This window comes from Arthrobacter sp. S39, from assembly GCF_004320525.1.
In the GTDB taxonomy this organism is placed as follows: Bacteria; Actinomycetota; Actinomycetes; order Actinomycetales; family Micrococcaceae; genus Arthrobacter.
Genome location: NZ_SIHX01000020.1, coordinates 1 through 44,915 on the forward strand (window position 1 = coordinate 1; position 44,915 = coordinate 44,915).

41 protein-coding genes and 2 pseudogenes are annotated in these 44,915 nt (G+C 65.6%); 19 read left to right on the top strand and 24 right to left on the bottom strand.

The window, feature by feature from the left end:
• Positions 1-250 precede the first annotated feature (250 nt).
• Positions 251-1,369: an alanine dehydrogenase gene (ald, locus tag EYS21_RS22025; protein ID WP_131135382.1), complete on the bottom strand. Its 1,119-nt coding sequence runs from the start codon at positions 1,367-1,369 to the stop codon at positions 251-253.
• A gap of 125 nt (positions 1,370-1,494) precedes the next feature.
• Between ald and EYS21_RS22030 the strand changes: the two are divergent.
• Positions 1,495-2,824 (top strand): annotated as a pseudogene (locus tag EYS21_RS22030) (helix-turn-helix domain-containing protein).
• A gap of 26 nt (positions 2,825-2,850) precedes the next feature.
• Here the strand turns inward: EYS21_RS22030 and EYS21_RS22035 are convergent.
• Together EYS21_RS22035 and EYS21_RS22040 are read right to left on the bottom strand one after the other, a co-directional pair.
• On the bottom strand, positions 2,851-3,204 hold the full coding sequence (locus EYS21_RS22035; RefSeq protein ID WP_207307859.1) for a hypothetical protein: 354 nt from the start codon (positions 3,202-3,204) through the stop codon (positions 2,851-2,853).
• A gap of 74 nt (positions 3,205-3,278) precedes the next feature.
• Positions 3,279-3,698 carry a helix-turn-helix domain-containing protein gene (locus EYS21_RS22040; RefSeq protein WP_131135384.1) on the bottom strand — a complete coding sequence of 140 codons (420 nt, stop codon included), beginning with the start codon at positions 3,696-3,698 and terminating at the stop codon, positions 3,279-3,281.
• 51 nt (positions 3,699-3,749) lie between these two features.
• Between EYS21_RS22040 and EYS21_RS22045 the strand changes: the two genes are divergently transcribed.
• Complete coding sequence (locus tag EYS21_RS22045) at positions 3,750-4,538, top strand: alpha/beta fold hydrolase (RefSeq protein ID WP_131135385.1); 789 nt, start codon at positions 3,750-3,752, stop codon at positions 4,536-4,538.
• A gap of 48 nt (positions 4,539-4,586) precedes the next feature.
• On the opposite strand, the gene EYS21_RS22050 is transcribed toward EYS21_RS22045, so the two are convergent.
• Together EYS21_RS22050 and ptsP are read right to left on the bottom strand one after the other, a co-directional pair.
• The gene (locus tag EYS21_RS22050; RefSeq protein WP_131135386.1) at positions 4,587-4,865 is read right to left on the bottom strand and encodes an HPr family phosphocarrier protein; all 279 of its coding nucleotides are present in this window, start codon (positions 4,863-4,865) and stop codon (positions 4,587-4,589) included.
• 37 nt (positions 4,866-4,902) lie between these two features.
• Complete coding sequence (gene ptsP / locus EYS21_RS22055) at positions 4,903-6,588, bottom strand: phosphoenolpyruvate--protein phosphotransferase (RefSeq protein WP_131135387.1); 1,686 nt, start codon at positions 6,586-6,588, stop codon at positions 4,903-4,905.
• 159 nt (positions 6,589-6,747) lie between these two features.
• Here ptsP and EYS21_RS22060 point away from each other — a divergent pair, with 159 nt between their 5' ends.
• The 3 genes from EYS21_RS22060 (at position 6,748) to EYS21_RS22070 (ending at position 10,765) form a co-directional block, all read left to right on the top strand.
• Positions 6,748-7,470 (top strand): TetR/AcrR family transcriptional regulator, encoded by a 723-nt coding sequence (locus EYS21_RS22060; RefSeq protein ID WP_131135388.1) that lies wholly within the window; start codon positions 6,748-6,750, stop codon positions 7,468-7,470.
• 101 nt (positions 7,471-7,571) lie between these two features.
• The gene (locus EYS21_RS22065; RefSeq protein ID WP_131135389.1) at positions 7,572-9,602 is read left to right on the top strand and encodes a PTS mannitol transporter subunit IICBA; all 2,031 of its coding nucleotides are present in this window, start codon (positions 7,572-7,574) and stop codon (positions 9,600-9,602) included.
• A complete protein-coding gene (locus tag EYS21_RS22070) occupies positions 9,602-10,765 on the top strand; it encodes a mannitol-1-phosphate 5-dehydrogenase (RefSeq protein WP_131135390.1) in 1,164 nt (387 codons plus the stop codon). The genes EYS21_RS22065 and EYS21_RS22070 overlap by 1 nt, the downstream gene beginning before the upstream one ends.
• A gap of 168 nt (positions 10,766-10,933) precedes the next feature.
• Here the strand turns inward: EYS21_RS22070 and EYS21_RS22075 are convergent, their stop codons facing one another.
• Entirely contained in the window at positions 10,934-12,403 is a 1,470-nt protein-coding gene (locus EYS21_RS22075) for an amino acid permease (protein WP_131135391.1), read from the bottom strand.
• 103 nt (positions 12,404-12,506) lie between these two features.
• On the opposite strand from EYS21_RS22075, the gene EYS21_RS22080 reads away from it, so the two are divergent.
• The 3 genes from EYS21_RS22080 to EYS21_RS22090 are packed head-to-tail and all read left to right on the top strand — an operon-like array spanning position 12,507 to position 14,767.
• Positions 12,507-13,028, top strand: a complete 522-nt coding sequence (locus EYS21_RS22080; protein WP_242633565.1) for a GNAT family N-acetyltransferase — start codon at positions 12,507-12,509, stop codon at positions 13,026-13,028.
• Positions 13,029-13,069: 41 nt separating this feature from the next.
• The gene (locus tag EYS21_RS22085; protein ID WP_131135392.1) at positions 13,070-13,516 is read left to right on the top strand and encodes a MarR family transcriptional regulator; all 447 of its coding nucleotides are present in this window, start codon (positions 13,070-13,072) and stop codon (positions 13,514-13,516) included.
• 27 nt (positions 13,517-13,543) lie between these two features.
• Complete coding sequence (locus EYS21_RS22090; protein WP_131135393.1) at positions 13,544-14,767, top strand: MFS transporter; 1,224 nt, start codon at positions 13,544-13,546, stop codon at positions 14,765-14,767.
• Between the two features lie 127 nt (positions 14,768-14,894).
• Here the strand turns inward: EYS21_RS22090 and EYS21_RS22095 are convergent, their stop codons facing one another.
• The 3 genes from EYS21_RS22095 to rraA form a co-directional block, all read right to left on the bottom strand.
• On the bottom strand, positions 14,895-16,331 hold the full coding sequence (locus EYS21_RS22095; protein ID WP_131135394.1) for a sugar porter family MFS transporter: 1,437 nt from the start codon (positions 16,329-16,331) through the stop codon (positions 14,895-14,897).
• 203 nt (positions 16,332-16,534) lie between these two features.
• A complete protein-coding gene (locus EYS21_RS22100; protein WP_131135395.1) occupies positions 16,535-18,184 on the bottom strand; it encodes an MDR family MFS transporter in 1,650 nt (549 codons plus the stop codon).
• A gap of 116 nt (positions 18,185-18,300) precedes the next feature.
• Positions 18,301-18,798 (bottom strand): ribonuclease E activity regulator RraA, encoded by a 498-nt coding sequence (gene rraA / locus EYS21_RS22105; protein ID WP_131135396.1) that lies wholly within the window; start codon positions 18,796-18,798, stop codon positions 18,301-18,303.
• A gap of 118 nt (positions 18,799-18,916) precedes the next feature.
• Between rraA and EYS21_RS22110 the strand changes: the two genes are divergently transcribed.
• The 7 genes from EYS21_RS22110 (at position 18,917) to EYS21_RS22140 (ending at position 25,144) form a co-directional block, all read left to right on the top strand.
• Entirely contained in the window at positions 18,917-20,203 is a 1,287-nt protein-coding gene (locus tag EYS21_RS22110) for an MFS transporter (RefSeq protein WP_131135397.1), read from the top strand.
• Positions 20,204-20,304: 101 nt separating this feature from the next.
• Positions 20,305-20,910, top strand: a complete 606-nt coding sequence (locus EYS21_RS22115; protein ID WP_131135398.1) for a TetR/AcrR family transcriptional regulator — start codon at positions 20,305-20,307, stop codon at positions 20,908-20,910.
• A 290-nt stretch (positions 20,911-21,200) separates the two neighbouring features.
• Positions 21,201-22,400, top strand: coding sequence for a malic enzyme-like NAD(P)-binding protein (locus EYS21_RS22120; protein WP_131135399.1), 1,200 nt, complete (start codon positions 21,201-21,203; stop codon positions 22,398-22,400).
• Between the two features lie 408 nt (positions 22,401-22,808).
• Positions 22,809-23,144, top strand: coding sequence for a hypothetical protein (locus tag EYS21_RS22125; RefSeq protein WP_131135400.1), 336 nt, complete (start codon positions 22,809-22,811; stop codon positions 23,142-23,144).
• A gap of 63 nt (positions 23,145-23,207) precedes the next feature.
• Entirely contained in the window at positions 23,208-23,711 is a 504-nt protein-coding gene (locus EYS21_RS22130) for a DUF456 domain-containing protein (RefSeq protein ID WP_131135401.1), read from the top strand.
• Between the two features lie 52 nt (positions 23,712-23,763).
• The gene (locus EYS21_RS22135; RefSeq protein WP_131135402.1) at positions 23,764-24,729 is read left to right on the top strand and encodes a hypothetical protein; all 966 of its coding nucleotides are present in this window, start codon (positions 23,764-23,766) and stop codon (positions 24,727-24,729) included.
• Positions 24,730-24,784: 55 nt separating this feature from the next.
• Positions 24,785-25,144: a nuclear transport factor 2 family protein gene (locus EYS21_RS22140; protein ID WP_131135403.1), complete on the top strand. Its 360-nt coding sequence runs from the start codon at positions 24,785-24,787 to the stop codon at positions 25,142-25,144.
• A gap of 30 nt (positions 25,145-25,174) precedes the next feature.
• Here the strand turns inward: EYS21_RS22140 and EYS21_RS22145 are convergent, their stop codons facing one another.
• Complete coding sequence (locus tag EYS21_RS22145) at positions 25,175-25,813, bottom strand: LysE family translocator (RefSeq protein ID WP_131135404.1); 639 nt, start codon at positions 25,811-25,813, stop codon at positions 25,175-25,177.
• A gap of 104 nt (positions 25,814-25,917) precedes the next feature.
• Here EYS21_RS22145 and EYS21_RS22150 point away from each other — a divergent pair, with 104 nt between their 5' ends.
• Entirely contained in the window at positions 25,918-26,373 is a 456-nt protein-coding gene (locus EYS21_RS22150; protein WP_131135405.1) for an Lrp/AsnC family transcriptional regulator, read from the top strand.
• A 15-nt stretch (positions 26,374-26,388) separates the two neighbouring features.
• Here EYS21_RS22150 and EYS21_RS22155 read toward each other — a convergent pair whose 3' ends face one another.
• From EYS21_RS22155 to EYS21_RS22165, 3 genes are all read right to left on the bottom strand, one after another.
• Positions 26,389-26,901, bottom strand: a complete 513-nt coding sequence (locus tag EYS21_RS22155; protein WP_347559594.1) for a hypothetical protein — start codon at positions 26,899-26,901, stop codon at positions 26,389-26,391.
• Between the two features lie 137 nt (positions 26,902-27,038).
• Entirely contained in the window at positions 27,039-28,529 is a 1,491-nt protein-coding gene (locus tag EYS21_RS22160) for a WXG100 family type VII secretion target (RefSeq protein WP_131135407.1), read from the bottom strand.
• Between the two features lie 107 nt (positions 28,530-28,636).
• The gene (locus EYS21_RS22165) at positions 28,637-29,095 is read right to left on the bottom strand and encodes an Lrp/AsnC family transcriptional regulator (protein ID WP_207307860.1); all 459 of its coding nucleotides are present in this window, start codon (positions 29,093-29,095) and stop codon (positions 28,637-28,639) included.
• 326 nt (positions 29,096-29,421) lie between these two features.
• Between EYS21_RS22165 and gluQRS the strand changes: the two genes are divergently transcribed.
• Complete coding sequence (gene gluQRS, locus EYS21_RS22170) at positions 29,422-30,321, top strand: tRNA glutamyl-Q(34) synthetase GluQRS (protein WP_131135408.1); 900 nt, start codon at positions 29,422-29,424, stop codon at positions 30,319-30,321.
• Here the strand turns inward: gluQRS and menE are convergent.
• From menE to EYS21_RS22200, 6 genes are read right to left on the bottom strand one after another with little or no spacing between them, the layout of a single operon-like run.
• The gene (gene menE / locus EYS21_RS22175) at positions 30,298-31,896 is read right to left on the bottom strand and encodes an o-succinylbenzoate--CoA ligase (RefSeq protein ID WP_131135409.1); all 1,599 of its coding nucleotides are present in this window, start codon (positions 31,894-31,896) and stop codon (positions 30,298-30,300) included. The genes gluQRS and menE overlap by 24 nt on opposite strands.
• 49 nt (positions 31,897-31,945) lie before the next feature.
• Complete coding sequence (locus EYS21_RS22180) at positions 31,946-33,313, bottom strand: MFS transporter (protein ID WP_131135410.1); 1,368 nt, start codon at positions 33,311-33,313, stop codon at positions 31,946-31,948.
• A 39-nt stretch (positions 33,314-33,352) separates the two neighbouring features.
• Positions 33,353-33,808 carry a MaoC family dehydratase gene (locus EYS21_RS22185; RefSeq protein ID WP_131135411.1) on the bottom strand — a complete coding sequence of 152 codons (456 nt, stop codon included), beginning with the start codon at positions 33,806-33,808 and terminating at the stop codon, positions 33,353-33,355.
• Between the two features lie 27 nt (positions 33,809-33,835).
• Positions 33,836-35,068 (bottom strand): acyl-CoA dehydrogenase family protein, encoded by a 1,233-nt coding sequence (locus EYS21_RS22190; RefSeq protein WP_131135412.1) that lies wholly within the window; start codon positions 35,066-35,068, stop codon positions 33,836-33,838.
• A gap of 13 nt (positions 35,069-35,081) precedes the next feature.
• Positions 35,082-35,975 (bottom strand): amidohydrolase family protein, encoded by an 894-nt coding sequence (locus EYS21_RS22195; RefSeq protein WP_131135413.1) that lies wholly within the window; start codon positions 35,973-35,975, stop codon positions 35,082-35,084.
• Between the two features lie 2 nt (positions 35,976-35,977).
• Positions 35,978-36,913 carry an SDR family oxidoreductase gene (locus tag EYS21_RS22200; protein WP_131135414.1) on the bottom strand — a complete coding sequence of 312 codons (936 nt, stop codon included), beginning with the start codon at positions 36,911-36,913 and terminating at the stop codon, positions 35,978-35,980.
• Positions 36,914-37,037: 124 nt separating this feature from the next.
• On the opposite strand from EYS21_RS22200, the gene EYS21_RS22205 reads away from it, so the two are divergent.
• Positions 37,038-37,514 (top strand): MarR family transcriptional regulator, encoded by a 477-nt coding sequence (locus EYS21_RS22205; protein ID WP_131135415.1) that lies wholly within the window; start codon positions 37,038-37,040, stop codon positions 37,512-37,514.
• 46 nt (positions 37,515-37,560) lie between these two features.
• Complete coding sequence (locus tag EYS21_RS22210) at positions 37,561-38,244, top strand: phosphohydrolase (RefSeq protein WP_242633566.1); 684 nt, start codon at positions 37,561-37,563, stop codon at positions 38,242-38,244.
• Here EYS21_RS22210 and EYS21_RS22215 read toward each other — a convergent pair.
• The 5 genes and pseudogenes from EYS21_RS22215 to EYS21_RS22235 all read right to left on the bottom strand — a co-directional run.
• Positions 38,225-39,481 carry a low temperature requirement protein A gene (locus tag EYS21_RS22215; protein ID WP_131135416.1) on the bottom strand — a complete coding sequence of 419 codons (1,257 nt, stop codon included), beginning with the start codon at positions 39,479-39,481 and terminating at the stop codon, positions 38,225-38,227. The two genes, EYS21_RS22210 and EYS21_RS22215, sit on opposite strands and share 20 nt — an antisense overlap.
• An 85-nt stretch (positions 39,482-39,566) precedes the next feature.
• Positions 39,567-41,339 carry an HNH endonuclease signature motif containing protein gene (locus tag EYS21_RS22220; RefSeq protein ID WP_131135417.1) on the bottom strand — a complete coding sequence of 591 codons (1,773 nt, stop codon included), beginning with the start codon at positions 41,337-41,339 and terminating at the stop codon, positions 39,567-39,569.
• Positions 41,340-41,477: 138 nt separating this feature from the next.
• A complete protein-coding gene (locus EYS21_RS22225; RefSeq protein WP_131135418.1) occupies positions 41,478-42,794 on the bottom strand; it encodes a GNAT family N-acetyltransferase in 1,317 nt (438 codons plus the stop codon).
• A gap of 142 nt (positions 42,795-42,936) precedes the next feature.
• A complete protein-coding gene (locus EYS21_RS22230) occupies positions 42,937-44,313 on the bottom strand; it encodes an FAD-binding oxidoreductase (protein ID WP_131135419.1) in 1,377 nt (458 codons plus the stop codon).
• Positions 44,314-44,637: 324 nt separating this feature from the next.
• Positions 44,638-44,915, bottom strand: a pseudogene (locus tag EYS21_RS22235) (L-asparagine permease); the annotation flags it as partial.

Sequence of the window (44,915 nt, forward strand, 5' to 3'; positions counted from 1 at the left end):
CGGAAAAGAACTGCGCCTTCTGCTCCGGCGTATATTTCCTCCGGCCGACAGCTTCTTTCGTTAAAAACGACACGGTCGTTGCAACTCCCAAAAATTCTGGGTGTTGCAACGACCGCTAGAACCCGCCCTGGCTTCTGAAAGGGCTTAAGCACGAACGCTGGACGACAGACATCCGGCAGCGTGCGTCAGAGCGACGGAGGAGCAGCACGCCGAGGATGTGTGTCGTCCAGCGCAGCGGACGGATCAAGCCTTACGCGGAGACCAGTTCGTGCCAGTCCGCTACGAGCGGCAGGTTGTGTGCCTCGGATACGGAGTGGTGCGCCACGTGGCCGGCTGCGATGTTGAGGCCGGCTGCGAGGGCGGGGTCCCGGTCGAAGGCTGCCTTGACGCCAAGGTTGGCCAAGGAGACGGCGTACCTCAGGGTGACGTTGGTCAGGGCGTAGGTGGACGTGTTGGGGACGGCGCCCGGCATGTTGGCGACGCAGTAGAAGATCGTGTTGTGGACCTTGTACGTGGGTTCCTGGTGCGTGGTGGGGTGGGTGTCTTCGAAGCAGCCGCCCTGGTCCACGGCGATGTCCACCAGCACGGAGCCGGGCTTCATGCGGGCCACGAGTTCGTTGCTGACCAGCTTGGGTGCCTTGGCGCCCGGAATCAGGACGGAACCGATGACCAGGTCGGCATCCACCACGGACTTTTCGATCTCGTACTTGTTGGAGGCCACGGTCTTCAGGCGGCCCTGGTACTGGGCGTCCAGCTCGCGGAGCCGGTTGATGTTGATGTCCAGGATGGTGACGTCAGCACCGAGGCCCAGTGCCATGGCTGCAGCGTTGGTGCCTGCCACGCCGGCGCCCAGGACCACGACCTTCGCGGGACGGACGCCCGGAACGCCGCCGAGCAGCACACCTTTGCCGCCCGCAGGGGCCATGAGGGAGGTGGCGCCCACCTGGACGGAGAGGCGGCCGGCGACCTCGGACATCGGGGCCAGCAACGGAAGGGTGCGGCCTTCCTGGACGGTTTCGTAGGCGATGGCCGTGACGCCGGAGTTGATCAGTTCCCGGGTCAGTTCGGGCTCGGCTGCAAGATGGAGGTAGGTGAAGAGGATCAGGCCCTTGCGGAAGCGGTGGTATTCCGCCTTGATGGGTTCCTTGACCTTCATGACCATGTCGGCGCGTGCCCAGACGTCGTCGGCGTCGGCGACGATCTCGGCACCGGCGATCGCGTATTCCTCATCCGTGATGCCGGAGCCCAGGCCCGCGCCGCGCTCCACCAGGACCGCGTGGCCGTGGGTGCGGAATTCGTTGACGCCTGCCGCGGTGATGGCCACGCGGAATTCGTTGTTTTTGATCTCTTTGGGGACACCGATGATCATTCTGGGCTCCATTTTCACGGGCCCGAAAGGCCCTTGTATTGCGGGGGAAGTTGTGATTCCAGAATAAATCCGGTTGTGAGGCAGGCGACATAAATCCGGGAAGCCGCCGCCACCCCTAGCCCGCCATTCCGCGGATTTCAGGAAAGCCTTCTCGACATTTGTCCAGCGTGCAAGCGTCAGGTGTCGCCTCGTGTCCGTTCGCGGTATCGCCCGCCACAGCAGTACTGTTGGCCCATGCAGCAGCAGGATGTGGAACAGCTTGTGGAGGGGGTGGCGCAGAAGCTTGGGCGGGGACTTTCGCTGGAGGACCTGGACGGCCTGCTGCTCGCCTACAGCTCCAACCAGTCCCACGCTGACCGGGTCCGGGTCAACTTCCTGTTGAGCAAACGCGTCCCCGTGGACGTCAGCGCCTGGCAGCTGTCACACGGCATCGCCACGGCGGTCCGCCCCGTCGTCATCCCCGCCAACCCGGAGCTTGGCATGCTGGGCCGCGTCTGTGTCCCGCTGATGGTGCGCGGCTTCCGGGTGGGTTATCTGTGGGTCCAGCAGGACTCGGCAGAGGAAAACCCGACGGCGATCCTCACCCAGTTGCCGGAGGTGAACCACGAGATCGAGCTGCTCTCCGGGCTCCTGCTGGACTCCAACACTGCTGAATCGGAGTTCCGCCGCGGCCGTGAGCGGGAATTCCTGGCGGCCTGTTCCGGCGAGGCCAACGCCGCGGCGGCCATTGCGGGATGGAAGGAGATCCAGGGCAAAGGGCCGTGGCAGATGGTCACGGTCCTGGACGCCGACGGCTGGGCCGGAGGGCCGGACCCCATCGCGTCCACGCTGATCCACCGGTCGGCAGCCCTGCAGGCCACGATCGGGGTGGACGTGGCCCTGTTCAGTGCGGGCACCGAAACGCATTCGGTGGTGTTGTTCAAGGAGTCCACCGGTCGGGCCAACCACGCCCAGGTGCTGGTCCACTATCAGCTGGAACTGGCCAAACGCTCCGGCCGCCCGGTGCACCGCATCATCCTGGGAATCAGCGAGGGCTTCGCCAGGACCCGTGATTTCGCCGAGGCGTACCGGCAATCCAAGCAGGCAGCCCAGGCCGCAGCGGTGGATCCGCAGTTGGGTGAGCTGGTGGACTGCCGGGCCACCGGGGTTTACCAGCTGCTGGCTTCGGCCGGCGGCGGTGCGGGCGCCTGGGCGGATTCCGGGTCGGTCTACTTCCGGATCCTGGAGGACCATGACCGGAACGGTGAACTCATTCCTGTCCTGGAGCTGCTGTATGACAACGACGGGGCCGTGCAGGACGTGGCCACCAAACTTCATCTGCACCGCAGCAGCATCTACAACCGGCTGGGCCGCATCCGCGCCCTGCTCGGGGTGGACCCGCTCAAGGGTATGCCCCGGCTTGAGCTGCATGCCGCCCTGAAAATGCGCCGTTGGGCGGCACGGCCCAGGATTTAGGGACCCAGGACTGAGGGGCCCCGGAACTAAGCGGCGTTTCCCTCATGCTTGGACGGCTCCCCGGGTGCCAGGGACTGGTCCTGGGCGCCGCGTGGTGGAATGTCCTGGCGGGTGGCCGGAGCTGCTTCGTGGCCGGGTTCCAGGGAGGTGGCCTGGTCAAGGGAGGCTGCCTGCTGCAGGGTCAGGGTTTCGGACAGGTTCGACGCTTCGCGGCGGCGCTTGGCGATGGCACTGTCGGCCCACATGGCAACGGCCACGAACACCACGCAGCTGGACATCACCACGGCGGTGTTATTCAGCCGCATGGCTGATCCCAGCATGGCGGCAACCAGCATGGCGGCAATGCCCGCCACCACGTGCAACCCTCTGAATTTCGCCACAATTCAAGCCTAACCCCGGTCGCTTGCCTGTTTTAAGGCCTGGCCGAGATCGTTGCTTGATCCTTATCACTCCGTCATTCAGCGGCGGCGGAACCGTCATTTTCGCTTGCCCGCTGCTTCGCCTGCTCCGTCTTCCGTTGCTGGTCCAGCCAGGCCGTGATCGCCGCCCGCCTGATCCTGCGGTGCGTGCCGCGGTACTCCACCGGTATTTCGCCGCGGTCGGTCATGTTGCGCAGGAAGGTGTGGGAGATTCCGGCAAGCTCCGCCGCCTGGGAAGTAGTGAGCACTTCCTCCACGCTGCTGACGGCCACTGCCTCGCCGCGGCTGAAGCGGCCGAGCAGATCAACGACGGCGTCCCGCGCCTGCGGAGGCAGCCGGTGGACGGTGCCGTCCACAAAAACAGTGATGTCATGGCTGCCCTCCAGCGCGCGCTGCAGTTTCTCTGCATCCTCAACCGGCAGGCCGGCGGTCATCCGGGGAGCTATCAGTGCCATGGGCAACAGCCTAACCCTGTCCTGCCGAAGCAGCGGCGGTAAGCTCGCCTGATGAAACTTGGTGATGGCCGGGACGTGACGTCGGGCGGCCTGACCGGGCGGGTCTATGCCTCGGCGCCGCCGCGCGACAGCAGGAGCGGCAGCCGCCGCACATACGTGCTGCTGCACGGCATCGGCGTCTCGCACCGCTATTTCGCACGGCTGCACCGCGAGCTGGCCTCGGAGGCGGACGTCTACACTTTCGACCTGCCCGGCTTCGGTGACGCCCCGCGGCCAGGCCGCCAGGTGGCCGTGGGGGAGTACGCGGCATTTGTGAAAAGCGTGCTGGCCGACGCCGGAGTCCGGTCCTGCGTGGTGATCGGGCACTCCATGGGCACCCAGTACGCGGTGGAGCTTGCCCTCCAGGAGCCTGGGCTGGTGGCCGGCCTGGTCCTGATGGGTCCGGTGGTGGACAGCACCAGGAAGTCCGTGCCGCTCCAGGCGCTGGCGCTGACCCGTGATGCCATGTTCAGCGAATCGCTGTCCTCGAACGCCATCGTCTTCAGGGATTATTTCCGGGCCGGTCCGCGCTGGTACCTGACCCAGCTGCCCGTCATGATGGGATATCCCCTCGACTCCCGGATCCAGGGCGTCAGCCAGCCCGTGCTGGTGATGCGCGGAAGCAGTGACCCGGTGGGACGCCGCCCGTGGTGCGAACGCCTCGCCGCGCTGGCGCAGCAAGGCAGCTTCGCGGAGGTCCCCGGGGCGGGCCACGTCCTGCAGCACACGGCAACGCAGGCCACCGCCGCAGCGATCAGCGGCTGGGTCCGCGCCGCAGACGGCTTCGGTGTGTCCGCCTGACTGCACTTCGCCTGACAGGAATCCGCCCGACGGTACTTCGTCCGGCCCCTATTCGGCGTCGAGGTCCGTTTCCAGGAGCTTGACCAGGGAATCGAGCGCGGCGTCGGCCCCGTCCCCTTCGGCGCGCAAAACCACCACGTCGCCCTTGGCCGCGCCCAGCGTCATCAGCGAGAGGATGCTGGAGGCATCCAGTGCCTCATCCGCGGGTTCGCCCTGCATGGCGATGGTGACTTCCACTCCCACGTCGCCCGCAGCCTCGGCGAAAAGAGCGGCCGGCCGGGCGTGCAGGCCGGAGCGGCTGGCGATGGTGGCGATGCGTTCGGGCATTGTTCCTCCTGGTAGGTGTTGGCGCGGGGGAGCCGCGTCAGAGTCCGAGTTCTTCGAGTACCGGCAGTTTTTCGCGGACCCAGGCGCGTGCTTCGGTTGCACTGGGTGCGGACAGCGCCAGCTTGGCCAGCTGTTGCGCCTCGGCGAGGGTCACTGTCTTCAGGACCGCTGCCACGGCGGCCAGGGACCGCGCGGTCATGGACAGCGTGGTCACGCCCAGCCCGGTAAGTACGACGGCGAGGGCCGGGTCGGCGGCGGCCTCGCCGCAGACGCCCACAGGTTTGTTGTGGCCTTCCGCGCGGGAGCCTTCCACTGTGAGCCCCACCAGGCGCAGCACGGCGGGCTGCCACGGCGTGTTCAGGTTGGCCAGCGGACCGAGCTGGCGGTCGGCGGCCATGGCGTACTGGGTGAGATCGTTGGTGCCCAGGCTCGCGAAGCCCACCTCGCGCAGGATGGCCTCGGCGGTGAGCGCGGCGGACGGGACCTCCACCATCACCCCGGGCGTCTTGATGCCGGCGTCGGCGCACATGGAAGCGAAGCGGGCGGCTTCTTCAGCCGTCGAAATCATCGGAGCCATGACCCACACGTCTGCTTCGGACTGCTGCTCGGCCAGGGCGATGGCCTCCAGCTGGCGGTCCAGGACGCCGGGCGTGGTGAAGTCCGTGCGGTAGCCGCGGACACCCAGGGCCGGGTTGGGCTCGGTGGAGTCCGTCAGGAACGGGAGCGGCTTATCGGCGCCGGCGTCGAGCGTACGCAGCACCACCTTCTTTCCCGGGAACGCATCAAAAACGCTCTTGTAGGCCGCGGCCTGCTCCTCCACGGAGGGCTCGGAGTCCCGCTCCAGGAAGCAGAATTCGGTCCGGAAGAGGCCCACGCCCTGGGCGCCCAGTTTCGCGGCCGCCTCGGCATCCTTGCCGCCGCCGACGTTGGCGAGCAGCGGCACCAGGTGGCCGTCCGCCGTCGTGCCCGTGCCACTGAACTCGGCCAGCAGGGAAGCCGTGGCCGCCCAGGCATCCGCTGCGGCGCGCAGCGAGTCATCGGGTTCGGCGGTGATGTTGCCCGCGGCGCCGTCAACGTACACTTCCGTGCCGTCCGCGAGGTCGTCGACTCCCACGGCAGCCACGACGGCCGGCAGGCCCAGCGAACGCGCGATGATGGCCGTATGGGACTGCGGCCCGCCGCCCGCGGTCACGAGTGCCAGGACCTTGTTGGGGTCCAGGGTTGCGGTGTCGGCCGGGGCCAGGTCCTCGGCCACCAGCACAAACGGCGTGCTGGAGGTGGGGATGCCGGGCGCGGGGACGCCGCGAAGTGCGGCCACAATCCGGGCGCGGACATCCAGGACGTCGGTGGCTCGTTCGGCCATGTAGCCGCCGAGGTTATGGAGCATTTCCGAGACGGAGGAACCGGATTCCCAGATGGCGCGCTCGGTTGAGAGGCCGCGGGCCACGAGCTTGGCGGCGCCCTTGATCAGCATGGTGTCCTTGGCCATCAGCGCCGTGGCTTCCAGGACGGCCTTGCCGTCTCCGGTGGCGTGCGCTGCCCGGGCCTTGAGTTCGTCGTGGACGGCCTGCGAGGCCGCCTTAAGGGCCGCCGTGGCGTCCTCCGCAGAGGTCCCCGCACTCAGCTGTTCGCCTGCCGGGGGTTCGCTGATCGGTTTAGGCATCTGCCGGACGGTGCCGATGATGCGGCCGGGGCTGACGCCAACTCCTGGGAAGTTCTGCACTGAAGGTCCTCATTCTCTGCCGATAGCCAGGCCCGCCAAGGTTCCCGGCGCCATGCCGGGGGCGCCGTGACTGCTACGTCAGGTGGCGCGAAACGTGCCTGAAAAAATTGTATGTGATTCAGTTCATATAGCAATGCTATAGGTGATAGGGTAGCGGTTATGAGTTTGGATGGCCAGCTTCCCCCCAAAATGCGACTGTTGCGTGCGGCGGCCGAATTGCTGGCAAACTCTGCGGGCTCACCGGTCTCCACCCGCCAGATCACGCAGCTGGCAGGCGTCACCGCGCCCACGCTGTACCACCACTTCGGCGACAAGGAAGGTCTTTTCGACGCCGTTGTCGCCGCGGGATTTGAAGAATATGTCGCGGGCGAAAGGGATTTCGCCCCGTCCGGGCACCCGCTGGAGGATATCCGGCGGATGTGGGACAACCACGTCCAGTTCGGGCTGAACCAGCCGGAACTGTACCTGGTGATGTTCGGCAATATCCGTCCTGAAAGCCGCCCCGCCATCGTTGCCGATGCCGAGGCCCTGATGGAGGAGATGCTGAACAAGGCAGCAGTGGCAGGCCAGCTGAACGTCCAGCCGCGGGAAGCAGCCAGGTCCATCCTGGCCGCCAACGTGGGGGTGACCCTCATGCTGATTGCGGAGCCTGCCGCCGAACGGAACCTTGAATTGTCCACCATGACGCGGGACGCCATGATTTTTGCGGTGTCCGCGGACCAGGCTGCCGGCGGCAGTCCTGATGACTCCGGGAAGTCCTCGGTGGTGGTGGCAGCGATTGCCCTGAATGCCGCACTTCAGGCGTCGCACTCAGACCAGCTCTCAAGCTCGGAACTCAAACTCTTCCTCGAATGGCTTCACCGGATCTCCACCAGCAGCTAGCAGGTCCCAAGCCACACTGCACCACCTTTTGCACAGGCAGTACCGTCGTCGAAATATCGGACCATCCTGCGGAGCAGCAGGAATCACGGTTAGGAAATCACATGGCAACGCAGACAGTTGCAAAACCCCGCACCAGCGTGCGGGTTGGCGTCCAGAAGTTCGGGACGTTCCTGTCCGGGATGATCATGCCCAACATCGGGGCGTTCATCGCCTGGGGCCTCATCACGGCCCTCTTCATCGAGAAGGGCTGGATCCCCGTCCCGGCATTGGGCGGCTTCGGCGCCAACGCCGAAGGTGTGCCCTATGTTGGCCTCGTCGGCCCCATGATCACCTACCTCCTGCCCCTCCTGATCGCCTACACCGGCGGCCGGATGGTCTACGACGTCCGCGGCGGCGTGGTGGGCGCCATCGGCACCATGGGCGTGATCGTCGGCGCCGGCATCCCGATGTTCATCGGTGCCATGATCATGGGCCCCCTCGGCGGCTGGACCATGAAGAAGATCGATTCGCTCTGGGACGGCAAGATCCGCCCCGGCTTCGAGATGCTGGTAAACAACTTCTCCGCCGGCATCTGGGGCGGTTTGCTGGCCATGCTGGGCTTCTACGGGATCTCCCCGCTGGTCACGGCCTTCAGCACTGCCGCCGGCAACGTGGTCCAGTTCCTGGTCAGCAACGGCCTGCTGCCGCTGACCAGCATCTTCATTGAGCCCGCCAAGGTGCTGTTCCTGAACAACGCCATCAACCACGGTGTCCTCACCCCGCTGGGCATCCAGCAGTCCCTTGAGCAGGGCAAGTCCATCCTGTTCCTGCTGGAGGCCAACCCCGGCCCCGGCCTGGGCATTCTGCTCGCGTACATGTTCTTCGGCCGCGGTGCCGCAAAGGCGTCAGCCCCGGGCGCGGCGATCATCCACTTCCTGGGCGGCATCCACGAAATCTACTTCCCGTACGTCCTGATGCGCCCGCTGCTGATCCTGGCGGCGATTGCAGGCGGCATGACGGGCATCGCCACCCTGGCCATCACCAACTCCGGCCTCGTGGCGCCGTCCGCTCCCGGGTCCATCATCGCGGTGCTGGCCCAGACCGCCCGCGACAGCTATTTCGGCGTGATCCTCGCGGTCCTGCTCGCCACAGCAGCTTCCTTTGTCGTCGCGTCGGTGATCCTGAAGACCACCCGCCACAGCGATGAGGGCGACCTCAGCGCCGCCACGTCGAAGATGGAGGACATGAAGGGCAAAAAGAGTTCAGTCTCCTCAGCCCTGACGGGTGCCGGTGCGGGTGGCGGAGTTGCCGTGATGGCCGGACCGGTCAGGAACATCGTGTTCGCCTGCGACGCCGGCATGGGCTCCAGCGCCATGGGAGCCTCGGTGCTGCGGAACAAGATCAAGGCCGCCGGCTTCCCGGACGTCAAGGTCACCAACGCCGCCATCGCCAACCTGACCGACACCTACGACGTGGTGATCACGCACCAGGACCTGACGGAACGGGCCAAACCTGCAACGTCCAGCGCGGTGCACTACTCCGTGGACAACTTCATGAGCAGCCCGCGATACGACGAGATTGTTGACCTGGTCAAGAAGAGCAACGCTCCGGAAGCGTCCGACGCCGGTGCTGACGCCGGCCATGGTGCCCACGCCGCCGAGACTCCGGCGGACACCGCCCAAGGCGACGGTGCGCCCGCGGCACCCGCCGCCGTCGCGCCGTCCGACATCCTGGTGGCCGACAGCGTCATCCTCAACGGCACCGCCACCACCCGCGATGACGCGATCGACGAAGCCGGCCGGCTCCTGCTGGCCCGCGGCGCCGTGGACGAGGGCTACATCACGGCAATGCACGAGCGTGAGGAGTCCGTGTCCACGTACATGGGCAGCTACCTGGCCATCCCGCACGGCACCAACGCAGCCAAGGACCACATCATGAAGTCCGCCGTCTCCGTGATCCGCTACCCCGAGGGCATCGACTGGAACGGCAAGCAGGTCAAGTTCGTGGTGGGCGTGGCTGGCATCAACAACGAACACCTCCACATCCTGTCCTCGATCGCGAAGGTCTTCACCAACAAGGCCCAGGTGGCCCAGCTGGAGGCCGCAACGTCCGTAGATGAAGTCCTGGAGCTGTTCGGAAAGGTCAACGCATAGTGAAGGCAGTACATTTCGGAGCCGGAAACATCGGCCGCGGCTTTGTGGGGCTGCTGCTGCACCAGGCCGGGTATGAGGTGGTGTTCGCGGACGTTGCCGAGGACCTCATTGGCCAGCTGGCAGCAGCTGACAGCTACAACGTCCACGAGGTGGGGGAAAACCCCACCGTGCGGACCGTTGACAATTTCCGCGCGCTGAACTCGGGCACGCAGGATGCGGAACTCGTCCGGGAGATCGCGACGGCGGACATCGTCACCACCGCAGTGGGCCCGCACATCCTGAAATTCGTGGCGCCCGCCATCACCAGGGGCATCGCGTCGCGGGAAGCCGGGCTGGCGCCCCTGCAGGTCATGGCCTGCGAGAACGCCATTAACGCCACGGACATCCTGCGCGCCGAGGTCGCCGGGCTTTGGGACAACGCCGCCGGGTCCCTCGACTCCGCGGCGGTGTTCGCGAACACCGCCGTGGACCGGATCGTGCCCAACCAGGAACCCGGACAGGGCCTGGATGTCACGGTGGAGACGTTCTACGAATGGGTCATCGACCGGACGGCGTTCGGCGGCGCGGCACCGGTGATCCCGGGGGCCACGTTCGTGGACGAGCTCTCGCCCTACATCGAACGGAAGCTGTTCACGGTCAACACGGGCCACGCCTCCGCGGCGTACCTGGGTTTTGAGGCCGGGCTGGAGAAGATCTCCGACGCCATGGCCGACCAGGACGTGGCGGAGGACGTCCGCGCAGTCCTGGAGGAAACCAAGCAGCTCCTGGTGGCCAAGCACGGCTTCAGCAACGACGAGCAGGAGGCCTACGTCCACAAGATCCTGGTCCGGTTCTCCAACCCGCACCTGCCGGACACCGTGAACCGGGTGGGGCGCGCACCGCTGCGCAAGCTCAGCCGGCACGAACGGTTCATCGGCCCGGCAGCCGAACTGGCCGAGCGCGGGATAGTGCCCGAAGCGCTGCTGGGCGCGATCGCCGCGGCCCTGCGCTTCACCGACCCCGGCGACGCCGAGGCCACCGAGCTCGCGCAGATCCTGGCATCGTCCTCACCGGCCGACGCCACGGTTCGGATCACGGGGCTCGCTCCGGACCATCCGCTGTTCGACGCCGTCTCCACCCTGGTGGAGGAGCGGCAGGCGGAAGCCGCAAAAACCCCCGCCTAGACGCTCTCACACTTCCCGCGGGTTTTGGGCAACCCTCTCGCAGATCATGCGGGTTTTTCCGGAACCCTCCTGCAATCACGACGCCGGCACTCGCCCGAGTGCCGGCGTCGTGCGTTGCGCTCTACCGCCTCAAAAGCGGCGGAGGCGGAACCATTGGCGTCAGCTGGATCAGGCGGACGCGGAGACCGAGGAGGTTTCGGCGTCGGCCATTGCCTTCCACTCAGCCACCCGTGCCTGGTGCAGCGGCGACTTCCGGACCACGGCGTACGCAACTCCCAGCACGGCGAACCAGACGGGCGTCACCAGCAGCGCCGTCAGCGTGTCCGGCTGCGTGGTGAGTGCCCAGACGAGGAAGGCGAAGAAGGCGAAAACCACCCACACCATCGGAATGCCACCCGGCATCTTAAACGTGGCGTCCTTGTGCAGCTGGGGCCGGCGCTTCCGGAACACCAGGTAGCTGGCCAGGATGATGGACCATACGAACATAAAGCAGACGGCGGACACGGTGGTGACCATGTCGAAGGCTACGCCCACGTCCTTGCCCGCGTAGAGCAGGGCCACGCCGGCGAGCAGCAGCACGCAGGACAGGAAAAGGGCGTTCTGCGGGACCTTGCGGCTGGATAGGCGGCCGAAGAGCTTGGGGGCGTCGCCGTCGTTGGCCAGGCCGAAGACCATGCGTGAGGTGGAGTAGATGCCTGAGTTGGCGGACGACATCGCGGACGTCAGCACCACCAGGTTGACCACCATCGCGGCCATGCCGAGGCCCGCCAGCGAGAACATGCCGATAAACGGGCTGTGGCCGGCCTGGAACTCGGTCCACGGGGTGACGGACATGAGGATGATCAGGGCGCCAACGTAGAAGAGCATCACGCGCAGGGGAATGGCGTTGATGGCCCGGGGCAGGTTGTGCTCCGGGTCCTTGGTTTCGGCGGCGGCGGTGCCCACCAGTTCGATGCCCACAAACGCGAACACGGCGATCTGGAAGCCGGCCACGAAGCCCATGAATTCCTTGGGGAAGAATCCGCCGTGGCTCCAGAGGTTGCTGAAGCTGGCCGTGCCGGCGTCCGAGGTGAAACCGGTGAAGATCATGACCAGGCCCACCACGATCAGCGCCACGATGGCCACGATCTTGATAAGTGCGAACCAGAACTCTGTCTCACCAAACGCCTTCACGGTGGGCAGGTTCAGCAGCAGCAGGATCACGATGGTGGCGATGCCGGGGATCCAGAGCTGGATGCCGGGCCACAGCTCGTTGGCGTAGCCGGCGATCGCGATCACATCGGCTACGCCCGTCACCACCCAGCAGAACCAGTAGGTCCAGCCGGTGAAGAAGCCGGCCCACGGACCCAGCAGGTCGCCGGCGAAGTCGCTGAAGGACTTGTAGTTGAGGTTGGACAGCAGCAGCTGCCCCATGGCCCGCATCACAAAAAACAGCATGAAGCCGATGATCATGTACACAAAGATCACGGACGGCCCGGCCACCGAAATGGTCTTGCCGGAGCCCATAAACAGGCCGGTGCCGATCGCACCGCCGATGGCCAGAAGCTGGATGTGCCGGTTGCTCAGCGAACGTGAAAGGTGGGGCTCGCTGTCCCGGCTGGAGGCAGTTCTCTGCCCCGTGGTGGTCTGCTCAGACATGTGCAAAATCCTTCGAGTGGTCCGCCGGGTTGGGTGATGGCGGTTACAAAATCAGCTTTTCCACCGTACACGCACGCCCGCAGGGCTGTGGAATGCTGGTGGGGTGACCCGGAACCCAGGTGCCCTGCCCCCTTTGCTGACTTCCGACGTCGACGGCGGGACCTTCCGCCTCCGGCACGCCTCACCCGCGGACCTCCCCGCCATTGTGGGCCTGCTTGCCGATGATTCGATGGGCGCCGGCCGCGAGCGTTCCGAGGACATGGCACCTTACGAGCGGGCGTTCGCAGCGATCGACGCCGATCCTTCCCACCTGCTGGTGGTCGGAGAGTTGGTGCCGGCCGGGGCAGTGGACGGTCCCGTGGTTGCCACGTTTCAGCTGAGCTTCCTGCCCGGCATCTCGCGGCAGGGGTCGTGGCGCTCGCAGATCGAGGGGGTGCGGGTGGCGGGCAGCCTTCGCGGGCAGGGCATCGGCAACGTGATGGTGCAGTGGGCCATTGGCGAGTCCCGGCGCCGCGGCTGTTCAATGATGCAGCTGACAACCCACAAATCCCGGAAGGCGGCCCACCGGTTCTACGAGCGGCTGGGGTTTGCTGCCAGCCATGAGGGCATGAAACTGACGCTCTGATCCTTGACCATTAGGGAACCTAACTGTTAGGCTGCCTAACGATGACTACGAATGAACGTGACGATTCGCTCCAGGCCCTTGCCAGCGATTTCCGCGAGGCCCTCCGCCACAGCGTGTACCTTGTCCGGAGGCTCGACTCCGACGGCGAACTCAGCGCAGCCCAGCTCAGCACCCTGAAGATGCTGCTGGACGACGGTGTGCGCGTGGGGGAGATCGCGCGGAACCTGGGCGTCAGGGTGCCCAGCGCCACCGAGCAGATCATCAAACTCGAAAAGGCAGGCCTCGCCCGGCGCGAACCCGACCCCAACGACTCAAGGGCCGTCCGCGTGGTGCTCACCGCCGACGGCCGGGCCGCCGTCGCTGCCGCCAACAAGAGCCGCAACGCCGTGATGGCGGGCATTCTCAGCTCCCTCAGCGACGCTGACCGCTCGGCCCTGGCGGCCGCCCTGCCCGTCATCGACAAGATCAACGCCACCCTCCAGAACTGATCCAGCACTTCACTTAGGAGCATCTCCATGAATGGCCAGCTCGCAGAGACACTGCCGGCAGAAGCAACGCTCGAGGCTGAAAAGGCCTCGCTGCTCAAGCAACCCAAGGCCGTGTGGGCCACGGCCCTGGCGGCGGTGTTCGCCTTTATGGGCATCGGGCTGGTGGATCCCATCCTGCCCGCGATCGCCGTCAACCTGGAGGCAACCCCCAGCGAGGTTTCGCTGCTTTTCACCAGCTACTTCCTGGTGACGGCGGTGGCCATGCTGATCACAGGATTCGTGTCCTCGCGCATCGGCGGCAAGAAGACCCTCCTGATTGGCCTGGCCGTCATTGTCGTCTTCGCCTCGCTCTCGGGACTGTCGGGAAGCGTTGACCAGCTCGTGGGGTTCCGCGCCGGCTGGGGCCTGGGCAATGCCCTGTTTGTGGCCACAGCATTGGCGGTCATCGTGGGGGTGGCCAGCGGCGGCGCCGGCACGGCCATCATCCTCTACGAGGCCGCCCTCGGCCTGGGTATCTCCCTCGGCCCGCTCCTGGGCGCCCTGCTGGGCGGCTGGCAGTGGCGGGCACCGTTCTTCGGAACTGCCTTGCTCATGGCCGCGGCCTTTGTGGCCCTGGTGGTGCTGCTTCCCAAGACTGCGCTCCCCGCAGGCAAGGTCCGGCTGCGGGATCCGCTGCTGGCACTGGGCCACAAGGGGCTGCGCACCACGGCGGCCAGCGGGCTGTTCTACAACTACGGCTTTTTCACCATCCTGGCCTTCACGCCGTTCATTCTCGGCATGGACGCGTACGGGATCGGAGGAGTGTTCTTCGGCTGGGGCGTTGCCGTGGCGGTCTTCTCCGTGTTTGTGGCGCCCTTGCTGCAGAACCGCTTCGGGGCCGTCCGTGTCCTGGCCGGAACCCTCCTGGTCCTGATGCTGGACCTGATCGGGCTGGGACTGGCCGCGGGGCACTCGGTGCCCGCCGTCGTCGTTCTTGTCATTGCGTCCGGTGCGCTGCTGGGCATCAACAACACGATCTACACCGAACTCGCCATGGGTGTTTCTGATTCGCCGCGGCCCGTGGCCTCCGCCGGCTACAACTTTGTTCGCTGGATGGGTGGGGCGCTGGCCCCGTTTGCCGCCGCGCAGCTGGGTGAGCATTTCGGTCCGCAGGTCCCCTTCTTTGCCGGGGCACTGGCGATGGCGGCTGCCATCGTCATTGCGCTGGTTGGCCGGAAGTACCTGACTGCGCACGAGCCGCACCTGGTGTAGCCGGGCGCGGTGCCGCCGGGAACAGCAAACCCTCCTTCACCTCGTCGGGTGAAAGAGGGTTTGCTGTTTTCTGCAGAAAGTGAGAGAGGGTCCGGTAAAACCTGCAGAAAGTGAGAGAGCGTCCGGGTCAGGCGGCAGAGCCCTTGCGGACGAACAGCGTCTCGGCCTGCTCCAGGGACATGCCGTTGGTCTCGGGCACCTTGAACATCACAAAGAAGAACGACGCCGCTGCGAACAATGCGTACATGGCGTAGGTCAGCGGCAGCGAAGCGGCTGCCATCACGGGGAAGCTGAGCGTGATGGCGAAGTTGGCTACCCACTGCGCTGCTGCGGCCAGGCCCAGGGCGCGGGCCCGGATCCGGGACGGGAAGATCTCGCCGAGCAGCACCCAGACCAGCGGGCCCCAGGACGCGCCGAAGCTGACCACAAAGATGTTGGCTGCAACCAGGGCAACCGGACCCCAGGCGCCCGGCAGGGAGATCTCGGAGCCGGAGCCAACCGCCGAGGCGAACGCCACGGCCATGGTGCCCAGCGAAACCGCCATGCCGATGGAGCCGGCCAGCAGGATGGGGCGGCGGCCGATCCGGTCCACCAGGGCGATGGCCACGAGGGTCACCAGGATGTTGGTGACGGAGGTGGCCACGGAGATCGTGAGCGAGTCCTTCTCCTGGAACCCGACAGCCTTCCACAGGGTGGTGGAGTAGTAGAAGATCACGTTGATGCCCACGAACTGCTGCAGGACGGAGAGGATGATGCCGATCCAGACCACTGCCTGCAGTCCGAAGGTCTTGCCGCGGAGCGAGCCTTTCTGGCCGGCCAGTTTGTCCTCTTCGATCGCGTCCTGGATCTCGCGGATGTGCCGGTCGGTGTCCTCGGACGGGGCGATGGAGTCAAACACCTGGCGGGCTTCGTCTTCCTTGCCCTGGACCACCAGGAACCGCGGTGATTCCGGCAGGGTGTAGGCGATCCAGCCATAGACCACGGCCGGGACAGCGGCGGCGAGGAACATCCAGCGCCAGGCCTCGACGCCCAGCCAGAAGGCCTGGTCCGCCCCGCCGGCGCTGGTGGCGAACAGGGCGTCGGACAGGAGTGCGGCGAAGATACCGGTGGTGATGGCCAGCTGCTGCAGCGAGGCCAGCCGGCCGCGGACCTGGCGCGGCGAAATCTCGGAAATATAGGCCGGCGCGATCACCGATGCCAGGCCGATGCCGAGGCCGCCCACCAGGCGCCAAAAAATCAGGTCCCAGACGCCGAACGCGAAGCCGGTGCCGATGGCGCTGACCAGGAACAGCAGTGCGCCGAGTTTCATGGCAGGGATGCGGCCGTAGCGGTCAGCGACCTTGCCGGCGAGGAAGGCACCCGCGGCGCAGCCCAGCAGGGCGATGGCCACGGCGAAACCGGTGACGGCCTCGGAGAGTGCGAATTCGTCCTTGATGGCGTCGACTGCGCCGTTCACCACGGAGGAGTCAAAGCCGAACAGGAAGCCACCCACCGCGCCTGCCAGTGCCAGCCAGATCACCCGCTGGGGTATTTTGGCGGTTGTCTGCTCCTTGGCGGTGGACATGGTGCTCCCTGGGTTTGGGGTTGGGTGGATGCGGTGCGGACATCGTCGGCTGCGGTACCGGCAGACGGCCGGCGCACACGCGCTAAACAGTGTGGCACGTCACCGCCCGTGGTTCCACTTAGGGACTCTTGCCCCCTGAAAACAGAAAGACGACGACGGCGGATGCGCCGCCGTCGTCGTCCTCCGTTTCAGAGCTGGGGACCTTAGTGGGCCGCTACCGGCTCCTTGGCAACCTTCGGGTCGGTCAGCTTCTTGTTCGGCAGCGCGAAGCTGATGAGGAAGGCGATGCCGGTGAGTACTGCGGCTGTGAGCATCACGGTGTCGATCGCGTACGCGAAGCCCTCCGTGATGGGCCGGGTGAGCACGCTGTTGGCGGAGTGGAGCCAGCTGGTGTCGTTAAGCGAATCGTTCGACGCGCCGTTCTGGAAGAACTCGTAGAGCTTGGCGTTGGCCGGGTCCGCTGCGACCGCAGGGTCCTTGAGAACAGCCTGGTAGTCGGCGCTTCCCATCGCGGACTTCATACCGTCCGCGATCCGGCCCGCGGCCACGCTGAACAGCATTGAGATGAACACGGCCGTGCCCACGGCGCCGCCCATGGAACGGAAGAAAGCTGCGGAGGACGTGCCCACGCCCATGTCCTTCGGCGGCACGGACACCTGCATGGCCAGGGTGAGCGGCTGCATGCAGAAACCCAGCCCCATGCCGAAGAATACGGCGATCACACCGGGAACCCAGAGGCCCGTGTCCACGCCCAGGGACAGGCCCATGACCAGCGCGGCGGCTGTCAGGATGGCGGTGCCCATGATGGGGAAGATCCGGTACGTGCCCGACGACGAGATGGTGCGGCCGGCGGTGATCGAACCGGTCAGGATGCCCAGGGTGAAGGTGATCATCATCAGGCCCGCTTCGGTGGGCGTGAGGCCCTTCACCAGCTGCAGGTACATCGGGAGCATGGCGATGGCTCCGAACATGCCGATGCCGATGATGAAGTTCAGCAGCGAGGACAGGCCGAAGGTCGCGTTCCGGAAGAGCCGCAGCGGGATCAGGGCGTAGTCGCCGGCCCGCTTTTCGGCCAGCAGGAACCAGACGATGCCCGCAACGCCCAGCCCGTAGCAGAGGAAGGAATTCATGGACGCCCAGCCCCAGCTGCGGCCCTGCTCCGCCACCAGCAGCAGCGGGACGATGGCCAGGGTGATGGCGGCGGCGCCGAAGTAGTCGATTTTCTGCTTCACATGCTTGGCCGGCAGGTGCAGGAAAAGGAACACCACTGTCAGGGCGGCAAGACCGATGGGCAGGTTGATGAAGAACACCCAGCGCCAGCCGTCAAAGCCCAGGATGTTGGCCGAGCCGGCGAACGCGCCGCCCACCACGGGGCCGAGCACGGAGGAGATGCCGAACACCGACATGAAGTAGCCCTGGTACTTGGCCCGCTCCTTCAAGGAGACGATGTCGCCGATGATGGTCAGCGCGAGGGCCAGCAGTCCACCGGCACCCAGGCCCTGGACACCGCGGGCGATGGCCAGTTCCGTCATGGAGTGGACCGAGCCGGCATACAGCGAGCCGGCCAGGAAGATCACGATGGCGATCAGGTACAGCGGGCGGCGGCCGAAGATGTCGCTCAGCTTGCCGTACAGCGGGGTGCTGACCGTGGAGGTGATGAGGTACGCGGTGGTGGCCCACGCCTGGAGGGAGAGGCCGTCCAGGTCGTTGGCGATGGTGTAGATGGACGTGGACACGATGGTCTGGTCCAGGGATGCCAGGAACATGCCCAGCATGAGTCCCACCATCACGGTGACGATCTGACGCTGCGTCAGGGTTTCGCCGGCGGCGCGCACGGCGGTTGTTTTGGACATGACTGCTCCAGGGAAGAAAGGGGATCAAGCTTGATAGTTGCTTTCGGTAACTATGTTACGTCCCGTTTCATTCCCTGGGCCATAGATTTCTTTTGCAGTGATGTGCCGGGAGGGTGTTATTGCTCCACGAGGATGCCGTCCGGATCGCACCAGATCGTGGCCCCGGTCCGGATGGCCACGCCGTCAATCACCACGTCCACATCAACCTCGCCCACGCCGTCCTTCGCGCTCTTGCGCGGGTTGCTGCCCAATGCCTTGACACCAAGGTCCAGCTGGGAGATTGCCTCCCGGTCCCGGATGGCCCCATTAATCACGACGCCGGCCCAGCCGTTCGCCACGGCGCTTTCGGCGATCATGTCCCCCATCAGCGCCGTGGACAGCGAACCCCCGCCGTCCACCACCAGCACGTGGCCGTGCCCGGGGGTTGCCAGGGTCGACTTCACCAGGGCGTTGTCCTGGAAGCAGCGGATGGTCCGCACCTGCCCGCTGAAGTGTGAGCGGCCGCCGAGCGACTGGAACTGGAGCGAAATCGAGGCTAGTTCCTCTCCGCGCTCGTCGTAGAGATCGGCCGTGTTGATGGCCTGGCTGGACGGGTTTCCTGCAGCTGTTGTCATGCGTTCTCCTCGGGGTTTCCGGCGTATCGGCAGGCAGTTTGCCGTATGACAAGCGGGGCGATGATGCCCACGATAGTCTGATTTTCTGAATCGCCAACCGTTCCAGGGGGAACCAGCCATGAGCCTGTCCAACACACCCGCACCGCCGGATCCCGGCGCTGCAGCGGACGGCACGACGGCGGCGCTCGCCGAGCCGACAACAAAGGTCACCGCCCGCTGGGTCACCGGGTTGGTGCTGGTCAACGTTGGTATCAACGCCGCCTTTTTCGGGCCCATCAACGTCTTTATCGGCCAGCAGGCCATCGGCATTGACGAGGCCAACAAGGAAGCCATCCTGTCCCTCGTGACCGGCTGCGGCGCCGCCGTGTCCCTGGTGGCCAACCCCTTGTTTGGCGCCCTCTCCGACCGCACCACCTCACGCTTCGGCCGCCGGTCACCGTGGGTCCTGGCCGGGGCAATCCTGGCAACGGCTGCGCTTCTGGCGCTGTCGGGCGCCACGACGATAGCCCTGATGGTGCTGTTCTGGTGCCTGGTGCAGCTGGGGGCAAACGCCGCCTACGCCGCCATCACGGCTGCTGTCCCGGACCGTGTCCCTGTCCTGCAGCGTGGCGGCGTGGGCGGTCTGGCTGCCATGGGCCAGACGGTGGGAATCCTGATCGGTGCTGTGTTTGGCGCCGTGGTCAGCGGCAACTACATGGTGGGGTACGCCCTGTGCGCCGCGGCGCTCATAGTCGCGGTCCTGCCGTATCTGTTCCACCGCAATGATCCCCGGCTGCCGACGTCGGAAAAGGTTCCGTTCCGGCTGGGCGAATTTGTCCGGAGTTTCTGGATCAGCCCCGTGAGCCACCCGGACTTCGCGTGGGCCTGGCTCACCCGATTCCTGGTCAATGTCTGCAACCAGATGACCATCGTGTACCTGCTCTTTTTCCTCCGGGACGTCCTCAAGCACGACGACCCGGCGCTGGGGGTCCTGACCCTGACCGGCATCTACGCGGTGATGGTGATGATCACTGCGGTGCTGGCAGGGCCGTGGAGCGACCGGCTGGGCCGGCGGAAGCCGTTTGTGATCGGCTCCTCCGCCATCATTGCCGCGGCGGGCCTGACCATGGCCTTCTTCCCGGTCTGGACGGGCGCGCTCGTGGGCGCCGGGATCCTGGGCGTGGGGTTCGGCGCCTACCTTGCCGTTGACTTTGCGCTGCTGACCCAGGTCCTTCCGGAGGCCGCCGACAGGGGCAAGGACATGGGCATCATCAACGTTGCGAACTCCCTTCCGCAGGTGTTCGCCCCGGTGCTCGCCTTCCTTGCCGTGACGTACTTCGGCGGGTACCTCACGCTGTTCGTCACGGCCGCCGTGATCGGTCTTCTCGGCGCCGTCTTCGTCGTCAAAATCAAAGGAGTTGACTAAATACGCCACGAAAGCGTGACGTATAGTTGAAGCGGACTGCAGGCGGCACGGGATGGGGACGCCCTGCTGATGCACCATCGGAACACAACCCCGGAATCCTGATGACCGATACCATTTCAGACCATCCGCCCATGGCCGCAAGGCCCTCTGCCCCGCGCCAGAAACTGCGTTACGCCAGGATCCTGGAAGCCGCCGGCGGGTTCGCCCGGAAAGGGCTGGACTCGGTGGAGTTGTCCGAGGTCGCAGCCAAAGCAGATGTGCCGCTGGGCACGCTCTACCGGTATTTCCCGTCCCCCACCCATCTGATGCTCGCCTTGTACCGCCAGCAGCTGGATGAACTGCAAGGAGGGGCCCGCAGCGCGTCGGCCCGATTCCGTGGCCGTGCCGTGTCCGGTGTGGTGATGGAGATCTTCCACATGCGCGTGATGCAGCCGGCGGTGGAGCAGTGCCTCGCACGCGGCGTGTACCTCAAGGACCGGGACACCACAGTGCTGTTGCGGGAGATTGACGCGCTGAGCCAGGAAGCTGTGGCTGGCGCCAGTAACGACACCGCGGCCCGGGTCCTGCTGCTGACGGTCACTGGTCTGGTCCAGTCCGTCCGGAACCGGCGTTTGTCCCTCTTCGAAGCCGAAGAAGACCTGAAGAAGGCGTGCTCACTGGTGGTTCCTGCCTCCTCCGGGTCGCATTCAGTGCACAAATCCGCGTAACCGGTCTAGACCAATGCGGGCTTAAATCAGCCTTATTGGCGTGATCCGGGTCACAACTAAAGCTGAAGAATCGTTTTGTCATGTCTTCGACAGGGTCCCACGGCAATTTCGACCGGCTGAGCCTGTTTACCATTGCAGAACCGGAGTGGCTGGCAACCCGCACCTGCAAGGGCTTCACCCCGGGCCCGCCACCCTTGGGCCCGCGAAGCGCCGAATCCACCACCTTGAGCCTCCATGTGCTTGAGCCTTTCTGCGCCGTGCGCCCACGGCTAGCCCCAGGAGACAACGACGTGTCCATTGACGCAATCGCAACCACCGACAATTCCGCAGCAACGGCCCTGACCGAAGCGGAGATCTTCGACGCCCACCAGGGCGGCAAGCTCTCGATCACCAGCACCGTCCCCCTGTCCAACAAGCGCGACCTTTCGATCGCCTACACGCCCGGTGTGGCTGAGGTCAGCCGCGCCATCCACGCCAATCCGGAACTGGCCAAGACCCTCACCTGGGCCCAGCGCCTGGTGGTTGTGGTCAGCGACGGCACCGCGGTGCTGGGCCTGGGCAACATCGGCGCCAGCGCTTCCCTTCCGGTCATGGAGGGCAAGTCCGCGCTGTTCAAGACGTTCGGCGACCTCGATTCCATCCCGCTGGTCCTGAACACCACCAACGTGGACGAGATCGTCGAGACGCTCGTCCGGCTGCGCCCCAGCTTCGGCGCCGTCAACCTCGAGGACATCTCCGCACCCCGCTGCTTCGAACTCGAAGAAAAGCTCATCGAGGCGCTGGACTGCCCGGTCATGCACGATGACCAGCACGGCACCGCCGTGGTGGCCCTCGCCGCGCTGACCAACGCCGCCAAGGTAACCGGCCGGGAACTGGAAAGCCTCCGCGTAGTGGTCTCCGGCGCAGGAGCCGCCGGCATCGCCGTCGCCGAAATCTTCCTCGCCGCCGGCATCCAGGACGTGGTCCTGCTCGACTCCAAGGGCGTCATCAACCGCGACCGTGCGGACATCGCCGCCGATCCGGCCAGCAAGAAGGCCCAGCTCGCGCAGCGCACCAACCCGCGCGGCATCAACGGCGGCCCCGGCGACGCACTGCTGGGCGCCGACGTCTTTGTGGGCGTCTCCTCCTCCAAGCTCGACGAAGAGCACCTGAAGCTGATGAACGCCGATTCCATCGTGTTCGCGCTCTCCAACCCGGACCCCGAAGTGCTGCCCGAGGTTGCCGCCAAGTACGCCGCAGTGGTGGCCACCGGCCGCAGCGACTTCCCCAACCAGATCAACAACGTGCTCGCGTTCCCCGGAATCTTCCGCGGCGCGCTGGACGCCGGCGCCCGCCGGATCACGCCCGCCATGAAGATCGCCGCCGCGCGCGCCATCGCGGAACTGGCCGAAGATGACCTGTCGGCGGACTACATCGTGCCCAGCCCGCTGGACCCGCGCGTGGCCCCCGCAGTGACCGCAGCTGTCGCCGCGGCAGTGGAAGCGGAGTAACCTCCGCAGCCAGAACCTGCAATAACGCCCGACGGCGGTGCCTCCCATACGCGGGAGGCACCGCCGTGTCGCGTTAAGTTAAGTGCAAAACAAGTAATCGAATGCCGTTGACTCGAAGCGGCACAAGTATTCGAGTACTCATAAGTCGAGTACCGATTACTCGGGTGTGCGGGGTGTGCTTTTGTCTAGCCTTGGACCAGCAAACAGGCTTTCGCCCACCGCTTTTGGGGGTGCGGTTTGTTGCTGCTGGGCGGTGGACGAAATGGAGTAGAAATTCACAACCCATGATCCGGATCCTTCGGATCGCGACTGTGAACAGCCCGTAGCCCGGCTTAACCGGATCCTGACTATAGCGCTGGGGCAAGGTACGGGGCCGTTCTCATGGATAACGCGAGAAGGAGAATGGACATGAAGAAAGTACTAGCTGCGGGCGCCGTCGCTCTTATGGCATTGCTCGGCGGGTCGCTGCCCGCCACGGCTGCCCCACCCGTCGGGCAGATCTGTCCCGATGGCGATTCCGGCAAGATCGACGTCAGCGGCGACGTCACCAGTATCGTGCTTGACGCCCCGGACGGCATGGTGATCACTGCCGTGTGCGTCAAGGCAGGCTCTGCCAACCAGGGCCTCGGTGCCGAGATCACGTATTACTCTCCCGGTGTGGACTCGGTGACCCTCACCCACACCTCAGGCAAGGGCATTTCGCACTACTCCGTCTGGTACGGCGACGGCGGCTACGAAAGCTAGCTAGCAACAGGAGGGGCACACGCCGGCGGCGTGTGCCCCTTTTGCCGCCCTAAACTGAGGGGCATGAACTCCGAAACCGTGGTGACCATCCTGTGCGGCCTGGCGATCCTGGTGGGCGTGGCCGGCACCATCATCCCGGTCCTTCCCGGCAGCATCCTGATCGGGCTTAGCCTCCTGGCGTGGGCCATCTGGGGCGGGGCGGGAACCGCGGGCTGGGTGGTATTCGGAATTGGCCTGGTCTTTGTGCTGGCAGGAATGGCGGCGAGTGCCGTGCTGACCGGCCGCAAGCTCAAGGAACACCGCATCCCTAGCCGGAGCGTGGTGATCGGCCTGGTGGCCGGCGTGGCCGGCATGTTCATCATTCCCGTGGTGGGCCTGTTTGTGGGCTTCGCCGCCGGTCTGCTGCTCAGCGAACTGCTGCGCACGCGGAACTTCGGCACGGCAACGTCCACCAGCTGGGCCGCGCTGAAGGCCACCGGGCTGGGCATGCTGGTGGAGTTCGGGCTGGCCTGCCTGGCGGCGAGCACGTGGGTGATCGGGCTCTGGGTTTCCGTGGCCACCTCCTGACGGTTGCCGCCTGGTTTCCCGGCCGGCCACAGCTCCCGGCTAGCATGGAGAAATGACCGCGGGGGATGCTTTAACACCGATCTACCGGGATAACCGGGACCTGACGCCGTTCGGACCCGTGCAGTTGCGTACGGCGGTCCGTGAACTGGCTGACGGCGTCGGCGGGATCCTGCAGAGCGTCCTGGGCGTCCGGAACCAGGCGTTCCTTTCTGTTGACGGCAACATTCCCAGGCTCAAAATGTTGTCCGGAAAGACGGTGAAGGCCGTCCACGAAGCCATCTTCGGGGCCAGGCAACCGGAGCGGCTTATCGCGCTGGCCCGCACCTATCCCACGTGGGCCGGAGTCTGCTACCTGATGGCCGGGCTGCTGGCCTATAAGCACGGCGGCTACCTGCGCGCCTCCGAGCTCCTGCAGCGCGGGCTGTCCATCAGGAACGGCGACGACGCCAACCAGTACGCCACCGTTTATCTTGCCCGGGTGGTCACCCGGGTCGAAGTCGCCGAACGCGTCGAGGTCCCCGTGCTGTTCAGCGAGGAGGCAGTATTCCTGGCACTCGCGCACTGCCTGCGGGAAACGGGCCAGCTGGAAGCCGCGCTGCAGACCGCTGCCCAGCTGCCGCCGTCGCTGCCTGCTGCCCTGGCACGCTGTTCCGCGGCGTTTGCCTTGGGCCGGGACAAACAGGTGGTGATCTGGACGGAGGGACTGCTCAACTCCGATGACCTGTCCGCCGCGCTGTTGCTGATACGTGCCCGCTCGCTTCGGCGGCTGGGTGCCCGGGCCAAGTCCGAGGAGACCCTGGGGGAAGTCCTTCGCCGTCGGAAGACCGACATGATGCTGCGCAACGACGCCATGACCGACCGTGCCTTCCTGCTGCTGGACAACGGCATGAAATCCCTCAATCCGCGGGACTGGCTGCGCGGCAGGCCGGCTGAGCTCGAAACCTTCGAAGTCATCCGCAAGGATGTGGAGGAGCGCCGGCTGTGGGAACAGGAGTGGGAGAAACTCGACGGCGAATAAGCTTTTCCGCGGCGGCGCCCTTGTGGGGCGATCCGCGCGGGAGTACAACGGAGAAATGAGCGACGCAGTCCGGTCCTGGATGGAAAAGTACATCAGCGCATGGACAAGCAACGGGCCCGACGACATCCGGGCGCTGTTCACCGAGGACGCCGTCTACGCCACCCGCCCGCACGACAGGGATCCGTGGACCGGGCGCGACCAGATCGTGGAACGCTGGCTGGCTGCCCGCGATGAGCCTGACGAGTGGACATTCGAGTGGACGCTCGTGGCAACCGACGGCGACCTGGCCTTTGTGCAGGGGTACACGCACTACCTGGGGGACAGGCCCAGCTATGACAACCTGTGGATCATCCGGCTGGCTCCCGACGGGCGGGCCTCGGAGTTCACTGAATGGTTCATGGAGCGCCGCCCGTAGCGTTCCGGGGCCGCGCCGGATGCGGTTTCCTCAGACGAACAGCGGGATCAGCTGTTCAGACAGGAGCGCCACGCCCAGCGCCACCATGATCACACCGCTGGCGAGCGTCACCTTCCGTGCTGCACCCGGGCGGGACTGCAGGAGTTTGCGGGCAAGGAGCGCCACGCAGGTGTAGACAATGCCGGCGAGCAGCACAAACGTCAGGCCCAGCAGCCCTGACTGCACGGGTACGGGTAGCGAAGCTTCGGGGCTGACGAACTGAGGCACCAGGGCCACGTAGAACAGAAGGCCCTTGGGGTTGATGCCGCTGGTGCCCATTCCCTGCAGGAATGTCCGGAGCTGGTTGGCGGCGGGCGTTCCGACGGCGTCTGCCGCACTGAAGGAGGCGCCGCGCCACGAGCGGAGCGTGCTGATGCCGAGCCACAGGAGGTAGCCGGCGCCCGCCACCGTGATCCAGCCGAGCACACCGGGCATGCCAGCCAGCAGGGCCGCCAGTCCGGCCACCATCAGGACGGTGTGCAGGACGTAACCGCCGCAGAGTCCGGCTACTGCCGGCACAAAGCTGCGTTGCCGCAGGCCCGCGGTGATGGAGTATGCCCAGTCCACGCCGGGTGTGCAGGCGAGGGCGACAGCCACCACGATAAAGGCGAAAAACAGCTGGGCGTTCACGGGCTACTCCTGTCAGATGGCTACAGGACAAACCCTATGAACTTTGATGCCAAAAGTGCTCCCCTATTTCGCGCGTGAGGGAGCCGGTTCGGTAAGGTTATTGCGTGATTGACCATATCGACAGAAATATTTTGCGTTACCTCAAGGAGGACGGCAGGATGACTGCCACGGCCCTCGCCGCAAAGGTGGGCCTGACCGTCGCGCCGTGCCACCGGCGGCTGCGCGATTTGGAGTCCTCAGGCGTGATCCGCGGCTACAAAGCGGACATAGATCCGGCGGCCGTGGGGCTGGGGTTTGAGGCGATTGTGTTCGTGACGCTGCGCCAGGTGGACCGCCCCACCATGGAGATTTTCGAGAACCGGGTGGCGGACAACCCCAACATCGTGGAGGCGCAGCGGCTGTTCGGTTCACCGGACTACCTGCTGAAAGTCATTGCCGAGGACCTGCCGGCGTACCAGCGCTTTTACGACGCCGAGCTCACGTCATTGCCGGGTGTTGAGCGGCTGACGTCCACCCTGGTGATGAAGAACCTGAAGTCCAACGCCGGCCCGCCGGTTTAGCCGATCTGCGTTCACTCAGGCTGCCGGTCTGACATGGACGATGATCACCTGGGTGTCTTTGGCACCGTCGTACCGGAGGTCGTAGTTGACGTCCAGGCCCGTGGAGGTGCCGGACGTGATGGAAAAATCGCTCTTACATTCCGGGTCCCGCTGGGCGCCGGCGATCCAGCGTTCGGCGGAGTCGCCGTCGATCCCGTACCGCTCCACACCGTCCCGAATGAGCGCAAAGTATTCGTCGGGGGAGTCCGCGGTCAGGAAATAGGTAAGCTCGCTGAAGTCCGGGCGCTTCTCGGTGGTGTTCAGGCGGATCCGGTCCGTCTCACCACTGATCTCCCCGCTCGGGGCAACGATGGTGAGCTTGATCTTTCCAGAGTCCCGGGTGTTGATCTCAGGCCCGTAACTGTCTTCCGTGACCCGTACGGCAGCCTTTTCCAGGCGTCCCGAACTCATGTCCAGTCTGGCTGTCTTGGATTCCCGGATGGCAGCCACTCCGGCCGCGTCGAGGGTGGAGAATTCCGAGGTGCTCATGGTGCTCCCTTGAGAGGTCGGTTCGGTGGGGGTGCCGTTCATCTGGCAGCCGGCCAGACCGAGGCAAGCGGACAGGGCAAGAAGTACGACGGCGGCCTGCCGCCTCAGGGGCGGGCGTGCGGTTATGAGTGGGGACGTCACTGGTGCACCTCCGCGCCGAAGCCATCCACAAAGCGGTCCATGATGCCGGGGATGTTGTTGGTTGGCCTGTACTGGTCCACTCGGTCGTCGAAGTCGGAGGCGATGATCTGCTCAGCCCGTGCGGGATCCGTCGCCAGGAGGTCCTGGTACGCCGGGAGGGTGTCCTGCCGGATGAGTTCCCAGCGCTGGTCGGCGTTGGAGATGTTCCCGTCCGGGAAGCCGGTGGTGAAGTCGGTGCGGAACTGCGTGGGGTTGTCCCAGTTGGTGAACGGTACGTTTTCCGGCCCGGGGCTCTCCACACTGAAGGTGTACGGGAAGACCTCCGGGTAGCTCTTCGCGCCGGGGATGGACGGCTCGCCGGCCAGGGTCACGAGGTAGGTCACCGCTTCCCCGCCGGGGTGGTTGCGCATGTTGTCGTAGTCGTCCGCGATGATCTCGTTCTGCTCGCGGTACAGGAGGGCGGTGTTGCCCTCCCGGATCAGGTCGGGGTCGCCGGAATCGATCTTGGCCCACTCCTCGGCGGTGCCGGTGTCGATGGCACCCGAGTCCCGCAGCCGGTTGATCTCGTCGATTCCGCCGTCCATGTAGGCCTGGTGCTGGCGTGCCTGGTCGAGGAAGATCTCTTTGTTCATGTCCAGCATGCTGGTCTCGTAGAAGCGGATCTCCTCGTCGGTCATCCCGGCGAGCTGTTCGATCTGGTCAAGGATGGGCAGCGGAACGTCCGAGGCCGGATTGTCCGCGATCTGCTGGGCGAGGTCCCGCAGCATGGCCATGTCCTTGAATCCGCCCGCGAAGGACGGGCCGATCATGTTGGCCATCCCGGCCCACTGCAGGTCCGGGTTGGACAGGTAGGCCTGGCCGTAGAAGTCGTAGACCTTCTTGATGGTCTCCCAGTTGTGTTCCGTGCCCTTGGACGTGTCCCAGCTGGCGGGGTCGATGCCCATGTCCAGCATGGCCTGGTTGTTCCAATAGGAGCTCAGGAAATCCGCGTATTCCTGGGAGCTCTTGTCGATCAGGCCGGAGTCGGCGGCGGCGTCCATGGCGGCTTTCGCGCCTTCAGGGTTGTCCAGGGCCCACTGCCTGAATTCGTCGCTGCCGAGATATTCCTGGCGTTCGTCGGCGGTCATGCCGTTAAGCCGGTCGGTCAGGTCCTGGGCTGCGCCTTCTGCCGAGCCGTTGCCGCTGCCGCCTGGACCGCTGCCGCCCGAACCGCCGCCACTGTTGCTGGCTCTTTCCTGCTCGTCGGCGTTGGCGAGAAGCGCCTTGGATGCCGTCTCCAGCCCCGCCGTCGCGGACTTCAGCAGTTTCAGATGCGATGACGTCCAGTCGCTGCGGAACCGCTCGGCGTCGTGCCCTTTCCAGGCGCCGGTGCTGATGGCACCGTTGAGCTGCTGGCCGATCAGGGTCAACCTGTTGGCGCCGCCTGCCATGTCCTTGGCGAGCTGCCGCAGCTGGGCCACGTCGCTGCCGTAAAAGTTCCCCGCCATGTTTCCCCCTGAATGGATTCCCGTGCCAGCCTAGCTGCGTTGGACCCGGGAGGGCGATGGGGAGAGCTCCCCGTGCAGGGCGGGGCGTCCGGCGCGGAACGGTCCCGTCAGTCCAACAACAGTCCGGTGGTCCGGTACGGGATGACCTCGCGCAGGAACATGCTGGTGGAGGTGCGCACGATTCCCGGGCACAGCCGGATTTCCTCGGAGACCCGGTAGAGATCGTCGGGGCTGGTGGCCACCACCCGGATCAGCAGGTCGGTGTCACCGGCAGGGGCGTGGCATTCCAGGACCTCGGGAATTTCACGGAGGGCAGCGATGGCTTCATTGAGGTGGCTCTGGTCCAGTTCCGCGCTCACGGCTGCCGCCACGCCCCTCCCCAGGGCTGACGGGAGCACCCGGCTGCTGTTGGGGCGGAGGGCTCCCGACGCCGTCATCCGCTCCAGGCGCGACTGTACCGTCCCGCGCGCCAGGCCCAGCCGCTGGGCCAGGACCATGATGGGAACCCGCGGGTCCTCGTCCAGGGCGGTGAGGATCCGCCTATCGGTGGCATCCAATTGCTGCAATCTGATCAGTTCCTGTCGGTTCAGGTGGCGGGTATTAGTCAGACTGACTAGCGAACCGCCTGCCGGTTGTGCCAACTGTATGGCTTCTGTTCAAATTGTGGCAACAAGGGCAGAGGCTACCGCCGATCCCCGCAGGCTACAGGCTCCCGGCACACCACCCGGCAACTGGACACCGCCTCCCGCAAGGAGGCCGCCGCTGATTGACGCTTGTTCACACCTCGGTCATTGAAGCAAACACGGCAAGAGCCCCTGAGCCCCCGACGTCGGATCCTGCGAAGTCGTCGGTAGCTGAGGGGCTCTTGTGTTGTCCGGCATAGGGTTGATCCATGACTTCCGCCGGCCGCTTTGCCCCCAGCCCTTCCGGTGAACTGCACGTAGGCAACCTCCGCACGGCAATGCTCGCCTGGCTGTTCGCCCGGTCCACGGGGCGGGATTTCCTGATGCGGGTCGAGGACCTGGACCGCGCCCGCGCCGGGGCGGAGGCCGGGCAGCTCCGCGACCTTGCGGCGATCGGCGTGACCTGGGACGGCGCCGTCGTACGGCAGACGGACCGCGGTGCCGGCTATGCCGCAGCGGTCAGCCAGCTGACTGACGCAGACCTGACCTATGAATGCTTCTGTACCCGCCGGGAGATCCAGGAGGCGCCGTCGGCTCCGCACGCACCCCAAGGCGCCTATCCGGGAACATGCCGGAACCTCGATCCAGCAGAGGTGGAGTTCAAACGATCCATAAGGCCTGCCGCCGTGCGGCTCCGGTCCGGAGTCACGGAATACACCGTAAGCGACGTTCTCCACGGCGGGTTCACAGGCGTTGTGGACGACTTTGTCCTCCGCCGCAACGACGGTGTGACGGCGTACAACCTGGCAGTGGTGGTGGATGACGCCGCCCAGGGCATCGACCAGGTGGTCCGCGGGGACGACCTCCTGCCGTCCACACCGCGGCAGGCATATCTTGCGTCGCTCCTGCATATGCCCGTTCCGGAATATGTCCACGTTCCGTTGGTGGTTAATTCCGACGGCGTCCGGCTGGCCAAGCGAGACGGCGCAGTGACGCTGGGCGACCTCGCGCTCGCCGGGGTATCCGTTGCCGGCGTTCGGGACCACTTGTTGGAGTCCCTAGGGCTGCCGGCCGGAACGCTGGAGCAGGCGCTTCGAGCGTTCCGGCCGGACAGCCTCCCCCGGGAAGCCTGGGTCTGGCCCGGCTCAGGCCTGGGCGGGCTGTCCTGAGGTGAGCTTCCGCAGGTCGGCCTTCCGGATTTTCCCGCTCGCTGTCCGCGGCATTTCGTCGACGAAGACCACGGACTTGGGGATCTTGTAGCGGGCCAGCCGTCCTTCCAGATGCGCCCTCAACTGTTCCTCGCTGAGCTGCGCACCCTCCCGGAGCAGGACCACGGCGCGCGGCACCTCGCCCCATTTCTCATCCGGGACACCGATCACTGCCACGCTGCCGACTGCCTCGAGCTCCGTGATGGCCTGCTCCACCTCGGCGGGGTAGATGTTTTCGCCGCCGGAGATGATCATGTCCTTGAGCCGGTCGGAGACGAACACAAACCCGTCCCCATCCTTGTAGCCCATGTCGCCGGATTTGAACCAGCCACCGGCGTCGTAGGACCCGGCGGTGGCGTCGGGCCGGTTCCAGTACCGGGGGATGACGTTGGGGCCCTTGATCTGGATTTCGCCCACTGTTCCCGTTGGTGCCGTGCTGCCGTCAAAGTCCGCGATGCGCACGTCGGTGAAGAAGTGCGGCAGGCCTGATGAGCCGGCCTTTTCGCGTGACCGGTCCGCGGGAAGGGTGGTGGCGCCGGGAGCGGTTTCGGTCATGCCGTAGCCGTTCGAGAAGCGCAGACCGCGCTGTTCGTACGCCTCCAGGACCCGCAGGGGGACGGCCGAGCCGCCGCACGTGAGCTTGTTCAGGGAGCTCAGGTCCGTACCCTCCCACGCCGGGTGCTCGCACAGCATCTGGTAGGTGGTGGGAACGCCGCTGATGGTGGTGGCCTGGTGCTTTTCGATCAGATCCAGGGTCCTCCGGGGATCGAACTTGGGTTCCAGGATGACCGTTCCGCCCTTCAGGAGCGTGGGCAGCACCCCCATGTCCAGGGAGGCCACATGGAACATCGGCGAGATCATCAGGGCGACGTCCGTGGAGGCGAAATCGAAGTCCACGATGACGTTCAGGCAGTTCCATACGATGTTTCCATGGGTGAGCAGGGCTCCCTTGGGCTGCCCGGTGGTGCCTGAGGTGTAGAGGATCATGGCAGCGTCGTCGAGGCTCACGGCCTCGTCAACGAAGTCAGCCGGGCCGGAGGCGAGCACCGCCTCGAAGTCCTCGACCGCCGTCGTGCCCGGTCCCTCCGTGCCCTCGCCGTCAGTGCCCTCGCCGTCAGCGGCCAGGGCGCCCTCGGCGGAGTCAGCCACCGCAATGCGCCGGACCACGCCGGTGCCCGCCGCGCCGCTGGCGGCGAGGCCGGCCAGGCTCCCGGCGTGGATAAGCGTCAGAGCCCCACAGTCCTGAAGCTGGAACTGGATCTCCGGCGGTGCCAGGCGGGTGTTGAGGGGGACAAAGACGGCGCCCAGCAAGCCGCAGGCGAAGAGTGTCTCGAGGAACGACGGATGGTTCTCGCCGAGGTAGGCCACGGTGTCCCCCTTGGCGACGCCGCGGTCCCGCAGCGCGCTGGCCAGCCGGACACTCCGGTCCGCGAACTCTTCATAGCTCAGTTCCCGGCCCCCGCTGATGAGGGCGGTCTTATTGCCGGACTTGGGGCGGCGACGCTGCAGCCACGAGCCGATGCCAAAGTTTTCCACGGCGAATCCTTTCTACTTGTGAGGTTAGTCCGATATTGCAGGCAGCGGATCAGGACTTAACCGTGAGGAGGTCGTTGTTCTTGGGCTCCCGGGTGAGCAGGATGAACACAATGGACACCACGGACATGGTGGCCAGGTAGGTCACCACCGACGCGGTGTCCTGGCCGGAGTCCTTGAAGATCTGGGCCACGATTCCCGGAGTGAAACCCGCGCCCAGAAGGGTCGCCAGCTGGTAGCCGAGGGATGCGCCGGTGTAGCGGGACGTGGTGCCGAACTGCTCGGACACGAAAGCCGCCAACGGACCAAAAAGCGTGGAGTGGATCATCAGGCCTATGGCAAACGCCACGAAGATCAGCATGATGTTGTTGGAGGACAGCAGCTGGAACATCGGCACCAGGTAGATGACGAACACCACCAGGCCGCCGATCATGACGGGGCGCCGGCCGAGCCTGTCGGACAGCCGCCCGCCCAGGATGACGAACACGATGGACAGGGCCGACGCCGCGGCAAAGGCGTACAGTACGCCCTGCCGGTCCGCGCCCTTGGAGACTGCGAACGTGACCGAGAACGTTGCCATGACCACTTGCAGCCCGAAGCCGGCGGCTCCGGCCAGCATGGTGAAGACCAGCGTCCTGGGCCGGCGCAGCACCTGAAGTAGCGGGATGTCCCGTTTGGTGGCCAGTCCCTGCTTCAGGGCCTCCTGCTCTGCAAGCTCCCGTTCGGCCTTCTCCTGTTCGAGGGCGGCCTTGAAGATGGGGCTTTCGGAGACCTTGAGGCGGACGAACATGCCCACGCCCAACAGCACGAAGGAGAGCAGGAACGGCACCCGCCAGCCCCAGGTGAGGAACTGGTCGTTCGGCAGGGCCGAGAACGCGCCCATGATCAGGGTGCCCAGGACTGCGCCGGTAGGGGCACCGGCGTTGACGAAGGAAGCCGCGAAGCCGCGCTTGCCCGATTCGGAATGTTCCAGCGCCATCAGTGCGGCGCCGCCCCATTCACCGCCCACGGCGATGCCCTGGAAAACGCGGAGGATCACCAGCAGCACGGCACCCCACGGCCCGGCCACGGAGGCGTCCGGGACCACGCCGATCAGGGTGGAGGCGATGCCCATGACCAGCATGGAGATGATGAGCATGCTCTTGCGGCCCAGCCTGTCACCGAAATGGCCGAAGATGATGCCGCCAAGCGGGCGTGCCACATAGCCGGCGGCGAACGTACCGTAAGCGGCCACCACCCCCACCCAGTCATCCATTCCGCTGAAGAAGACCTTGGGGAAAACCACGGCTGCCGCGGTGGCGTAGAGGAGGAAGTCGTAGTACTCGATGGTGCTGCCCAGGTAACTGGAGGCGATGACCGTGCGTGCTTCCTTGCGACGCTCGGCGGTGCCCATACCTTGAAGCTGTGTAACTCCGGACATGGTTGTTCCTTTGAACAGAGAAATAAGGGCAGAAGTGACTTACTTGTAGAAGCGGGCGAGGAATTCTGCGACGACGGCGGGGCGTTCCTGGCCTTCGATTTCGATGGTGTTGGCCACCTTGATCTGGGCGCCGCCCTTGACCTCGGTGACTTCGGCGATGGTGGCCTGCATGCGGATCCGCGAGCCCACCTTCACCGGCGAGGTGAAGCGGACCTTGTCCAGGCCGTAGTTGACCTTCGCGGTCACGCCGTCCACGTCGAACAGCTCGCCCCAGAACGGGATGATCAGCGAAAGGGTGAGGAAGCCGTGGGCGATGGGTGCGCCGAACGGGCCGTCCTTGGCTCGTTCGGGGTCCACGTGGATCCACTGGTCATCGCCGGTGGCGTCGGCGAATTTGTTGATCTGTTCCTGGGTGATTTCGATGTATTCGGTGACCCCGAGGTCGGTGCCGGCGAGGGTGAGCAGTTTGTCGAAATCGACGACGAGATTGGGCATCTTTGCCTCCTGGTTGGTGTTGGTGAGTTAGCGGGTGAAGGCGCTTTCGCCCGTGAGGGCGCGGCCGATGATGAGGGCGTTGATGTCGTGGGTGCCCTCGTAGGAGTAGACGGCCTCGGCGTCGGCATGGAACCTGGCGACGTCGGTCTCCAGGGTGATGCCGTTGCCGCCCACCACTTCGCGGGCGAGGGCCACGGTTTCGCGCATGAGCAGGCAGGTCTGCATCTTGGCCAGGGCAGAGTCCTGGTCGCGGTAGATGCCTTTGGCCTGCTGTTCGGTCAGCCGGACCACCAGGGACAGGGAAGCCGTGACGTTGCCGAGCATGCGGGCGAGTTTTTCCTGGACCAGCTGGAAGGAGCCCAGGGGGCGGCCGAACTGCTGGCGGCCGGTGACGTAGCGGAGCGCCGCCTCGAACGCGCCAGCCTGCAGGCCGGTCGCGATCCACGCGACGTCAGAGCGCATGGCCCGGAGCATCGCCGCGACGTCCCGGAACGAGTTCACGTTGTGCAGGCGCATGGACTCCGGCACGCGGACGCCGTCGAGGGTGATGTGGGCGTTCTGCATCATCCGCAGCGACGTTTTGCCGTGGATCTTCTCCAGCGTGACGCCCTGCGCCTCCCGCTCCACCAGGAACGCCTTCACGTGGCCGTCTTCCAGGTCCCGCGCAAAGACTGCCAGCACATCGGCGCTCGCGGCGCCGCCGATCCAGCGCTTGGCGCCGTCCAGGATCCATTCGTCACCGGCTTCGGTTCTGATCCGCCGTGCCGTGGTGGCGAGTCCGCCCGCGATGTCCGATCCGGAGTCCGGTTCGGTCAGGGAAAAGACGCCCTTCAGCGAGAAGTCGATGACCTTGGGCATCCACTCGGCCTGCTGCTCCGGTGAGGCTCCCACCCGGATGGCGGTGCGGAACAGCCCGGCCTGGGACGTGTACCAGGTGGCCAGCGACGCGTCAGTGCGGGCCAGCTCGAAGATCCGGAAGCCCTGGTAGATGCCCCTGGCCTGGCTGTTGTCTGAGCCGGCGCCGCCGGTCAGTTCAGCGGGTTCCATCAGGTCCAGGCCGATCAGCGGTTGGGCGAGCTGGGCAGGGAACTCGCCCCGTTCCCAGTAATCGGCCAGCAGCGGCTGAGCTTCCCGGTCCAGAAAGCTCCGCAGCCGTCCCAGCACGCCGCGCTCGTCCTCCGTGAGCAGGGACTCGGCGTCGTAGTAGTCGCAGACGCCGTAAAGCCGGGTCTTTTCGGCAGTAGGGGTCTGCTCAATCATGGTGGCGCCCATCTCAGCCGCCCAGCCCGAGCAGGCGGACGGCGTTGGCTTTGAGGATTTTGGGCCGGACCTCGTCCTTGAGCGGCAGGTCCGCGAACGCACTGAGCCATTTTTGCGGGGTGATGAGGGGGAAATCGGTGCCGAAGAGGACCTTGTCCTGCAGGTAGGAGTTGGACGCCTTCACCAGGGATTCCGGGAAGTATTTGGGGGACCAGCCGGAGAGATCGATGAACACGTTGGCTTTGTGGGTGGCGATGGAGTTCGCTTCGTCCTGCCACGGCACGGACGGGTGGGCCATGATGATCTGCAGTTCGGGGAAGTCGGCGGCAACGGCGTCCAGCAGCAGCGGGTTGGAATAGGCCAGCTTGATGCCGTAGCCGCCGGGCAGTCCGGCTCCCATGCCGTTCTGTCCGGTGTGGAAAATGGCGGGCAGGCAGAGTTCCTGGAGGGTTTCCCAGAGCGGGTAGAACTGTTCGTTGGAGGGGTCGAAGCCCTGCAGGGAGGGGTGGAATTTGAAGCCGCGGGCGCCGAGATCGATGGCCTGGTGCTTGGCACCCTGGATCGCGTCGGTTCCGGTTCGCGGGTCCACGCTGCCGAACGGGATCAGCACATCGTTGTTCCGGGCGGCCCCCGCGATCAGTTCCGGGATGCTGTTGGGTTCGTGCTTGAGCTGCGTCCGCGCGTCGACGGTGAAGACGACGGCGGCCATGTTCAGTCCGCGGTAGACCTCGGCGATGCGGTCCAGGGACGGCGTGCGGTCCTCGGACTTGAAATACTTCGCGGAAGCCTCGGTGAGGGTCGGCGGCAGGGAGCCGTGCCCACAGCTGTCCACCTCGAGGTGGACATGCATGTCGATCGCGTCCAGCGCGGCGGCATTGATGCCCAGTTCATAACGTTTTGAGGCCATGGTCAGCGGGCCTGGGCCGGTTCGGGCTTGAGTTCCTCGGGCAGGGGGAGGAATTCCTCGCCAACGCTTTGGAGTTTGTCGCCGAACAGGGCGCCAAAGCTATCGATCAGGTCGGTGTAGCTCCAGCCTCCGTCACGGTATTCGGTGGCTGCGGCCTCGGGGTGGGTCCAGAGTTGGAGCCGGTCACCGCCGGCGCCGATGGCCTGGCCGGTGATCCCGGCGGCCTCGTCGGAGGCGAGGAAGGCAACGAGTCCGGAGACGTCGTCGGCCGTTCCGAAACCGAGATCGTGGCGGAAGAAGGACGGCATTGCCTCGCCGCGTTCGTCCGCCTCGACGGCCTTCTGGAAGTACGGGACGGTCTTGGTCATCGCGGTCGCCGCGACGGGGATCACGGTGTTGACGGTGACGCCGGCCTTCTTCATTTCCAGGGCCCAGGTGCGGACCATGCCCACAATTCCGGCCTTGGCGGCGGCGTAGTTGGTCTGGCCGAAGTTGCCGCGCTGGCCGGTGGGGGAGCCGATGGTGATGATCCGGCCCGGGATGTTGTTTTCCTTGAAGTAGCCGAACGCTTCCCGGACGCAGGTGAAGGTGCCCTTCAGATGGACGTTGATGACCAGGTCGAAGTCTTCGTCGGTCATCTTCAGCAGGGACTTGTCGCGCAGGATCCCGGCGTTGGTGACGAGGATGTCCAGCCGGCCGAACTCGGAGACCGCCGTCTGCACGAGCTGCCTGGCGACTTCCGTGCTCCCGACGGGGGCGACGACGGAAACCGCACGTCCGCCGTCGGCCTCAATGGTGCGGACGGCCTCCGCTGCGACGTCCGCGTCCACATCGTTGATGACGACGGCGGCACCCTGGCGGGCGAGTTCCCGGGCGTAGGCAAGGCCCAGGCCCCGCCCACTCCCTGTGACGATTGCTACTTTGCCTGACAGGCTCATCGCTGCTCCTTTGCTAGCTGACCGTGCATCCCGCCGTCCGGCATGGGATGCTGTTCTGTATCCATGAGAATATGGATTGTTGTAAATGTCAATGATTTATTTTGGGAACTATCTGGAGCGGGCCATGACGATCGAAACACGGGGCGAAAAGCTTGCCGGCACTGAGAAGCTGGTGGCTGCCCCGATCACCAACGACGTGGGGTTCCTCCTGGCCAAACTGCATGCCGCCGGATCTGTCCTGAACAACCAGGCCCTGGCCGAGTTCGATCTCAAGGAGCGCTCGTACTCGGTGCTGATCCTCGCCAACAGCGGCCTGGAGCCGACCCAGCGTGAGCTCGCCGACTTCCTCAGCCTGGATCCCAGCCAGATCGTCGCCCTGGTGGATGAGCTCGAAAAGCGCGGCCTCGTGGTCCGGGCGCCCGGCAAGCAGGACCGCCGGGCGAAAACCGTGACCGCAACGCCTGCTGGTGCCAAACTTCACGCGAGGGCATCCGAGGCAGCCGCCCGCGCCGAGACGGAGGCGCTGGACGGCCTCGAAGCAGCCGAGGTGGCCACCCTCAAGGCGCTGCTGCGCAAAGCGCTTTGGGGCCACACGGAGTAGTCCCGGCGCGAACGTACACCTGCGGCCCGGCGCGTAGGCTTGAGGGATGTCAGACCAGCACTCCACGGCGCACAGCCCCGCACCCAGATTCACCGTTGAGACCGCCAAGGTCCTGGCCGAGGTGGCCCACAACCGCCAGAAGGACAAGCTCAAGCGGCCGTACCGGGACCACGTGATCGCGGTGGGGGATGCGCTGGCGGATTTCGACGACGACATCCGGATCGCCGGGTACCTGCATGACATTGCGGAGGACACTCCCATCACCCGGCAGGCGCTGCTGGACATGGGCGTCTCCGAACGTGCCGTGGGGATCATCGAGCGGGTCACCAACCGGCTCCACGAGAATCCTGACGACTACGCCTCCGGAATCCTGGAAATCGCCGAGGACCACGACGCCGCGCTGGTCAAGATCGCGGACAACGCCCACAATTCACTGCCCGAGCGCGTCAAGGCGCTGGCGGAGAAGTGGCCGGACAAGCCGCCGGTCACCAAGTACCGCGATGCCCGTCCGGTACTTTATGCCGCCGTCGAGGTGGAGGAAATCCGCAAGATCCTGGCGCGGGTAAACCCGTGGCTGCTGGAGGAGCTGGACGACAGGCTGGATGACGAGGATGACACCGACTACGAGAACCTGGCCTACGACGACGCCCCGGCGGCCGAGCCTGCCCCGGTGGCCGAGCAGGTCGGGACCCCGGAGTCCGCAGACAGCGCTAGGGACGCGGAGCGGTAGTCCCTGCCTCAAGTTTTTCTAGTGCCTGATGCAGCCGTTCTGCGCCGCGGCGCTCATCGATGATGATCGAAACGGCGAGGGCCAGCACGATGACCAGCAGGCACACGGGCATGGAGGCACCGGCTGCCGCCAGGCCGATTGATCCGGCCAGTGCCACCAGCACCCCTGCGGCCACGGTGATAATGGTGCGGTCAGCGCCGACCATCACGCTGTAAAGCCACGTCAGCGAGACTTTGAACAACGCGACTGGGACGGCAATGCTGGCCACGGCGATTGCTCCGCTGATGTGTGCCTCGTGGTCGATGTAGTAGGCGGCCACGTGCAGTCCGGCGCCGGTGGCCGCGATGGCCGCGAAGATGGGGATGTGCCCGTAACCGAAGAGGTATGACCGGTGCCGGCGCAGGTGCAGCGCGCGCCCCGCAGGAAGCATGAAGTAGATCCACCACATACCGAACGCCAGGGCAGTGCCGCTGAATCCCACCAGCGCCGCATCGACGCTCCAGCCATGGTGGGCCACGATGGCGCGGAGGGTTTCGATGGCGCCGATGAGGCACTCGCCCAACGCGATGATGGCCAGGAGGCCGTAGCGCTCGGCGATGTGGTGCGCGTGCCATGGCGTCCTGGCCTTGCGTTCGGCGGCGTAGGGCGTGGCCATCTCCAGCACTATCAAAGGCACTGTCATGAGGAACGTGGTGGCTACATCGGTCTCGATGATCAGCACCACGATCCAGCCAAGCTGAACCACGGCCAGGTATTTCGCGTAGCGCAGGCAGGTGTCGCGGCGGGCAGGGTCCTGCCTGGACGCCCGCACCCACTGCGTCACCAGGGCCAGGCGCATGAGCACATAGCCGCCGACAATCACACGGTTGTCGACGTGGTGTCCTTCAACGATTGAGTGAAACATGGGCTCAATACCCATCGCCAGGATCAGGACGCCGACTATTTGGACCATGGTGACCACGCGGAACACCCAGTCGTCGGTGTCGTAGGCGCTGGCAAACCAGGTGAAGTTGATCCAGGCCCAGATCACCGCGAACATTGCGAAGGAGAATCCCAGCAGTCCGGCGCCGAAGTGGGCTTCGGCGATCTCGTGGGCGAACTGGCTGCCGGCCACGCCGAAGGCAATGACAAAGGTCAGGTCGAAGAACAGCTCCAGGGGCGTGGCCGCACGGTGCTTCTCATGCGGATCCCGGCCGCCCATGCGGGCGAAGGCATGCCGAAGGGGGTTTGAGGACATAGTTCAAACGTACCGTCGGCGAGGTTCCGGCTCCAGCGTGCAATGTTGCATGACGCAGCGGCTTATGAATGCCACTGGACGGGTGTTAACGTGCCGAGCGGCGGGGGAACGGCTGCTCAACTAGCCAGAGGAAGTCAGTAACTGACAGCTGTGGCAGCCGTTCCAATTCTTCGAGGGCGTGCCTCAGCCAGGCGCACTCCCGCGATGGATCGTCCGGCGCGAGCTCTGCTCGCGGGGTGTCCTCCGGCGGGAGGACCTCTGACAAGGTGTCTGTTGGCGGGCGGTCTTCCAACTCATCGTCTCCGGGCGGCCAGTTGGACAGGACAGCGCCATGCCCCTTACATCTGAGCTCTTCCAGGATTTGGGTTGGCCATTGGGGCGGTTCCCAGTCGTGGTGTTCGCTTGGATAGTCCCGGCCGGTGGGTGAGGTCCAGCCTGGTGGTTTATGAATGCCGGCGCCGGTGGGGGTCCACGCGGTGGTGTGTTTCAGCCGGTGGTGTTTGCGGCACAGTGACTCGAGGTTGGTGATGCCGGTGGTGCCGCCGTCGGCCCAAGCCAGGATGTGGTCGGCGTCGTTGTCCAAAGATTGGTTGTTGCAGCCGGGGAACGAACATCTGCCGTCCCGCATGCGCAGCCATTGGCGCATTGCGGCGGGGATCCGGTAGTTCTCCCTTCCGATCCCCAGTGGCGCGCCGTCGCGGGGGTCGATGAGGACCCTGCGGAATGAGGACGCCCCGTCTGCCACGAGCTTCCGGGCCATGGACGCAGGGATCGGACCGTAGCCATCGAGGTCGGCGGGTTCATCGGTGAGCCCCATCAGCGAGAAGATTGGCACGGTCACGAGGACCTGCGCCGTTGGGTAGGGCACTCGGCCGGCATCGACATTGCCGGCGGTCGCATCCACTGCCGGAACGTTGCTGGCCCCGCCATCGTTGGCACTGGCGGTAGTTCCGTCGCTGAAACCGGTGATGGTGCCGTCGTTGGACTTGTTGGCGGCCGCGTCTGTGGTGCGATCCGCCGTGCTGCCCAGCATGAAGCCGGCGCTGAGGAGTAGTTTGGCCACGACGTCGGCGCGGAGCTGGGGCAGCGTCCGGTCCTCGGCAGGGCCCTGCAATGCCCGGGCGGCGGCGGTAGTGCGGTTCCAGATCCCCGCTGCCTGATCCGCTGGCAGGTACGCCGAAAGCCAAGCCATGCCGTCCCGGTCCGGAGCGTACTCTAACCGCCGGTCCAGGAAGCCCCTGGCGTGGCGCTTCTCGATACTTTCCGGATGATGCCGTTCCCGCCACGCTCGCGCTTTGGCCCGGAATCGGGACGGAACCATGTCCCCGGCCGGGCACCTCCTCGCAGCGTCCGGAGCGTTAGGGTCCAGGAAATGCGCCTCCAACGCCGCCGCGCCCTCATGGTTCAGGCTGGCCGTCTCATCTACCATCGCCCTGGCGTGCTGCCACGACATGGACCCCTTCTCCAGTGCCTCCACGGTCAACGGGAGGTTGGTGGTCAGTTCGCACGACTGGGCCAGGAACGCTGAGGCGGTTCCTTCACTCACCGTCATGGCGCACGCGACCTCGGCCACCACGCCCATTTCCTGGGCGGTGTGCTGGCCCGGGCTCTGCGCCGGCGGGGCCAAGGCCGCGGACTTGGCGGCGTACCCGGCGGCGAAGTGCACCTTCCTGGCCGCAAGCATGGCGTCCAGTCGGGCCGTTAGTTCAAGACCGTCCAGGCACGCATCTGCCTGATCACGCAAAGGATTCGAACTCGTGGCATCAGAACCGCCCTCGCTGCGTTCCACCAACACCGCAAGCGCAGCCATGGCAGCCACCATGGCGTCCACCGAATCCACCCCTTCTCCGCTTTCCATACCTCCATCATCGTGAGGGGGTGTGACATTTAAGGTCCCCAGCCGCACCCTCCGAAAAAATTTCCAAGAATCTTTTAGGTTGCCAGTCCAAGGGCCGCAACTGTACGTTCGCGCCGGTGGTGCGCGTTGGGCCGGGGCCTAGACCCGGCCCAGCGCGTCGATGTCCTCGAGGAACTGCTGGTGGACCTCAACACTGACGGTGGTCCGGGTTTCCCCGATAGCGTCCAGGTAGTCCTGCGTGGAGGGCCCCTTCCGGACCGCCTCGCGGACGGAAACACTGCCTCCGGAAGCCGCGCCGCCGTCGTCGTACACTGCCTTTTCCAGCGCCCGCTGGGAGGCGCTGCGGGCGGCGTACTCAATGTCTGCGGGGGAGAAGCCCTCGGTCCGTTCCACCAGGAGCTCCACGTCCACATCGTCCACGACCGTGGCCGGGATGAAGCGCTGCCACATGGCTTCGCGGGCCTGGCGGTCGGGCAGGCCGATGGGGATGACGTAGTCGAACCGGCCGTGGCGCAGGAAGGCGGTGTCCAGCGCGCGGATGAAGTTGGTGGCACACACGAGCAGCCGGCCGGGCTGTTCGCGGAACGCCGGAATGATCTTCAGGAGCTCGTTCGTCACGCCCTGCAGCGGCGACGGCGGCTCGCCCGACCGCTGGGAGGCGATCTCTTCCACCTCGTCGATGAACACCACGGCGTGCTCCAGCTCGGCGATCTCCAGGAATGTCTCGCGCAGCGCGCCGGCGAGGCCCTTGGGATCGGAGGCCAGCCGGGACGGGAACACCTCCACGAACGGCCACTCGAGCCTGGACGCGATCGCCTTCGCAAACGTGGTCTTGCCCGTTCCAGGAGGACCAAAGAGCACAACGGCGCGCGGCGGCACCACGCCGTACTCATCGGCGAGGTCGGCTTCGGCGAGGGGAAGCACCAGCCGCCGCTCGAGGAGTTCCTTTTCGTTCCGCATGCCGGCCACGTTTTCCCAGAGGTCCCGGGCGAGGATGCGGCCGCCGAGCTGGCCCAATGCGCCGAGTTCCTGGCGCTGCACGGGGATGGTCCGCTCGAAGTAGCGCAGGTTCTTCTTGAGCGCGAAGCCGCGGCTGAGGAACGCCTCCACCCGGGTTTCGGACTCGGGCATCAGTGCGGAGAGTTTGTTGAGCCCATGCGGGGCCATCCGGTTTTCGACGGCGGCGAGCAGCGAGGTGCCGATCCCCCGGCCGCGGTACTCCGGCAGGGTTGCCAGGAAAACGATCCAGCCCTGGTCGTGGGCGGCGCGTCCGACGGCGGCGCCCACCACCATGTCGCCCTGGACGGCCACCACGGCGTGGTCCTTTTCGCACGACGCCAGCACCTCGGAGAGTGCGTAGACCGGTTCCACGTTCGTGGCCTTGAGGGATTCCCAGAGGTGCAGGATCCCGTCCAGGTCCGCCGAGTGGAAATCCCTGATCCGCCAGTTGGTCATGCCGTGTCTCCCGGGTGGTTCGTCGTTGAACTGCTCGTTGAACTTTCGCAGAGCCGCGTGATGATGCGCTGTGCTGAGCATAGGCGATCCGCCCGCCGCGGAGGGTTGCGGGAGCGTTGCATGACAGGAACGGCAGTGAGGTTCAGCCCGCCGGTTTGATGTTCTGGTTAATGTGGAACAGGTTGCCAGGATCGTATTTCGCCTTGATGCCGGCCAGCCGGGCGTAGTTGCCGGCGTAGTTATCCGTGATCCGGGACTGGTCATCGGCGTCCATGAAGTTGATGTAGGCGCCGCCGGCGCTGTGCGGATGGAGCCCGGCAGCATAGTCGCGCACCCAGCCCACGTTGGCATCGTTGTCCGCCGGGTCCTCCCACATCCCTGCAATCACGGCGGCGAAATCGGCATCGCGGTACGGGAATGCGGTGGCATCCTTCGGCACACGCTGGACTGCGCCGTTGATGGGGTAGAAATGGTTCGCCGTCTGGTCGCTGGGGATCCACTGGCCGAAGTGCTTGGCCACTTTTATGACCTCGTCGCTGAGGGCGGGAAGGAACTCGGCCTTCCAATAGGCCTGGAGTCCCTTGGGCAATGAGTCGTCAAAGAGCGTGTTCAGGACCGGGTAGGGCAGGGGTCCCAGGAATGATCCGGCCACCGGCGCGACGTCCAGGAACGGCTGCCATTGCCGCTCGCCTTCGTCATGCGGGCCGGTCCAGCCGCCCACCAGGACGACCACCGGCCGGCCCTGGAATTCCTCCGGCAGGAACGGGACCACCGGCCCTTGGTGGACTCCGAGGAAGACGCCGAACTCCTCCGGTCCCGTGGCGATTTTTTCGCGGTACAGCTCGCCCACCGCTTCAGCATGTTCGAGCAGGTAGATGATGACGCCGCCGTAGATGACGTCCACCGGGTGGAGGTTGAATTCCAGGGACGTGACTACGCCGAAGTTGCCGGTTCCGCCGCGGAGGGCCCAGAACAGATCGTCATTCTCCGTGGCACTGGCAACACGGAATTTGCCGTCCGCGGTGACCACGTCCGCGGACTTCAGATTGTCGCAGGACAGGCCGTATTTCCGTGAGAGGTAGCCGATTCCGCCGCCCAGTGTCAGGCCGGCCACGCCGGTGGAGCCGATGATGCCGCCCGTCGTGGCCAAGCCGAACGCGTTGGTTGCGTGGTTGAAGTCCGCCCATGTGGCACCCGTTTCGGCCCGCGCCGTCGCGGTGGAGGGATCCACCCGCACGCCCCGGCGATTAACGAAGTCAATAACCAGGCCGCCGTCGCACGTGCCGAAGCCGGGCGCGCTGTGGCCGCCGCCGCGAAGGGCGACGTCCAGTCCTTCATCGCGGGCGAAGTTCACGGCCGCTATCACGTCCGCCACTTGGGACACCTGCAGGATGGCGGCGGGACGTTTGTCGATCATGCCGTTGTATACGCTCCGGGCTGTTTCGTACCCCGGGTGGTCCGCCGCGATGAGGTTGCCGCGTACTTTTTCCTGCAGAGACTGAAAAGTGCTGCTGTTCATGTTGAACTCCAAGCTTCTGACGCTCAGGTGTTCGGGCACAACGCCCCGCCAGCTGGCCATGACCCGATGTGATGGTGAAGACCGGTGCACCACGGCAGCCTCGTACGGCCTGGCCGCACGCTCTGCCGTGGCGTGCATAGTGACAACGAGGCTGCCGGTTGGCAGCCATTAACCGGGCACTTCGGTGGGCCCGGTTATTCGTAAAGTACGCCCGCGCCGCGGGACGGTCAACGCAATTAATTACGACGGCGGCACCTTGGGTTCCGTGTGTACAGAACCTCAGGTGCCGCCGTCGTGCGTCTCTGCCGGCAGGCCGGCGCGGCGCTACTTCTTGAAGCTTTCGGCGGGTGGGTTGGCGATGACGGGGGCTGTGCCGGTGTAGCCGTCGCGGGTTTCGGCGATTTCGCGGATCCGTTTGCGGCAGGCGTACCAGCCGAGGACCATGAGGGCGCAGGCGATGGCGGTGACGAGCATGGTCAGGGGTGAGTCGATGAAGACCATGACCAGGACGCTGGCCAGGAAGAGCAGGGAGAGGTAGCCGGTGTAGGGGGCGCCGAACATCCGGAAGGAGGGGCGTTCGAGCCAGCCTTTGTCGGCCCAGC

Excerpts from the sequence above, each read along its gene's own strand:
- ald (WP_131135382.1), bottom strand. The coding sequence starts at position 1,369 with ATGATCATCGGTGTCCCCAAAGAGATCAAAAACAACGAATTCCGCGTG.
- EYS21_RS22040 (WP_131135384.1), bottom strand. The coding sequence starts at position 3,698 with ATGGCACTGATAGCTCCCCGGATGACCGCCGGCCTGCCGGTTGAGGAT.
- EYS21_RS22045 (WP_131135385.1), top strand. The coding sequence starts at position 3,750 with ATGAAACTTGGTGATGGCCGGGACGTGACGTCGGGCGGCCTGACCGGG.
- EYS21_RS22050 (WP_131135386.1), bottom strand. The coding sequence starts at position 4,865 with ATGCCCGAACGCATCGCCACCATCGCCAGCCGCTCCGGCCTGCACGCC.
- EYS21_RS22060 (WP_131135388.1), top strand. The coding sequence starts at position 6,748 with ATGAGTTTGGATGGCCAGCTTCCCCCCAAAATGCGACTGTTGCGTGCG.
- EYS21_RS22065 (WP_131135389.1), top strand. The coding sequence starts at position 7,572 with ATGGCAACGCAGACAGTTGCAAAACCCCGCACCAGCGTGCGGGTTGGC.
- EYS21_RS22075 (WP_131135391.1), bottom strand. The coding sequence starts at position 12,403 with ATGTCTGAGCAGACCACCACGGGGCAGAGAACTGCCTCCAGCCGGGAC.
- EYS21_RS22085 (WP_131135392.1), top strand. The coding sequence starts at position 13,070 with ATGACTACGAATGAACGTGACGATTCGCTCCAGGCCCTTGCCAGCGAT.
- EYS21_RS22090 (WP_131135393.1), top strand. The coding sequence starts at position 13,544 with ATGAATGGCCAGCTCGCAGAGACACTGCCGGCAGAAGCAACGCTCGAG.
- EYS21_RS22095 (WP_131135394.1), bottom strand. The coding sequence starts at position 16,331 with ATGTCCACCGCCAAGGAGCAGACAACCGCCAAAATACCCCAGCGGGTG.
- EYS21_RS22100 (WP_131135395.1), bottom strand. The coding sequence starts at position 18,184 with ATGTCCAAAACAACCGCCGTGCGCGCCGCCGGCGAAACCCTGACGCAG.
- rraA (WP_131135396.1), bottom strand. The coding sequence starts at position 18,798 with ATGACAACAGCTGCAGGAAACCCGTCCAGCCAGGCCATCAACACGGCC.
- EYS21_RS22110 (WP_131135397.1), top strand. The coding sequence starts at position 18,917 with ATGAGCCTGTCCAACACACCCGCACCGCCGGATCCCGGCGCTGCAGCG.
- EYS21_RS22115 (WP_131135398.1), top strand. The coding sequence starts at position 20,305 with ATGACCGATACCATTTCAGACCATCCGCCCATGGCCGCAAGGCCCTCT.
- EYS21_RS22125 (WP_131135400.1), top strand. The coding sequence starts at position 22,809 with ATGAAGAAAGTACTAGCTGCGGGCGCCGTCGCTCTTATGGCATTGCTC.
- EYS21_RS22130 (WP_131135401.1), top strand. The coding sequence starts at position 23,208 with ATGAACTCCGAAACCGTGGTGACCATCCTGTGCGGCCTGGCGATCCTG.
- EYS21_RS22135 (WP_131135402.1), top strand. The coding sequence starts at position 23,764 with ATGACCGCGGGGGATGCTTTAACACCGATCTACCGGGATAACCGGGAC.
- EYS21_RS22140 (WP_131135403.1), top strand. The coding sequence starts at position 24,785 with ATGAGCGACGCAGTCCGGTCCTGGATGGAAAAGTACATCAGCGCATGG.
- EYS21_RS22155 (WP_347559594.1), bottom strand. The coding sequence starts at position 26,901 with ATGAGCACCTCGGAATTCTCCACCCTCGACGCGGCCGGAGTGGCTGCC.
- EYS21_RS22160 (WP_131135407.1), bottom strand. The coding sequence starts at position 28,529 with ATGGCGGGGAACTTTTACGGCAGCGACGTGGCCCAGCTGCGGCAGCTC.
- gluQRS (WP_131135408.1), top strand. The coding sequence starts at position 29,422 with ATGACTTCCGCCGGCCGCTTTGCCCCCAGCCCTTCCGGTGAACTGCAC.
- EYS21_RS22180 (WP_131135410.1), bottom strand. The coding sequence starts at position 33,313 with ATGTCCGGAGTTACACAGCTTCAAGGTATGGGCACCGCCGAGCGTCGC.
- EYS21_RS22185 (WP_131135411.1), bottom strand. The coding sequence starts at position 33,808 with ATGCCCAATCTCGTCGTCGATTTCGACAAACTGCTCACCCTCGCCGGC.
- EYS21_RS22190 (WP_131135412.1), bottom strand. The coding sequence starts at position 35,068 with ATGATTGAGCAGACCCCTACTGCCGAAAAGACCCGGCTTTACGGCGTC.
- EYS21_RS22195 (WP_131135413.1), bottom strand. The coding sequence starts at position 35,975 with ATGGCCTCAAAACGTTATGAACTGGGCATCAATGCCGCCGCGCTGGAC.
- EYS21_RS22200 (WP_131135414.1), bottom strand. The coding sequence starts at position 36,913 with ATGAGCCTGTCAGGCAAAGTAGCAATCGTCACAGGGAGTGGGCGGGGC.
- EYS21_RS22205 (WP_131135415.1), top strand. The coding sequence starts at position 37,038 with ATGACGATCGAAACACGGGGCGAAAAGCTTGCCGGCACTGAGAAGCTG.
- EYS21_RS22210 (WP_242633566.1), top strand. The coding sequence starts at position 37,561 with ATGTCAGACCAGCACTCCACGGCGCACAGCCCCGCACCCAGATTCACC.
- EYS21_RS22215 (WP_131135416.1), bottom strand. The coding sequence starts at position 39,481 with ATGTCCTCAAACCCCCTTCGGCATGCCTTCGCCCGCATGGGCGGCCGG.
- EYS21_RS22220 (WP_131135417.1), bottom strand. The coding sequence starts at position 41,339 with ATGGAAAGCGGAGAAGGGGTGGATTCGGTGGACGCCATGGTGGCTGCC.
- EYS21_RS22225 (WP_131135418.1), bottom strand. The coding sequence starts at position 42,794 with ATGACCAACTGGCGGATCAGGGATTTCCACTCGGCGGACCTGGACGGG.
- EYS21_RS22230 (WP_131135419.1), bottom strand. The coding sequence starts at position 44,313 with ATGAACAGCAGCACTTTTCAGTCTCTGCAGGAAAAAGTACGCGGCAAC.